The 54,994-nt window shown below is 59.0% G+C and carries 60 protein-coding genes and 4 pseudogenes (1 of these 64 running past the window's edge); 22 read left to right on the top strand and 42 right to left on the bottom strand.

Annotation, left to right across the window (positions count from 1 at the left end):
* Positions 1-180: 180 nt before the first annotated feature.
* The 6 genes from AC07W5_RS22690 (at position 181) to AC07W5_RS22715 (ending at position 3,994) form a co-directional block, all read left to right on the top strand.
* Positions 181-738, top strand: coding sequence for a sigma-70 family RNA polymerase sigma factor (locus AC07W5_RS22690; RefSeq protein WP_495011636.1), 558 nt, complete (start codon positions 181-183; stop codon positions 736-738).
* Between the two features lies 1 nt (position 739).
* Positions 740-1,399 carry an NrsF family protein gene (locus tag AC07W5_RS22695; protein WP_495024372.1) on the top strand — a complete coding sequence of 220 codons (660 nt, stop codon included), beginning with the start codon at positions 740-742 and terminating at the stop codon, positions 1,397-1,399.
* A gap of 120 nt (positions 1,400-1,519) precedes the next feature.
* Positions 1,520-1,840, top strand: coding sequence for a BufA1 family periplasmic bufferin-type metallophore (gene bufA1, locus AC07W5_RS22700; RefSeq protein WP_494994637.1), 321 nt, complete (start codon positions 1,520-1,522; stop codon positions 1,838-1,840).
* 18 nt (positions 1,841-1,858) lie between these two features.
* Entirely contained in the window at positions 1,859-2,749 is an 891-nt protein-coding gene (gene bufB / locus AC07W5_RS22705) for an MNIO family bufferin maturase (RefSeq protein WP_495024373.1), read from the top strand.
* A complete protein-coding gene (locus tag AC07W5_RS22710; protein ID WP_495024374.1) occupies positions 2,733-3,536 on the top strand; it encodes an HvfC/BufC family peptide modification chaperone in 804 nt (267 codons plus the stop codon). The genes bufB and AC07W5_RS22710 overlap by 17 nt, the downstream gene beginning before the upstream one ends.
* Positions 3,533-3,994 carry a DoxX family protein gene (locus AC07W5_RS22715; RefSeq protein WP_494994634.1) on the top strand — a complete coding sequence of 154 codons (462 nt, stop codon included), beginning with the start codon at positions 3,533-3,535 and terminating at the stop codon, positions 3,992-3,994. The genes AC07W5_RS22710 and AC07W5_RS22715 overlap by 4 nt, the downstream gene beginning before the upstream one ends.
* 373 nt (positions 3,995-4,367) lie before the next feature.
* Here the strand turns inward: AC07W5_RS22715 and AC07W5_RS22720 are convergent, their stop codons facing one another.
* The 3 genes from AC07W5_RS22720 to AC07W5_RS22730 are packed head-to-tail and all read right to left on the bottom strand — an operon-like array spanning position 4,368 to position 5,226.
* Positions 4,368-4,589 carry a GDCCVxC domain-containing (seleno)protein gene (locus tag AC07W5_RS22720; RefSeq protein ID WP_495011632.1) on the bottom strand — a complete coding sequence of 74 codons (222 nt, stop codon included), beginning with the start codon at positions 4,587-4,589 and terminating at the stop codon, positions 4,368-4,370.
* Positions 4,590-4,596: 7 nt separating this feature from the next.
* Positions 4,597-4,872 carry a mercury resistance system periplasmic binding protein MerP gene (gene merP, locus AC07W5_RS22725; protein WP_495024375.1) on the bottom strand — a complete coding sequence of 92 codons (276 nt, stop codon included), beginning with the start codon at positions 4,870-4,872 and terminating at the stop codon, positions 4,597-4,599.
* Between the two features lie 9 nt (positions 4,873-4,881).
* Positions 4,882-5,226, bottom strand: coding sequence for a mercuric transporter MerT family protein (locus tag AC07W5_RS22730; protein WP_495024376.1), 345 nt, complete (start codon positions 5,224-5,226; stop codon positions 4,882-4,884).
* Positions 5,227-5,303: 77 nt separating this feature from the next.
* Here AC07W5_RS22730 and merR point away from each other — a divergent pair, with 77 nt between their 5' ends.
* The gene (gene merR, locus AC07W5_RS22735; RefSeq protein ID WP_494994630.1) at positions 5,304-5,702 is read left to right on the top strand and encodes a mercury resistance transcriptional regulator MerR; all 399 of its coding nucleotides are present in this window, start codon (positions 5,304-5,306) and stop codon (positions 5,700-5,702) included.
* A gap of 150 nt (positions 5,703-5,852) precedes the next feature.
* On the opposite strand, the gene AC07W5_RS22740 is transcribed toward merR, so the two are convergent.
* The gene (locus AC07W5_RS22740; RefSeq protein WP_495024377.1) at positions 5,853-6,245 is read right to left on the bottom strand and encodes a YkvA family protein; all 393 of its coding nucleotides are present in this window, start codon (positions 6,243-6,245) and stop codon (positions 5,853-5,855) included.
* 47 nt (positions 6,246-6,292) lie between these two features.
* Entirely contained in the window at positions 6,293-6,643 is a 351-nt protein-coding gene (locus AC07W5_RS22745) for a sensor histidine kinase (protein ID WP_495011629.1), read from the bottom strand.
* A 20-nt stretch (positions 6,644-6,663) separates the two neighbouring features.
* Here AC07W5_RS22745 and AC07W5_RS22750 point away from each other — a divergent pair.
* Positions 6,664-6,807, top strand: a pseudogene (locus tag AC07W5_RS22750) (mechanosensitive ion channel family protein); the annotation flags it as partial.
* A gap of 50 nt (positions 6,808-6,857) precedes the next feature.
* Here AC07W5_RS22750 and AC07W5_RS22755 read toward each other — a convergent pair.
* From AC07W5_RS22755 to AC07W5_RS22765, 3 genes are all read right to left on the bottom strand, one after another.
* Complete coding sequence (locus tag AC07W5_RS22755; RefSeq protein WP_495011628.1) at positions 6,858-7,727, bottom strand: carboxylate/amino acid/amine transporter; 870 nt, start codon at positions 7,725-7,727, stop codon at positions 6,858-6,860.
* Between the two features lie 211 nt (positions 7,728-7,938).
* Positions 7,939-8,538: an FMN-dependent NADH-azoreductase gene (locus AC07W5_RS22760; protein ID WP_494994628.1), complete on the bottom strand. Its 600-nt coding sequence runs from the start codon at positions 8,536-8,538 to the stop codon at positions 7,939-7,941.
* A gap of 150 nt (positions 8,539-8,688) precedes the next feature.
* A complete protein-coding gene (locus tag AC07W5_RS22765; RefSeq protein ID WP_495011627.1) occupies positions 8,689-9,006 on the bottom strand; it encodes a 3-phosphoglycerate kinase in 318 nt (105 codons plus the stop codon).
* A gap of 49 nt (positions 9,007-9,055) precedes the next feature.
* Here AC07W5_RS22765 and AC07W5_RS22770 point away from each other — a divergent pair, with 49 nt between their 5' ends.
* The 5 genes and pseudogenes from AC07W5_RS22770 to AC07W5_RS22790 form a co-directional block, all read left to right on the top strand.
* Positions 9,056-9,979, top strand: a complete 924-nt coding sequence (locus AC07W5_RS22770; protein ID WP_494994626.1) for a PA3225 family LysR-type transcriptional regulator — start codon at positions 9,056-9,058, stop codon at positions 9,977-9,979.
* A 30-nt stretch (positions 9,980-10,009) separates the two neighbouring features.
* On the top strand, positions 10,010-10,813 hold the full coding sequence (locus tag AC07W5_RS22775; RefSeq protein ID WP_495024378.1) for an alpha/beta fold hydrolase: 804 nt from the start codon (positions 10,010-10,012) through the stop codon (positions 10,811-10,813).
* Between the two features lie 3 nt (positions 10,814-10,816).
* The gene (locus AC07W5_RS22780; protein ID WP_494994624.1) at positions 10,817-11,380 is read left to right on the top strand and encodes a peptidylprolyl isomerase; all 564 of its coding nucleotides are present in this window, start codon (positions 10,817-10,819) and stop codon (positions 11,378-11,380) included.
* Positions 11,381-11,466: 86 nt separating this feature from the next.
* A complete protein-coding gene (locus tag AC07W5_RS22785) occupies positions 11,467-13,299 on the top strand; it encodes an ABC transporter ATP-binding protein (RefSeq protein WP_495024379.1) in 1,833 nt (610 codons plus the stop codon).
* Between the two features lie 60 nt (positions 13,300-13,359).
* A pseudogene (locus AC07W5_RS22790) lies at positions 13,360-13,443 on the top strand (aquaporin); the annotation flags it as partial.
* Between the two features lie 18 nt (positions 13,444-13,461).
* Here the strand turns inward: AC07W5_RS22790 and AC07W5_RS22795 are convergent.
* The 7 genes and pseudogenes from AC07W5_RS22795 to aceK all read right to left on the bottom strand — a co-directional run bounded on the left by AC07W5_RS22795 (position 13,462) and on the right by aceK (position 23,209).
* Positions 13,462-14,586 carry a GNAT family N-acetyltransferase gene (locus AC07W5_RS22795; protein ID WP_494994622.1) on the bottom strand — a complete coding sequence of 375 codons (1,125 nt, stop codon included), beginning with the start codon at positions 14,584-14,586 and terminating at the stop codon, positions 13,462-13,464.
* Between the two features lie 222 nt (positions 14,587-14,808).
* A pseudogene (locus tag AC07W5_RS22800) lies at positions 14,809-15,027 on the bottom strand (porin); the annotation flags it as partial.
* A 20-nt stretch (positions 15,028-15,047) separates the two neighbouring features.
* Positions 15,048-15,281, bottom strand: coding sequence for an anti-sigma factor family protein (locus tag AC07W5_RS22805; protein WP_494994621.1), 234 nt, complete (start codon positions 15,279-15,281; stop codon positions 15,048-15,050).
* Positions 15,275-15,889 carry an RNA polymerase sigma factor gene (locus tag AC07W5_RS22810; RefSeq protein ID WP_494994620.1) on the bottom strand — a complete coding sequence of 205 codons (615 nt, stop codon included), beginning with the start codon at positions 15,887-15,889 and terminating at the stop codon, positions 15,275-15,277. The genes AC07W5_RS22805 and AC07W5_RS22810 overlap by 7 nt, the downstream gene beginning before the upstream one ends.
* Before the next feature lie 81 nt (positions 15,890-15,970).
* Entirely contained in the window at positions 15,971-17,092 is a 1,122-nt protein-coding gene (locus AC07W5_RS22815) for a beta-ketoacyl-ACP synthase III (RefSeq protein ID WP_494994619.1), read from the bottom strand.
* 297 nt (positions 17,093-17,389) lie between these two features.
* Positions 17,390-21,301 carry an ATP-dependent RNA helicase HrpA gene (gene hrpA, locus AC07W5_RS22820; RefSeq protein ID WP_495024380.1) on the bottom strand — a complete coding sequence of 1,304 codons (3,912 nt, stop codon included), beginning with the start codon at positions 21,299-21,301 and terminating at the stop codon, positions 17,390-17,392.
* A 186-nt stretch (positions 21,302-21,487) separates the two neighbouring features.
* A complete protein-coding gene (gene aceK, locus AC07W5_RS22825) occupies positions 21,488-23,209 on the bottom strand; it encodes a bifunctional isocitrate dehydrogenase kinase/phosphatase (RefSeq protein ID WP_494994617.1) in 1,722 nt (573 codons plus the stop codon).
* 129 nt (positions 23,210-23,338) lie between these two features.
* Between aceK and AC07W5_RS22830 the strand changes: the two genes are divergently transcribed.
* Positions 23,339-24,247, top strand: coding sequence for a DMT family transporter (locus AC07W5_RS22830; RefSeq protein WP_494994616.1), 909 nt, complete (start codon positions 23,339-23,341; stop codon positions 24,245-24,247).
* A gap of 35 nt (positions 24,248-24,282) precedes the next feature.
* On the opposite strand, the gene AC07W5_RS22835 is transcribed toward AC07W5_RS22830, so the two are convergent.
* From AC07W5_RS22835 to pap, 3 genes are all read right to left on the bottom strand, one after another.
* Entirely contained in the window at positions 24,283-25,242 is a 960-nt protein-coding gene (locus AC07W5_RS22835; protein ID WP_495024381.1) for a DMT family transporter, read from the bottom strand.
* Positions 25,243-25,486: 244 nt separating this feature from the next.
* Complete coding sequence (locus tag AC07W5_RS22840) at positions 25,487-26,671, bottom strand: thiolase family protein (protein WP_495024382.1); 1,185 nt, start codon at positions 26,669-26,671, stop codon at positions 25,487-25,489.
* A gap of 99 nt (positions 26,672-26,770) precedes the next feature.
* A complete protein-coding gene (pap, locus tag AC07W5_RS22845; protein ID WP_494994613.1) occupies positions 26,771-28,294 on the bottom strand; it encodes a polyphosphate:AMP phosphotransferase in 1,524 nt (507 codons plus the stop codon).
* A gap of 140 nt (positions 28,295-28,434) precedes the next feature.
* Here pap and mnmC point away from each other — a divergent pair, with 140 nt between their 5' ends.
* Both mnmC and AC07W5_RS22855 read left to right on the top strand, forming a co-directional pair.
* Positions 28,435-30,417 (top strand): bifunctional tRNA (5-methylaminomethyl-2-thiouridine)(34)-methyltransferase MnmC2/FAD-dependent 5-carboxymethylaminomethyl-2-thiouridine(34) oxidoreductase MnmC1, encoded by a 1,983-nt coding sequence (mnmC, locus tag AC07W5_RS22850; protein WP_495024383.1) that lies wholly within the window; start codon positions 28,435-28,437, stop codon positions 30,415-30,417.
* A gap of 112 nt (positions 30,418-30,529) precedes the next feature.
* The gene (locus tag AC07W5_RS22855) at positions 30,530-30,757 is read left to right on the top strand and encodes a YheU family protein (protein ID WP_419114996.1); all 228 of its coding nucleotides are present in this window, start codon (positions 30,530-30,532) and stop codon (positions 30,755-30,757) included.
* 42 nt (positions 30,758-30,799) lie between these two features.
* Here AC07W5_RS22855 and AC07W5_RS22860 read toward each other — a convergent pair whose 3' ends face one another.
* The 4 genes from AC07W5_RS22860 to speE form a co-directional block, all read right to left on the bottom strand.
* Positions 30,800-31,132 carry a YnfA family protein gene (locus AC07W5_RS22860; protein WP_494994611.1) on the bottom strand — a complete coding sequence of 111 codons (333 nt, stop codon included), beginning with the start codon at positions 31,130-31,132 and terminating at the stop codon, positions 30,800-30,802.
* 64 nt (positions 31,133-31,196) lie between these two features.
* A complete protein-coding gene (locus AC07W5_RS22865; RefSeq protein WP_495011620.1) occupies positions 31,197-32,012 on the bottom strand; it encodes an SDR family oxidoreductase in 816 nt (271 codons plus the stop codon).
* Between the two features lie 324 nt (positions 32,013-32,336).
* Entirely contained in the window at positions 32,337-34,424 is a 2,088-nt protein-coding gene (locus AC07W5_RS22870) for an LTA synthase family protein (protein WP_494994609.1), read from the bottom strand.
* A 316-nt stretch (positions 34,425-34,740) separates the two neighbouring features.
* Entirely contained in the window at positions 34,741-35,616 is an 876-nt protein-coding gene (gene speE, locus AC07W5_RS22875; RefSeq protein WP_494994608.1) for a polyamine aminopropyltransferase, read from the bottom strand.
* 178 nt (positions 35,617-35,794) lie between these two features.
* On the opposite strand from speE, the gene AC07W5_RS22880 reads away from it, so the two are divergent.
* Positions 35,795-36,268, top strand: coding sequence for a methylated-DNA--[protein]-cysteine S-methyltransferase (locus AC07W5_RS22880; protein WP_494994607.1), 474 nt, complete (start codon positions 35,795-35,797; stop codon positions 36,266-36,268).
* A 51-nt stretch (positions 36,269-36,319) separates the two neighbouring features.
* Here AC07W5_RS22880 and AC07W5_RS22885 read toward each other — a convergent pair whose 3' ends face one another.
* The 4 genes from AC07W5_RS22885 to AC07W5_RS22900 all read right to left on the bottom strand — a co-directional run bounded on the left by AC07W5_RS22885 (position 36,320) and on the right by AC07W5_RS22900 (position 38,140).
* Complete coding sequence (locus AC07W5_RS22885) at positions 36,320-36,508, bottom strand: PLDc N-terminal domain-containing protein (protein ID WP_494994606.1); 189 nt, start codon at positions 36,506-36,508, stop codon at positions 36,320-36,322.
* A 71-nt stretch (positions 36,509-36,579) separates the two neighbouring features.
* Entirely contained in the window at positions 36,580-37,110 is a 531-nt protein-coding gene (locus AC07W5_RS22890) for a hypothetical protein (protein ID WP_494994605.1), read from the bottom strand.
* A 214-nt stretch (positions 37,111-37,324) separates the two neighbouring features.
* On the bottom strand, positions 37,325-37,843 hold the full coding sequence (locus tag AC07W5_RS22895) for an ankyrin repeat domain-containing protein (protein ID WP_495011619.1): 519 nt from the start codon (positions 37,841-37,843) through the stop codon (positions 37,325-37,327).
* A gap of 93 nt (positions 37,844-37,936) precedes the next feature.
* Positions 37,937-38,140 carry a hypothetical protein gene (locus AC07W5_RS22900; RefSeq protein ID WP_494994603.1) on the bottom strand — a complete coding sequence of 68 codons (204 nt, stop codon included), beginning with the start codon at positions 38,138-38,140 and terminating at the stop codon, positions 37,937-37,939.
* Positions 38,141-38,279: 139 nt separating this feature from the next.
* On the opposite strand from AC07W5_RS22900, the gene AC07W5_RS22905 reads away from it, so the two are divergent.
* Positions 38,280-38,558, top strand: coding sequence for a DUF3509 domain-containing protein (locus AC07W5_RS22905; RefSeq protein ID WP_495011618.1), 279 nt, complete (start codon positions 38,280-38,282; stop codon positions 38,556-38,558).
* A 98-nt stretch (positions 38,559-38,656) separates the two neighbouring features.
* Here the strand turns inward: AC07W5_RS22905 and mtnC are convergent, their stop codons facing one another.
* The 5 genes from mtnC to aroC form a co-directional block, all read right to left on the bottom strand.
* Positions 38,657-39,340, bottom strand: coding sequence for an acireductone synthase (gene mtnC / locus AC07W5_RS22910; protein WP_495024384.1), 684 nt, complete (start codon positions 39,338-39,340; stop codon positions 38,657-38,659).
* A gap of 4 nt (positions 39,341-39,344) precedes the next feature.
* A complete protein-coding gene (locus AC07W5_RS22915) occupies positions 39,345-39,890 on the bottom strand; it encodes a 1,2-dihydroxy-3-keto-5-methylthiopentene dioxygenase (RefSeq protein ID WP_495024385.1) in 546 nt (181 codons plus the stop codon).
* Between the two features lie 100 nt (positions 39,891-39,990).
* On the bottom strand, positions 39,991-40,611 hold the full coding sequence (locus tag AC07W5_RS22920) for a methylthioribulose 1-phosphate dehydratase (protein WP_495011615.1): 621 nt from the start codon (positions 40,609-40,611) through the stop codon (positions 39,991-39,993).
* Entirely contained in the window at positions 40,608-41,753 is a 1,146-nt protein-coding gene (locus AC07W5_RS22925) for an MFS transporter (RefSeq protein ID WP_494994598.1), read from the bottom strand. The genes AC07W5_RS22920 and AC07W5_RS22925 overlap by 4 nt, the downstream gene beginning before the upstream one ends.
* A 40-nt stretch (positions 41,754-41,793) precedes the next feature.
* A complete protein-coding gene (aroC, locus tag AC07W5_RS22930; RefSeq protein WP_494994597.1) occupies positions 41,794-42,885 on the bottom strand; it encodes a chorismate synthase in 1,092 nt (363 codons plus the stop codon).
* 82 nt (positions 42,886-42,967) lie between these two features.
* Between aroC and AC07W5_RS22935 the strand changes: the two genes are divergently transcribed.
* Together AC07W5_RS22935 and AC07W5_RS22940 are read left to right on the top strand one after the other, a co-directional pair.
* Positions 42,968-43,966 carry an alpha/beta hydrolase gene (locus tag AC07W5_RS22935; protein ID WP_494994674.1) on the top strand — a complete coding sequence of 333 codons (999 nt, stop codon included), beginning with the start codon at positions 42,968-42,970 and terminating at the stop codon, positions 43,964-43,966.
* Between the two features lie 99 nt (positions 43,967-44,065).
* Entirely contained in the window at positions 44,066-44,857 is a 792-nt protein-coding gene (locus AC07W5_RS22940; RefSeq protein WP_495024386.1) for a hypothetical protein, read from the top strand.
* 56 nt (positions 44,858-44,913) lie between these two features.
* Here AC07W5_RS22940 and AC07W5_RS22945 read toward each other — a convergent pair whose 3' ends face one another.
* The 5 genes from AC07W5_RS22945 to AC07W5_RS22965 form a co-directional block, all read right to left on the bottom strand.
* On the bottom strand, positions 44,914-45,777 hold the full coding sequence (locus tag AC07W5_RS22945; protein WP_494994595.1) for a DMT family transporter: 864 nt from the start codon (positions 45,775-45,777) through the stop codon (positions 44,914-44,916).
* Between the two features lie 360 nt (positions 45,778-46,137).
* Complete coding sequence (locus tag AC07W5_RS22950) at positions 46,138-47,076, bottom strand: aspartyl/asparaginyl beta-hydroxylase domain-containing protein (RefSeq protein WP_495024387.1); 939 nt, start codon at positions 47,074-47,076, stop codon at positions 46,138-46,140.
* A 325-nt stretch (positions 47,077-47,401) separates the two neighbouring features.
* On the bottom strand, positions 47,402-48,376 hold the full coding sequence (cysK, locus tag AC07W5_RS22955) for a cysteine synthase A (RefSeq protein ID WP_494994593.1): 975 nt from the start codon (positions 48,374-48,376) through the stop codon (positions 47,402-47,404).
* A gap of 142 nt (positions 48,377-48,518) precedes the next feature.
* A complete protein-coding gene (locus AC07W5_RS22960) occupies positions 48,519-49,025 on the bottom strand; it encodes a DUF2442 domain-containing protein (RefSeq protein WP_495011611.1) in 507 nt (168 codons plus the stop codon).
* 44 nt (positions 49,026-49,069) lie between these two features.
* Positions 49,070-49,243, bottom strand: coding sequence for a DUF4160 domain-containing protein (locus AC07W5_RS22965; protein WP_495024431.1), 174 nt, complete (start codon positions 49,241-49,243; stop codon positions 49,070-49,072).
* Between the two features lie 201 nt (positions 49,244-49,444).
* On the opposite strand from AC07W5_RS22965, the gene AC07W5_RS22970 reads away from it, so the two are divergent.
* Both AC07W5_RS22970 and AC07W5_RS22975 read left to right on the top strand, forming a co-directional pair.
* A complete protein-coding gene (locus tag AC07W5_RS22970) occupies positions 49,445-50,290 on the top strand; it encodes an AAA family ATPase (RefSeq protein WP_495024388.1) in 846 nt (281 codons plus the stop codon).
* 33 nt (positions 50,291-50,323) lie between these two features.
* Positions 50,324-51,502, top strand: coding sequence for a vWA domain-containing protein (locus AC07W5_RS22975; protein ID WP_495011609.1), 1,179 nt, complete (start codon positions 50,324-50,326; stop codon positions 51,500-51,502).
* Between the two features lie 129 nt (positions 51,503-51,631).
* Here the strand turns inward: AC07W5_RS22975 and AC07W5_RS22980 are convergent, their stop codons facing one another.
* The 6 genes and pseudogenes from AC07W5_RS22980 to AC07W5_RS23005 all read right to left on the bottom strand — a co-directional run.
* Positions 51,632-52,549, bottom strand: a complete 918-nt coding sequence (locus tag AC07W5_RS22980; protein ID WP_495024389.1) for a 5-oxoprolinase subunit C family protein — start codon at positions 52,547-52,549, stop codon at positions 51,632-51,634.
* Positions 52,546-53,250, bottom strand: a complete 705-nt coding sequence (pxpB, locus tag AC07W5_RS22985) for a 5-oxoprolinase subunit PxpB (protein ID WP_495011607.1) — start codon at positions 53,248-53,250, stop codon at positions 52,546-52,548. Before pxpB ends, AC07W5_RS22980 begins: the two co-directional genes overlap by 4 nt.
* Complete coding sequence (locus AC07W5_RS22990; protein WP_494994587.1) at positions 53,247-53,999, bottom strand: 5-oxoprolinase subunit PxpA; 753 nt, start codon at positions 53,997-53,999, stop codon at positions 53,247-53,249. The genes pxpB and AC07W5_RS22990 overlap by 4 nt, the downstream gene beginning before the upstream one ends.
* A gap of 66 nt (positions 54,000-54,065) precedes the next feature.
* Positions 54,066-54,290, bottom strand: a pseudogene (locus tag AC07W5_RS22995) (MFS transporter); the annotation flags it as partial.
* A gap of 139 nt (positions 54,291-54,429) precedes the next feature.
* Positions 54,430-54,972 (bottom strand): DUF2937 family protein, encoded by a 543-nt coding sequence (locus AC07W5_RS23000; RefSeq protein ID WP_495024390.1) that lies wholly within the window; start codon positions 54,970-54,972, stop codon positions 54,430-54,432.
* 9 nt (positions 54,973-54,981) lie between these two features.
* Positions 54,982-54,994 carry the end of a class II glutamine amidotransferase gene (locus AC07W5_RS23005; protein ID WP_494994585.1) on the bottom strand. The gene runs 764 nt beyond the window's last position, so only the last 13 of its 777 coding nucleotides appear in the window; its start codon lies off the right edge, out of view; it ends in the stop codon at positions 54,982-54,984.

The following is a 54,994-nucleotide window of genomic DNA, read 5'->3' on the forward strand; positions in this document are numbered from 1 at the left end:
CCGATTTTCGAGTAACTGTCCAAGGGCCTTGAGCTACAGTTGTACTGTCTCCTCTCCAGGGGTTTCAAGTCGTTCGCTTTGGCCAACGGCTTTGGGCCAGGCCTTGTCGAGGCCATGGCTGCTCACTCCGATAGTCGAGCACGACTGACTCTTGAGACATCCTTGAGGACAACCCGTGCGATGCATCAAGACGATTCACATCTGGCGTCGTTGATGGCTGCGGCCCAGCTTGGCGATCAGGCAAAATACACGCGACTACTGCGCGAGGTTACCCCAATCCTGCGTCGGCTGGCCCGCCAGGGATGGCCGATGGGCAGACCCGCCGATATTGAGGACGTAGTCCAGGACACGCTGCTGACGCTTCATTTGATCCGCCATACCTATGATCCGACTCGCCCTTTCATGCCGTGGCTGACGGCGATCCTGCGGCGGCGCCTCGTGGACGGCGTGAGGCGCCGCTCGCGGACAGACCGCAAAGAACTCGTGGTTGACGCGCTCGACGTAACCTTTGCGATCGAGCCGACGAATGATACTTACGAACCCCCGGTGGACACGGAAACGCTGGGAAAGGCTATCGCCTCGCTTCCTCAAGGCCAGCGGCAGGCGATCGAACTGCTCAAGCAGCGGGAAATGTCGCTCAAGGAGGCGTCGGCAGCGACCGGGATGAGCATTGCAGCGCTCAAGGTGGCCACTCATCGGGCGTTGAAAAGACTTCACGACCTGCTGCTGATTAAGTGACATGAAAACCGATGAACTCATTGATGTGCTCGCGGCGGATCTGAAGCCGGTTCGACGCCTGCTGCCCCCCGCCTGGCGTTTGATCGGGTGGCTTGCCGTGTCGGTGCCAGTCATGGCGCTTATGGTCGGCGCAATGGGGATGCGTCCGGATATCGGGGTGAAGTTCGCCGAGCCGGTTTTCCTGACACAGGAACTGGCGTCGCTGGCCACGGCGTTAATAGCTGGCTGGGCCGCGCTCGTCACCTGTGTGCCGGGTGAGCCGGGCTGGAAGCTGTGGACTCCCATGGCTCCGCTGACCCTATGGATCGCGACCCTGGGCCATCAGTGCTGGGACGAATGGATGCGCCTGGGGTTGAGCGGGATGGCGTTTCATTCCGACCTCATGTGCCTGCCGGCCATCGCGATGACCGGTGCTGTCCCGGCACTGGCGATCGTGCTTGCGATCCGGCGTGGTGCACGCCTGCCCGCCCCCTGTGCGGTGTGGTGGGGCAGCCTGGCGTCTGCGGCGCTCGCCAACGTGGCATTGCGGCTTTTCCATCCGGAAGACGCCGCGTTGATGGTGATCGTCTGGCAATTTGGCAGCGTACTGCTATTCATGACCTTGCTTTCACTGTTCCGGCGCTATCTGGTGCCAGAACGGACGGTGTGCGCCCTTCGCTGATCGGGCTGTCTCGCGGCAGGCGATGCGTCCTTCGCGGTCGACCTGTAACCTTTTGCCGCCGCTGACGAAGTATTCGATACCGGTCTCGCATCGAGGCCGCTCACGTCAGGATCCTGAGCTATGAACCGTCGACTTTACGCCGCCACCACGTTGTCTGCCGCGATGGGGCTGGCGCTCGCCATGCAGGGTTTACCGGCCGGCGCGCAGGAGATGAAAGACATGTCGAATGCGCCACCGATGGTGAAAGAAAACATGATGAAAATGCAGAAAAATCACCTCGAAAAATGCTACGGGATCAATGCCGTCGCAAAAAACGACTGTGCCGAAGGCACCCATTCCTGCGCCGGCCAGGCCAGCCAGGCGCGCGACACGAAATCGTTCGTGCTATTGCCCGCCGGGGTGTGCGGCAAGATCGCGGGCGGGGCAATGAAATCCACCTGATCGACGGAGAGCGCGGCCATGAGTCTGTCTCAATCCGGCCGGTGCGCGACGTCCGGCCCGATCCCGCCTTCAGCGGGGGTCGGGCTGCGCTTCCCGCATCATCAGATCTTCGTCGATACGCATCCACCGGTCGGCTGGCTGGAAGTGCACGCAGAAAACTACATGGGGGGCGGCACGCCGCTACACTATCTGGAAACGCTGCGGCGCGACTATCCGGTCTCGTTTCACGGGATCGGCCTGTCACTGGGTAGCGCGGACGGACTCGACCCCATCCATCTCGAGCGCCTGCGCCGTGCAAGCGAGCGCATCGAACCCGGCCTGATCTCGGAACACCTGTCGTGGAGCGTAGTCGGACAGACGTATCTCGCCGATCTCCTGCCACTACCGATGACGGAAGAGGCGCTCGACGTCGTCTGTCAGCACGTCGAGCAGGCGCAGACGCGGCTGGGTCGGCAAATTCTGCTCGAGAACCCTTCAACCTACCTGCAGTTCAGTCATTCGACGATTCCGGAATGGGAGTTTCTGTCGACCGTCGCCGCACGTACGGGCTGCGGGATTCTGTGCGACGTCAACAACATCTATGTGAGCGCGCAGAACCATGGCTGGGATGCGTCGGCCTACCTGCGGGCACTACCACCGGCCGCGATCGGCGAGATACATCTGGCGGGCCACTCAGTCGTAGCGCTCGATTCCGGCGCCATGCTGCGCATCGACGACCATGGCTCGCGTGTCGCACCTGCCGTCTGGGCGCTCTATGAAGAAGCGCTGGCCCGCTTCGGCCCGGTTCCGACTTTAATCGAGTGGGACACCCATATCCCTCCGCTGGACGTGTTGATCGAAGAGGCCACACACGCCGAGTGCTACCTCGCGCATTCAGCGCCAAGGAACGATCATGCCGTCCTTGCGTGAGTTGCAGGATGCGGTGCGGCGCAGCATCGTCGATTGTGACAACGTCGATGCCGTGGCACACGTCGTTGCCAACGGGATCGCTGCGCAGGAGCGTCTGTCGGTCTACCGGAACACCTTCGCGCAAACCCTGATACGCGCGCTTCGCCTGTCTTACCCGGCTGTCGACCGGCTGGTGGGCACTGAGTTTTTCGACGCGGCGGCACGCGAGTACATCACGCAGCGGCCGCCCCGCAGCAGCTACCTCGATGAGTTCGGCGGCGATTTTTCGGCCTTTCTCGGACGGTTTGCGCCGTGCGCTTCGGTGCCTTACCTGTCCGATGTGGCACAACTCGAATGGGCCGTCAGCTGCGCCCTTCACGCAGCCGATGCACCGGCGCTGACAATTGCGTCGCTGCGTGCAGTCGAGGCTACGCAATACGCTTGGCTCAGCTTTGTGCCTCACCCATCCGTCAGCATGATTCGAACCGGCTACCCTGCTGACACCATCTGGCATGCGGTACTCATGGATGATGAGGCAGCGTTGACGGCGATCGACCTGTCGGGCTGTCCGACCTACCTGATGGTTCAGAGGGGGGGCTCTGGCGTTCGGGTTGACCGCGTCGACGGGATGGTCTGGCGCTTTAGCCGTGCGCTGTGTTCGGGATGCATGCTGGGCCTTGCCCTCGATGATCATCCCGGCATCGATGCCACTGCTGCACTGGCCAGTCTCCTGGCACAAGGCTGCTTTGCCGGGTTCAGCCAGGCTTCGCAGTCTGGGCCGATTCAATCGCTAACGGAGTTGCCATGAACCACCCGGCTGCGCCGCGCGGGCTAGCCCTCACGTTTTACGTGCGGGCCTTGCACTGGCTCGAGCGCATTCCCTATTGGTTCCTTGCCATTGCGTTGCGACTAGCGGTGGCTACGGTGTTCTGGAACTCGGGCATGACCAAGCTCGCCAGCTGGGACACGGCCGTTGCGTTGTTCACCGACGAGTACCAGTTGCCGCTTCTACCGCCGGAAGTGGCGGCGTATATCACGGTATCGATCGAACTCACGTCACCGGTGCTGTTGATCCTCGGTCTGCTCACCCGGCCCACGGCTGCCGTCCTGCTTGGCATGACCACGGTCATCGAGGTATTCGTCTTTCCACTGGCGTGGCCAACCCATATCCAGTGGGTCGCCATGCTGCTGGTACTGCTGGCGCGCGGCCCCGGCCGACTCTCGCTGGACGGGTTAATTCGCAAGCACCTGCTAGGCGACGCCTGATTGCAGCATTGTCACCAGTGGAGAACTGCGCGTACCCGGTGATAGTTATGGATTGCTCTGTTTGATTGATCAGGTGACGGAGGTTGCGTGCGAAGCAATCAAGCCTCCACACGACCAGAGTGTCGCCTTCGCGTAAAGCCTTTAAGCCGGACGATCCCCCTTCCGTGCCGAGGTCTGATCTTCATAAAAAGGTGTCGGAGCGACCCCGGCCGCAACGAAAGCATCATGTTGGTACGCCACGGTAAGACACAGAAAACAATGTCCAATTGATCGCGGTGAGTGCTTGGCTATCAGGTATACCGCCAAGACGGGCGTCGCTTTTTATGCATCTACGCCGGTGTTCAGGTAAAACTTCGGCATGAGGGCTATGTGGTCAGTGCACTGGCGTGCAGCATTCACGCTGCTGCTGGATCGGCGGACACTTCACCGAGCCGAACGAACAGAACACACAGCAGTCGCCCGCATTAGGGCGCAACAGCGCCTTACAATTGCCGCATTCGTAGAAAAACTGGCAAGCGTTGGTAGGCATGGTTTCCAGCTTGGCAAAACCGCATTGCGGGCAGGTCAGCACGGACTCAAGAACGACGGTGTTCATTAAAACCTCACTTATGGACGGTCGAAGGATAACCAGCGTTTGTGGTTGCCCCGGTCAGTGCTTCGGGCCGGGACTGGTCAGCGTCGTAGGTGACGATGGCTGTCTTCTTGTCGAAATCGACCTTGACCGAGCTCACTCCGGGAACTTTTTCCAGCGACTTTTTGACCGTGATCGGACACAGCTCACACGTCATGTTCTGTACATCGAGCGTGACCGTCTGGGGAGTTGCAGCCAGCACCGCGAAGGGGATGGCGGTCAGCATGGCCATGAGTAGTTTGCGCATGAGGGACTCCTAGTAGAACAGTGGGGCCAGTGACGGTACGGCGAGTAGACCGAGCAGCAATATGGCGACGATCCAGAACGTGAGCCGCTGCCGCTTGATGGTTCGAGCGTCGGCGCAGGGCGTACCCGGTGCGCAGACTTGTGGCACCACATAGAGCTTGCGCAAGGCCAGACCAAGGAACAGCAGCGTCAACCCGATAAACAGGGGCCGGTATGGCTCCATGGCCGTCAGGTTTCCTACCCATGCTCCGCCGATGCCGAGTGCTAGCAATATGAGGGGGCCGACACAGCACACCGACGCGCCAATAGCAGCCAGTACGCCCGCGATCAACGAGCCTTTCCCAGTGAGTTGCATCCTGTTCACGCCTTAAATCCGATTGCCCATGTATCATTCTAGATCCCGTACTCAGGTACGGAGTCAAGGAGAATGCAATGGTGACCGAACTGACCATCGGCAAGCTGGCGGAGGCTGCTGACGTGAACATCGAGACGATCCGCTATTACCAGCGGCGCGGTCTGCTGGAAGAGCCCCCAAAGCCGCTTCGCGGTCATCGGCGTTACCCACCCGACACGGTAAAGCGCGTGCGCTTCATCAAGCGGGCGCAAGCCCTCGGTTTCACGCTGGCAGAAGTCAGCGGATTGCTTCGACTCGATGCTGTGCATGCATGTGCCGAGACACGAGCCTTGGCTGTCCGCAAGCTGACCTTGATCAATCAGAAGATGTCCGACCTCGCCGCCATGCGGCAGGCGTTGGGAGGACTGGTTCAGCAGTGTGATGTTGGCAACGACGGGGTGGCCTGCCCAATCATCGACATGTTGGAACGGGAGTAAGAAGTTCAACAAACCGCAGCAAGTGGGCTTACCTGCTTGATGCGCAAAGCACACAGTTATCAACAAGCGCCCTCCTCCCAGAGAAGAGTGAAGGATGCGCCTGTCTCGTTCTACCAAAAACACCCGAAAAGCAATGAAAAACTCTGCTACTTAATAGTGTTTGTAGGCTAACCAAACGCCCGCCAGGGCTGCCAGCCAAACTAAAACGATGAGCACCGCCGCCACTTTACTCACCGGGCGCTTCACGTGACGTTCCTCCCACTCGCTAGCCTTTAGCTGACACGCCTCAAGCACAAGCGGCGGCATCAATCGGATAGCGAGCAGAATGCCGAGCGGCAGAATGATTACGTCGTCCAGATAGCCGAGTACAGGAATGAAATCGGGAATGAGATCGATTGGACTCAGTGCGTAAGCCACCACAAAAACTGAAATCCACTTGGGCAGCCATGGGGTTTGTGGATGCTGATAACAAAACCAGAGAACCATGGTTTGACGCTTGAGGTTTTTAGCCCAACGGCGTAGGTGTTCAAGGATGCCTTTCATTCAGTACTCTTGCTTATGGTGGGGAGTGCAGGTCCTTTTCTGACGGATCAATCTGTATGCGTGCGGTGTGTCAATTTTGCGGTTGCCGGAAAACTACACAACATCGGGAAGCTGCAAGGTGAAACGGCTGCCGCCATTCGGGTCGGGTTCATGTCGAACTCCCCATCCAAGGTGATCTGCAACACGTTTGACGATAGGCCCAAGCCCGAACCGCCCGTGAAATCATCGTCACCGCGAACAAACCGATCAAAGAGGCGGGCTTGTACTGCATCGGGTAACCCCGTACCGCTGTCCTCCACAACAATTTGAGATGAGTTCAAGTAAATGGTGATGATGCCTTGCTCTGTGTGCTGACAAGCATTACGTAGCAAATTGCTGACCGCAATAGTGACCAGCACAGGTATCGCCGTGACCATCACGTCATCAGGGTGATATCTTCGATTACCCGTTGGCGGTTTTGCCGGAATTTGGTTTGAGCGTGTATCAGCAACCGAGCGGCAACGATTTGCGCGCCGGGTTGTTACCGGTGGTGTTGGGGCGGGCTACATCCCCGAATCTGAAAAGCGTTCGATGTAATAACACTGCCCTTGCAGGAGCACGGCTTGCCCGCTTCTACGAAGGGCAACCTGCGGCACGCCTCGCACCGAATCGGCTAATCCACACCGCCCCCAGAATCACCAGCCCACCAAAGAATAACCGCCCCAACGTTTCGTGCTGATTCCATATCAGCAGGTTGATCAACAGCCCCACCGGCACATGCAGGTTGTTCATCACCGCCAGCGTCCCGCCATTGACCAGGCACGCGCCCTTGTTCCACCAGTACAGGCCCAATGCCGTACTCACCAGGCCAAGGAACACCAGCACGCCCCATTGCAACGGCGCCTCGGGCAGGAAATTCGCCTTGCCGAACAGCACAAACGCCGGCAACGCCACTGCCAGTGCTCCCAGATAGAAATAGCCAAAGCGCCGGTAATGCGGCAGATCGCTCGGGTAACGTGCTACCAGATGCTTATAAAGCACCTGCCCTGCGGCGTAGGTGAAATTAGCCAGTTGCAGCAACAAGAAGCCCATAAAGAAGTCCGGATTGATCCGGTCATAGCGGATCACCGCCGCGCCGAGCACCGCGACCAATGCCGCCACCAGTGCCCAGAGATTGAAGCGGCGATTCAGCGCATCTTCGATCAGCGTCACGTGCAGCGGTGTAAGAATGGTGAACAGCAACACCTCCGGCACCGTCAACACGCGGAAGCTCAGGTACAGGCAGACATAGGTCACCCCAAACTGCAACGCGCCGATCAACAGCATCCCGCGCATGAAGGCCGGTTCAACCTGCCGCCAGCGGGTCAAGGGAATGAACACCAGCCCGGCCAGCAGCACGCGCACCAGCACCGCAAAGTAACTGTCGACATGGCCGGCCAGGTATTCGCCGATCAAACTGAAGGAAAACGCCTGAATCAGCGTGACAAAAAGTAGATAGCCCATACGCGCCTCGTCTCGAATGGCGGCGACGATAGCGGTTTTGCGACTGGCAGTGAAATCACAGACAAAAAAAACCCGATCTCGCGTTGGCGTCGATCGGGCAGGAGCACTCAGGGGCAACAAGTGCAAAGGGAGGTTCGATGCGCGAACCGGCTTGAAGGGAGTGCACAATGGCGCTACTAAACCATCAGGCGATTATCCGGTGATTAACACCTCAGGCGACCTGGGCGAGCCTGGCGTTAGCCTGGTTCAGACCTTTTTCGTGGAAGTCTCCCCCCAGGTTCATGCCTTCGGCGTGAATGAACTCGACGTCGTGGATCCCGATGAATGCCATGACCTGACGCAGGTAGGGTTCCTGGTGATCGGCGGCGCTCCCGGCATAGATGCCGCCACGAGCGGTCAGCACATAGGCACGCTTGCCAGTGAGCAGGCCTTGCGGGCCGGTTTCGGTGTATTTGAAGGTCACGCCGGCACGCAGCACATGGTCCAGCCAGGCTTTCAGCGTGCTCGGGATGGCGAAGTTGTACATAGGCGCGGCCATCACCAACACGTCGGCGGCCAGCAGCTCATCGGTCAATTGGTTGGAGCGCTCAAGGGAGGCGTGTTCGATCTCGTTGCGCTGTTCGGCAGGTTTCATCCAGCCGCCCAACAGGTTGGCATCCAGGTGCGGAACCGGGTTGATCGCCAGATCACGGATGGTGATCTGGTCAGCAGGGTGAGCGGTTTTCCACTGGCTGATGAAGGTTTGGGTCAGTTGGCGTGAAACCGAATCTTGCTGGCGAGCGCTGCTTTCGATGATCAGTACGCGGGACATGGGTTGTAGCCTCCATCGGTGAATGCTGTAAGTCGATGGAGTGGAGATTAAACAGAGTCGTATCGATGAAAAAGCGCAAATAACTGCTATAACCCATCTATAAATTCGTTTATAAGCGGAGCATGCCCGGCAGACCTGCTCCGTGCTGCCTCACTTGGGCGGCGTACAGCTGAGTGCAATCCGCAGCTTGATGATCTTGCGGTTGAACCTGGCCGAGACATCACTGCGTTTACCGGCCTCCACAATGACCCGTCGTGTGCGCGGTGACTCCGGACCATTGCGAAACACCACCGAGCATTCCACCGGCACCGTGCCGTAGTTGTTCAGGGTGATGGCACCCATGTCGTAGTCGGTTGCGTAAGTGGTGTAGTCAACGCTCAAACCATTGAGCTGCTTCTCGACATCGATGGGGTAGGCAAACGCACTGAGCGGCAGCATCGCCAGCAACACGCAACAGATTTTTCTCATTCGGCAGTCTCCAATATGGACAGCCAGCTTAGGACAAGAGGAGCTCATCTTGAAAGCGCCCCGCGTTACCCTTGATCAATGGCGGACACTGCAGGCCGTGGTCGACCACGGTGGCTTTGCCCAGGCAGCCGAAGCGCTGCACCGCTCACAATCCTCCGTCAGCTATACCGTGGCGCGCATGCAGGACCAGCTCGGCGTACCCCTCTTGCGTATCGACGGCCGCAAAGCCGTGCTGACCGAAGCCGGTGGCGTGTTGTTGCGCCGTTCCCGGCAACTGGTCAAACAAGCCAGCCAGCTTGAGGACCTGGCGCACCATATGGAGCAAGGCTGGGAAGCTGAAGTGCGGCTGGTGGTCGATGCCGCTTACCCGAATGCCCGTTTGGTGCGCGCTCTGACGGCGTTCATGCCGCAAAGCCGTGGCTGTCGCGTGCGCTTGCGCGAAGAAGTGCTGTCCGGGGTCGAAGAGGTGCTGCTCGAAGGCGTCGCCGACCTGGCCATCAGTGGCTTCAGCATTCCCGGTTACCTGGGCACAGAAATGAGTGCAGTGGAATTCGTCGCCGTGGCTCACCCGGAACACCCACTGCATCGGCTGAACCGCGAGTTGAATTTCCAGGACCTGGAAAGCCAGTTGCAAGTGGTGATCCGCGATTCTGGCCGCCAGCAACCGCGGGACGTCGGCTGGCTCGGCGCCGAACAGCGCTGGACCGTCGGCAGCCTGGCCACCGCCGCGACCTTCGTCGGCAGCGGCCTGGGGTTCGCCTGGTTGCCACGGCACCTGATTGAACGTGAACTCAAGGAAGGCCTGCTCAAGCTGCTACCGTTGGATCAGGGCGGCAGTCGTCACCCCACGTTCTATCTGTATTCAAACAAGGACAAACCACTGGGCCCGGCCACGCAGATTCTCATCGAACTGCTGCGCACCTTTGACACGGCGCCGCTGGATGCGCCCTTCGCCGCCCCACAGCAAGCCTGAAACCCGGTAAGCCCGAACAGGAGTTCCGCCATGGCCTATTTCGAACATGAAGGTTGCACCCTGCACTACGAAGAATATGGTCACGGCGAACCCGTGCTACTGCTACACGGGCTGGGCTCAAGCGCCTTGGATTGGGAGGATCAGATCCCCGCGCTGGCGGCTCGCTACCGGGTGATCGTCCCGGATGCTCGTGGCCATGGTCGCTCCGACAAGCCCCTCGAGCGCTACAGCATTGCCGGCTTCAGCGCTGACCTGATCGCCCTGATCGAGCACTTGAACCTGGGCCCCGCCCATGTGGTCGGGCTGTCCATGGGCGGCATGATTGGCTTTCAGCTGGCGGTGGACCAGCCGCAGTTGCTCAAGAGCCTGTGCATCGTCAACAGCGCACCCCAGGTAAAACTGCAGACGCCGGATGAATATTGGCAGTGGTTCAAGCGCTGGAGCCTGATGCGCGTCGTGAGCATGAGCGCCATCGGCACGGCGCTGGGCGCGAAGCTTTTCCCCAAACCGGAACAAGCCGGGCTGCGTAGAAAAATAGCCCAGCGCTGGGCAAAAAACGACAAACGTGCTTATCTCGCCAGCTTCGATGCAATCATCGGCTGGGGCGTGCAGGAACGACTTTCCCGTATTATCTGTCCAACCCTGATCGTCAGCGCCGACCGTGACTACACGCCGGTCGCGCTGAAAGAGGCCTATGTAAAACTGTTGCCCAATGCGCGGCTGGTGGTGATCGCCGATTCCCGCCACGCGACCCCACTGGATCAACCAGAACGCTTCAACCAAACCCTGCTCGAGTTTCTAACCGCAGTTGACACCACCACCCAGGATCACTGACCCATGCTAAAGAAAATCGCCCTCCTCGCCGGCTCCGCTCTGTTTGCCGCTAACCTGATGGCCGCCACACCAGCCACGGCGCCGCACGTTTTGCTGGAGACCACCAATGGCCAGATCGAAATCGAATTGGACCCGGTCAAGGCTCCGATCAGTACCAAAAATTTCCTTGAGTACGTCGATAGCGGCTTCTACAACAACACCATTTTCCACCGCGTGATTCCGGGCTTCATGGCCCAGGGCGGCGGTTTCACCGCGCAGATGCAGCAAAAAGACACCAAGGCGCCGATCAAGAACGAAGCCAGCAACGGCTTGCATAACGTACGCGGCACCCTGTCGATGGCTCGCACCTCGAACCCGGATTCGGCCACCAGCCAATTCTTCATCAACGTGGCCGACAACGCCTTCCTCGACCCGGGCCGTGATGCCGGTTACGCAGTATTCGCCAAAGTGGTCAAAGGCATGGACGTGGTGGACATCATCGTCAACTCCCAGACCACCACCAAAAACGGCATGCAGAATGTGCCAGCCGACCCCGTGTTGATAAAGTCGGCCAAGCGCATCGACTAAGCTACACAGGAGTCTTGAGCGGCAGTTCTTTTGAAGTGCCGTTCACATTTTAGAAAGGAGAGCCCGCCTCGCGGGCGTTAGAACCAATGCTCTATCGTCGTTTTGAACAACTGATCGATATTTTCCGCGACGCTCCGACAGCGGCTCCGCCGAACACGGTTCTACCCTTTTACGTTTATTACCTGCGTCAGGTCTGGCCAAGTTTTGCCGCCCTGCTCATCGTCGGCCTGTTCGGTGCGCTGATCGAAGTCGCGCTGTTCAGTTACCTGAGCCGGATCATCGATCTGGCCCAAGGCACGCCGAATACCGACTTCTTCAAGATTCACGGCATCGAGCTGATCTGGATGGCGGTGGTCGCCCTCATCCTGCGTCCGTTCTTCGTCGGTCTGCACGACCTGCTGGTGCACCAGACCCTCAGCCCCGGCATGACCAGCATGATTCGCTGGCAGAACCACAGTTACGTGCTCAAACAAAGCCTCAACTTCTTTCAGAACGATTTCGCCGGGCGCATCGCCCAGCGGATCATGCAGACCGGCAACTCCCTGCGCGACTCAGCCGTGCAAGCGGTGGACGCATTGTGGCACGTGCTGATCTACGCCATCAGTTCGCTGGTGCTGTTCGCCGAGGCCGACTGGCGCCTGATGATCCCGTTGCTGAGCTGGATCGCCTGCTACATCGGCGCGCTGTGCTATTTCGTGCCGCGGGTCAAACAGCGCTCGGTGGTGTCCTCCGACGCTCGCTCGAAGCTGATGGGACGGATCGTCGACGGTTACACCAATATCACCACGCTCAAATTGTTCGCCCACACCCACTACGAACAACAGTACGCCCGCGAAGCCATCGAAGAGCAAACGGAAAAGTCCCAGCTGGCCGGTCGCGTCGTCACCAGCATGGACGTGGTCATCACCGGCATGAACGGCCTGTTGATCGTCTGCACCACGGGCCTGGCCCTGTGGTTGTGGACCCAGTCGCTGATCTCGGTCGGCGCCATCGCGCTGGCCACCGGCCTGGTGATCCGCATCGTCAACATGTCCGGATGGATCATGTGGGTGGTCAATGGCATCTTCGAAAACATCGGCATGGTCCAGGACGGCCTGCAAACCATCGCCCAGCCCGTCAGCGTGACCGACCGCGAACAGGCCCCGCGCCTGGAAGTGGCACGCGGCGAAGTCCGTTTCGATCACGTCGATTTCCACTACGGCAAGAAAAGCGGAATCATCAGCGACCTCAACCTGACGATCAAACCCGGCGAAAAAATCGGCTTGATCGGCCCCTCTGGCGCGGGCAAATCGACCCTGGTCAACCTGCTGCTGCGTCTTTACGACCTGCAAGGCGGACGAATTCTGATCGATGGCCAGAACATCGCCGAAGTGGCCCAGGAAAGCCTGCGTGAGCGAATCGGCATGATCACCCAGGACACCTCGCTGCTGCACCGCTCGATCCGCGACAACCTGCTCTATGGCAAACCCGACGCCACCGATGAAGAACTCTGGGAAGCAGTGCGCAAGGCCCGCGCCGACGAGTTCATCCCACATCTTTCCGATGCCCAGGGCCGTACCGGTTTCGACGCCCACGTCGGTGAGCGCGGCGTGAAACTCTCCGGTGGTCAACGCCAACGGATCGCCATTGCCCGGGTGCTGCTCAAGGACGCGCCGATACTGATCATGGACGAAGCCACCTCGGCGCTGGACTCTGAAGTCGAAGCGGCCATTCAGGAAAGCCTGGAAACCCTGATGGAAGGTAAAACCGTGATCGCCATCGCCCACCGGCTCTCCACCATTGCCCGAATGGACCGTTTGGTGGTGCTGGAAAAAGGCCGGATCGCCGAAACCGGCAGCCACAGCGAACTGCTCGCCCACGGCGGTTTGTATGCGCGGTTGTGGCAGCACCAGACCGGTGGGTTTGTCGGTATCGATTGAGCTGCGTGATTGACGCTGACCCTGTGGGAGCGGGCTTGTTCGCGATGAACGATTCAGTAACTGTGGATGTTCTGGCTGGCGCCGATCCTCGGTGCGGTCATTGACGGCGTGACCTGGCGCTGGTTGGGCAAGGAAGACCGCTGATCCAGGGATCAGCGAGGATCAGTCTTGCCTATACGGCAAAGCGGTTCTCGCTTCCTCGGCATACGCCAGCACGCCGAGTCGCTCCTGTTGCAGGAAGTCCTTCACCGCCGCCTTCAAACCCGGATGCCTCAGGTAGTGCCAGGAATGGGTGATCACCGGTTCGAAACCACGAATCAACTTGTGCTCCCCCTGAGCTCCGGCATCGAACCGTTGAAAACCGTTGGCAATCGCGTAATCCATGCCTTGATAAAAGCACGTCTCGAAATGCAGGCGGTCGAACTCCGCCAGGCAGCCCCAATAGCGACCGTAAAAACTGTCGCCACCCACCAGACTGAACGCCATAGCCACTGGCCGTGAACCTTGTTTGGCCAGCACCACGCGAATGGCTTCGGGCATGCGTTCGGCCAGCAGACTGAAAAATTCCCGAGTCAGGTACGGCGCCTGCCGGCGTATTGCGTAGGTATTGGCATAGCAGGCATAAACGAAGTCCCACTGCGTTTGATCAAGTTGCCGTCCTTCGAGCCATTCAAACTCAATGCCCTGCCCTGCGACCTGCTCGCGCTCCTTGCGCATCTGCTTGCGTTTGCGCGAACTCAAGGCGTCGAGAAAGTCCTGGAAATCCCGGTAACCACGGTTTTGCCAGTGGTACTGACAGCCGACACGTTGCAGCCAACCCGGCTGCTCGGCCAGCGCGGCATCGGTGAACGGGTCGGTGAAATTTATATGAGCACTGGAGAGCCCTTCGATTTCCAGATACCCCGGCAGGCTTTTCAGCAACTCGAAGCCATCCTGTGCATTGGCGGCCAACAGACGCGGCCCGCTCACCGGACTGAACGGCACGGCAGTCAAAAGCTTTGGGTAATACTCGATCCCGGCGCGCTCACAGGCATCGGCCCACCCATGGTCGAACACGTATTCGCCGTAAGAGTGCCATTTTCGGTAACTGGGCAGTGCAGCAAGTAATCGACCGCCCTCAACATGCAGTAAATGCTCGGGTTGCCAACCGGAGTGCGGACCAAGGCTGCCACTGTCTTCCAGTGCACTGAGGAAGGCATGTCGCAAGAACGGCTGACCGTCGGGCACCAGCGCATCCCATTCTTGAGAGGCGATTGCGGACAGACTCTCCAAACGTTGTAACGGCATCACATTCCCCGACGATCATGACTCACAGACGCGCCGAGTATCGCCCATCTCCGCTGCGGCCGAAATAAAAATACCCTGTCGAGGAGAGGTCAAAACGAAAGGAGCTTTAACGGATGAGAAAGAGCCGGTTTCGGTTTTAAGCCTTGCTTGGAACACGTACTGCACACGAGCTACAAGTGCATCGCCGCTGTCATCACCGTCGTTGTTGGTGACTTTGTCAGTTTCCAGACCGAAGTCTTCGTCGAAACGGCCGGCGCGGAAGGTGACCGGCTTGAAGCCGACGCAGGAAATCGACGCTTCGTCGAAGTAACCGTCGTTCGCAGTTCCCGAGTTATGGGAGAAGTCGTAGTTGATCTGGTATTTCCAATCCTTGTAGGCGGTGCCGCCCAATTCCAGAAAAGCACGACGCAAGAAAGCGGCGTCGGCTGTATCGCCATCCTCGTAGCCGACTGCGGCAATGGCTATTGGTTGCTTTTGCGTTCTTCGGCCAGGCGTTTGGCCAAGTCGTCAACATCGGGGACGGGAGGTTCAGGCATCACGCGCAAGGTGGCCTGCATCAAGCGCATCTGACGAATAAAGCGCCGGCAGTTGGGGCAAAACATCAAATGATGGCGCACCATCAAACGCTCACGAAAGCTCAACTGGCCATCAAGGTAATCACTGGAACGCGCCACTTGTTCCTTACAGGTCAACATTCGCCGGTTTCCTCAAAATGCTCCACCGTAGCGAAGACTTTCAGCCGTGCCCGATGCAGCAGCACACGAACATTGGAGAGCGAAATCTCCAGAAGATTACAGATCTCCTCCAACTCCAGGCCTTGGCGCTCGCGCAGCAGCAACACACTGCTTTGCAGTTCAGAGAGGCTCAGCAAGGTATGTTCCAGGCACTCGCGCAGCTCATTTTCGGTGAGCAGGGCATCGGGCGTGTCCTCGTGCCAAGCGAACGGAGCCACTAGCCAGTGACCGTCATCTGGGGAAAACCGCTCATCCCCAATCGTGCCGTGGGGCGACGGTAAATCATCCAGCAGGACTTCCCGACGGTTTTGTTTGTAACGGCTTTTTGCAGAGTTGGCGGTGATGGTCAGCAGCCAGGTCTTGAGGCTCGAACGCCCCTGAAACCCGGCCAGGTTACGCACGACCGACAGCCAGGCGTCCTGCACCACTTCGTCGGCATGGCGGTTGCCGACAATGGCATAGGCCACAGCGCGCATGGCGCTCTGGTAAGTGTTGACCAATTCCTTGTAAGCCCGCTGCTCACCCACCAGCAAGCGTTCGAGCAGTTGCGTGTCGTCAGCTGCGGCCATTCATGCCTCGTGCCATAAACCATGACTCCCGTAGGAAGCGAGCTTTTGTGGCGAGGGGGGCTTGCCCCCGCCTCACACAAATCAACGCTTACGCAGAATCACGCTACCAATCGAGTAACCCGCGCCAAACGAGCTGAGCACCGCCAGCGAGCCGCTCGGCAAATCGTCCTGATTCTTGTGGAATGCAATCACCGACCCTGCCGAGCTGGTATTGGCGTAGGTGTCGAGAATTACCGGGGCTTCTTCGACCGAGGCTTCACGGCCCAGCAGTTTCTTGACGATCAGGTGGTTCATGCTGAGGTTGGCCTGGTGCAACCAGAAACGCTTCACGTCGCTGACGCTGAGCGTGTTCTCTTCCAGGTGGGTGGCGATCAGCTCTGCCACCATCGGGCAGACGTCACGGAAAACCTTGCGACCTTCCTGCACGAACAGCTTGTCTGGAGCACCGACGCCCTCTTCGGCTGCGCGGTTGAGGAAGCCGAAGTTATTGCGGATGTTGTTGGAAAACCTGGTCAGCAGTTTGGTGCCGACAACGTCGAACTGGTACGGTGACGTTGCCAGATCGGCACGCTCGATGATCACTGCCGTCGCGGCGTCGCCAAAAATGAAGTGGCTGTCGCGGTCGCGGAAGTTCAAGTGGCCGGTGCAGACTTCCGGGTTGACCATCAGAATCGCTCGGGCCTGGCCGAGCTGGACACTGTTAGCGGCGGCCTGGATGCCAAAGGTCGCCGAGGAGCAGGCCACGTTCATGTCAAAGCCGAACCCTTGAATACCCAGCGCCTCCTGGACTTCGATGGCGATGGCCGGGTAGGCCCGTTGCAGGTTCGAGCAAGCAACGATAACGCCGTCGATATCGGCGGCGGTCTTGCCGGCGCGCTGCAAGGCTTGCTCGGCGGCACCGACGGCCATTTGGCATAGCACCGACCATTCGTCGTTGGAACGCTCAGGCAGACGCGGCGTCATGCGCTGCGGGTCAAGGATGCCTTCCTTATCCATGACGAAGCGGCTTTTGATCCCCGAAGCCTTTTCAATGAAGGCAGCACTGGATTCGGTCAGCGCCTGAACTTCGCCGCGCTCGATGGCAGCGGCGTTATCGACATTGAACTGCTGTACATAGGCATTGAAAGACTGCACCAGCTCTTCGTTGGAGATGCTGTTGGCCGGGGTGTACAGGCCGGTGCCGCTGATGACGACGTTATGCATGCTCATATCTCTAATCTGTTCAGGCAGAAAGCATTGGTACTGACGTACCAACACGTAAAGGGTCTGATCCCGTCAGAGGGGATGAAACCTTGCGTCGCTTTATTCCAATCGGCCCAGGCTGCGAAGGCTCAAATCTGCGGGGCCGGCGTTTATGACTGCGAAGTTTGCCATAACCGCAGGCATTTGGCCCCTTTTTGCAGGATGAAACGCCTGCCACAAACTCAGCGGTATGCCTGTAGGAGCACGGCTTGCCGGCGATGGCGCCCTTGAGACCGCCATCGCCGGCAAGCCGTGCTCCTACAGATCGACCTGGCTCCACTGCTTGCTTAAACGCTTGTCGGAGATTGGTACCCTGGTCCCCAATTGTTGGGCAAACAACGAAACCCGGTACTCCTCCAACCACCAGCGATACAGCTCCAGCTGCGGATCGCGCTTGCCTTCCTGGGCGTGTTTGTTGGCCCGCGCCTGGTATTGCGTCCACAACCCGGCCAGTTCGGTACTCCAGACCCGATCCTTTTGCACCTGGCTTGGCAGTTTCTCAAGGCGCAACTCGATGGCCTTGAGGAAACGTGGCAGTTCCTTAAGCCAAACAGCCGGCGTTTCGCGGACAAAACCCTGATACACCAGCTGACTCAATTGTTGCTTGATGTCATTGAGGGCCACCGCCTGCGCCAGGTCGATCTTGCCTTTGAAGCGCTTTTGCAGACCGTGCCAGAGCTTGAGCGTCTCCAGCGTCAGTTTCGCCAACCGCTCGGCGTGCTCGGTCCAGGCGCCACGCTTGCGTTCCGCCAACGCAGCCAGCCCGGCGCCATCGCGCGGCAGGTTGGCTTCGCCGTCGAGAATGCAGCTATCGAGGCTGGCCAACAGGATGTCTTCCACCAGGCTTTCGATACGCCCCAGCTCGCGGTACAACAAACCCAGCTCGGTCATTCCCGGTAATTTTCCGCGCAGGAATTTCGCCGGCTCGGCCAGTTGCTGCATCAACAAGCGCTGCAAAGCCCGGCGATGCTGGAACTCGGCCTCGGCGGCGGTGGAGAATCGTCCTTCCTTGACCGTACCGCCCTCTTCCACCAGCGCCGGATAAACCGTCATCGACAACCCGGCGATCTTCTGTTGGGTTTTTTCGGCCACCGCGGCGAAGACCCTGGCCTCCACCGGCTGCTGGCTTTTCGCTGTTTGCGGCACAGCCAGTGCGGCCTGGCTGGCCTCGGCGAAACGCGCGGTCAACTCGGCCAGGTCACGACCTTCGCCAAGGAACTTGCCCTGACCGTCGACAATCTCCAGGTTCATCCGCAGATGGCCTTCAACCTGCTGAGCCGATTCGGCCCAGGCTTCGTCGCTGACCCGCGCACCGGTCATGCGCAGCAATTCACGTCCCAACGCGTGAGGCAGTGAGCCGTCGGCAAAGGTGATGCGCTGTAACGCGGCTTTGACGAAGTCCGGTACTGGCACAAAATTCTTGCGCAGCGCCTTGGGCAAGTTGCGCACCAGTGCGATGCACTTGGCTTCGATCACTCCCGGCACCAGCCATTCCAGGCGCTCGGAGGGCAGTGCCGGCAGCAATGGCGCCGGCACCCGCAAGGTCACGCCGTCACGTGGATGGTTGGGCTCGAAGTGGTAGCTCAAGGCCAACGCCAGATCACCCAAATGCAAGGTGTCCGGATAATGCGCAGCGGTCACTTCGCTGGCCTCGCGGGCCAACACGTCTTCTTCGCGCATGACCAGCAACTGCGGGTCTTTCTGGCTGTGGATGCGATACCAGCTGTCGAACGTCGCAGTCTGGTGGATATCGGCTGGCAGCCGCGCATCGTAGAACGCGAACAGGGTTTCTTCGTCAGCCAGGATGTCGCGGCGGCGCGCCTTGGCCTCCAGTTCGTCGAGTTGCTCGAGCAGTTGCGTGTTGGCGGTCAGGCACCTGGCTCGGGACTGGATTTCCCCGCGTACCAGGCCTTCACGAATAAACAGCTCACGGGACAGCACCGGCTCGATCGGCCCGTAATGCACCGGCCGCCGGCCAACCACAATCAGCCCGAACAAGGTGATTTGTTCGAAGGCGACAACCTGCCCGCGCTTCTTCTCCCAATGGGGTTCGAAGTGGTTCTTCTTGATCAAGTGCCCGGCCAGCGGCTCGATCCAGTCAGGTTCGATCTTCGCCACCATCCGCGCGTAAAGCTTGGTGGTTTCCACCAGTTCGGCGGTCATCAGCCATTGCGGGCGCTTTTTCCCAAGCCCCGATGAAGGGTGAATCCAGAAGCGTCGTTGGCGGGCACCGAGGTAATCGCCGTCTTCGGTCTTCTGACCGATCTGGCTGAGCAAACCGGACAGCACGGCTTTGTGCAGTTTCGGGTAATCCGCCGGTTCTTTATTCAGGCTCAGCTGCATGTCGCGGCAGATCAGACTCAGCTGCCGATGGGAATCGCGCCATTCGCGCAGACGCAGGTAATTGAGGAAGTTCTTGCGGCACCAATTGCGCAGCGGACTGGCCGTCAGGGCCAGGCGCTGCTCTTCAAAGCCACGCCACAGATTGACCAGACCGGCGAAGTCCGAGTCCACGTCTTTCCACTGCGCGTGGGCCTGATCGGCGGCTTGTTGACGCTCCGGTGGGCGCTCGCGCGGGTCCTGGATCGACATGGCACTGGCGACGATCAAGACTTCCTGCAAACTGCCCAACTTGGCGGCTTCCAGTAGCATACGGCCCATGCGCGGGTCCACCGGCAGGCGCGCCAGTTGCCGACCCAGCGGTGTCAACTGGCTTTCGCGATCGACCGCCGACAGCTCTTGCAGCAGGTTGAAACCGTCGCTGATGGCCTTGCCATCCGGCGGTTCGATAAACGGGAAGTCGGTGATCTCGCCCAAGCGCAGATGCAGCATCTGCAGGATCACGGCCGCCAGGTTGGTGCGCAGGATTTCCGGATCGGTAAATTCCGGCCGTCCGATAAAGTCTTCTTCAGCGTACAAACGGATGCAAATGCCCGGCTCGACCCGTCCGCAACGACCTTTACGCTGGTTGGCGCTGGCCTGGGAGATGGCTTCGATCGGCAGACGTTGCACCTTGGCGCGGTAGCTGTAGCGGCTGATTCGCGCGGTGCCACTGTCGATCACGTAGCGGATGCCCGGCACCGTCAGCGAGGTCTCCGCAACGTTGGTCGCCAGCACCACACGACGCCCCGGGTGAGACTGGAAAATTCGCTGCTGCTCGGCTGGTGACAGCCGTGCGTACAGCGGCAGGATTTCGGTGTGTTTGAGCTGGGCCTTGCGCAGCATGTCGGCGGCGTCGCGAATTTCCCGCTCGCCGGGCAAGAACACCAACACATCGCCAGGGCTGCGGCGCTCGCTGCGTTCATACGCGGCGATTTCGTCGAGGCTCGCGAGGATCGCCTGATCCACCGTCAAGTCGTCTTCGACGCGGTTACCCTCTTCGTCCTGCTCCAGCGTTAGCGGGCGATACCAAGTGTCCACCGGGAAGGTTCGGCCGGAGACTTCGACAATCGGCGCGTCATTGAAGTGTTTGGAGAAACGCTCCAGGTCGATGGTCGCCGAGGTGATGATGACTTTCAGGTCCGGGCGACGCGGCAGCAGGGTTTTCAGGTAACCGAGCAGGAAGTCGATGTTCAGGCTGCGTTCGTGGGCTTCGTCGACGATGATCGTGTCGTAGCGCTCGAGGTAACGGTCGTTCTGGGTTTCGGCCAACAGAATGCCGTCGGTCATCAGTTTGATCAGGGTGTTCGAATCGCTCTGATCTTCGAATCGCACCTGATAACCGACCAGCGCACCCAGCGGTGTCGCCAGCTCTTCAGCAACCCGGCTGGCGACGCTACGAGCGGCGATACGGCGTGGCTGGGTATGGCCGATCAGGCCGTACTGACCGCGCCCGATTTCCAGGCAGATTTTCGGCAACTGGGTGGTTTTACCCGAGCCGGTTTCGCCGGCAATGATCAGCACCTGGTGCTTGAGCAGCGCCTCTTTGATTTCGTCGCGCTTGGCGGCAATCGGCAGGCTGTCGTCATAACGAATCAGCGGCAGGCTGGCACGCCGCGCCACGACCCGCTCACAGGACCCCTGCATACGCGCGACCCACTGGGCCAGCTTGTCCTCGTCAGGTTTTTTGCGCAGCTCAAGCAACTGCCGCCGCAGCCGGTGACGGTCGGCAAGCATGGCGTGATCGAGGTTTTTCAGCAGTTGGTCGATAGCGGGCAATTCGTCAGTCATCAGGTACGCAAAAGTCGTCTAGTGGTGCAGGGGGCCGATTGTCGCAGATTTGTTGTGGATTGCGGGTGCCTGATCGTTCCCACGCTCCGCGTGGGAATGCAGCCCGGGACGCTCCGCGTCCCAAGAGCGGACGCAGAGCGTCCATTGAGGCATTCCCACGCGGAGTATGGGAACGATCTGATGGGGCTATTCGTTATCCAGCGCCTTGCGCCGATAGGGGAACACGTCGATCACCTTGCCGGCGCGAATGTCCGCTTGCAGGCCTTTCCAGTAATCGGCGTTGTACAGCTCGCCATGCAGTTGATCAAACAACCGTCGCTGCCCGGAATCAGCGAACAGGAACGGTGGGAACTCTTCCGGAAACACATCCAGTGGCCCGATCGAGTACCACGGTTCCGAGGCCATTTCATCTTCCGGCGTGCGTGGGGCCGGAATGTGGCGGAAGTTGGCTTCAGTCAGAAAACAGATTTCGTCGTAGTCATAGAACACCACGCGGCCGTGACGGGTAACGCCGAAGTTCTTCAGCAGCATGTCGCCGGGGAAGATATTAGCCGCCGCCAATTGTTTGATCGCCAGGCCGTAATCTTCCAGCGCCTCGCGAACCTGCGCTTCGTTGGCATTTTCCAGATAGAGGTTCAACGGCGTCATGCGTCGCTCGGTCCAGCAGTGACGGATAAGCACCGTATCGCCATGGACCTCCACCGTTTTGGCCGCCACTTCCAGCAATTCTGCCAGGCAGGCCGGGTCGAACTTGCTCAGCGGAAAACGGAAATCGGCAAACTCCTGGGTATCGGCCATGCGCCCTACCCGGTCGACGCTTTTCACCAGACGATACTTCTCGATCACCGTCGCGCGGTCGACGTTCTTCGATGGCGAGAATCGGTCCTTGATGATTTTGAATACGGTGTTGAACCCCGGCAGGGTAAACACGCTCATGACCATGCCGCGCACACCCGGGGCCATGATGAACTGATCGTCGGTGTTGGCCAGGTGATTGATCAGTGAGCGATAGAATTCGGACTTGCCGTGCTTGTAGAAACCGATCGAGGTGTAGAGCTCGGCGATGTTCTTGCCCGGCAGAATGCGCTTGAGGAAGCCAATGAACTCGGCTGGCACCGGCACATCGACCATGAAATACGAACGGGTAAAGGAAAAGATGATCGACACATCGGCTTCATCGGTAATCAGCGCATCGATCTGAATCCCGTGGCCTTCACGGTGCAGCAGCGCAATCACCAACGGCCATTGGTCATCCTGGGTGTAGATGCGCCCCACCAGATACGCGCCCTTGTTGCGGTACAGCACCGAGGAAAACAGCTCGACGCTCAGCTGCGGGTCCTTGCAGACCCAGTCCGGCAGGTTCTCGCGCAACTGGGCTTCGTGCCGACGCAGGTCGCCAGGCAAATCGGCATAGGCCTCGCTGAAGCTGAAGTCGACGAAGATCTGCTCGAGCATGCTCGACAGTTCGCCCTCAGGCTTATAAGTACGGGTTTGCGCAGCACGGGCCCGGCGCAGGCTTGGCCGCGTGGTATGGATGAACATGCAGCCGTCGCTGATCAGGTCATGGCTGAACAGTCCGCAGAAGGTCGAGTTGTACCAGGTCTCGGACAGCTCATCGTCAAAGCGCAGGTCGATCAGGCTGATGTAAGCGCTTTTCACCAGCGGCCAGAACGTTACATCCAGCAGCGCCTCGGCATCGAAGGCCTCATGCAGCCGACCGACTACTTCACTGACTTTCGCTTCATAGAGGTTGATCCGCGCCGCTGAGGCGATCTGCGCCTCCTGCCATTGCGCCTGCTCGAAACGCGCCCGGGCACCGTCGGTGATCTGGCGGAAATGCTCGCGGTAATCGTCGAAGCCATCGAGGATCATTCGGGCGATGTCGCCGGCTGGCCATTGCTGCGGCATAGAGAGACCTCTGGGAATGTTTCTTATCGTTGGAAGCTGAGCTTAGAGGCCAATTGTTACGCAAAGCAACCATTGCCATGCATCGCACCTGCGGCGACACTTGCGCGCCAATTCAGTAAGGAACAAGCCGTGAACCCCGTCGATATACTGCGCTTGCTGTTGCTTGCCGCCATCTGGGGCGCAAGTTTTCTGTTCATGCGCATCATCGCCCCAGTGATTGGCACAATCCCCACTGCCTTTTTCCGCGTATCGATTGCCGCCACCGGGTTGCTGGTGATCCTGGCGCTGATGCGCGTCAGCTGGGATTTTCGCGGCAAGTTCAAGACGGTGCTGCTGCTCGGGGTGATTAACTCGGGGATTCCGGCAACGATGTATTCGGTAGCCGCCCAAGTGCTGCCGGCCGGTTACTCGGCGATTTTCAATGCAACGACGCCGCTGATGGGCGTGTTGATTGGCGGTGTGTTCTTCAGCGAAAAGCTCACCCCGGCGAAGATTGCCGGTGTCTGCCTTGGGCTGTTCGGGGTTGGTATTCTGACCCGCGCAGGTCCTGTGGCCTTCGACATGGAACTGCTGATGGGCGCCCTTGCCTGCCTCCTCGCGACCACCTGTTACGGCTTCGCCGGTTTCCTCGCCCGTCGCTGGCTCGATCAGCAAGGCGGGCTCGACAGTCGCCTCTCGGCGTTGGGCAGCATGCTTGGCGCGACGCTGTTTCTGTTGCCGCTGTTCGGTTACAGCGCCATCAGCCAGCCACCGGCAAGCTGGGGGGGCTGGAGTGTCTGGTTGTCGCTGCTGGGGTTGGGGCTGGTCTGCACAGCCTTTGCCTACATCCTGTACTTCCGCTTGCTCAGCTCGATTGGCCCGGTCAAATCAATGACCGTGACCTTCATGATCCCGCCCTTCGGCGTGTTGTGGGGCGCGCTGTTCCTTGATGAACCATTGTCCATGGCCCATCTGTATGGCGGGGTGTTGATCGCCGCGGCATTGTGGCTGGTGCTCAAGCCGACGGTGGTGAAGGTATCGAAGGTGGCTGTACGGTAGAGAGCAGCCTCGCCACAGGAAATGCGCTGAATCAATCACCCCGCCGCCATCCGCACCCGCCGGGCCTTTAGCCCGGCCATCAACGATGGCCCGAGGGCTACCAGTGCCGAGCCAAACACCACCAGCACTGCACCACCATAACCCAGACCATTGATTTGCTCGGCATACACATATTCAGGCCACAGCCTGGCAGCCAGTGCCACCGCAGCGAAGGTCACCAGCGGCGTGATTGCCAGCGTCGCACTGACCCGCGAGGCTTCCCAATGCGCCAAAGCCTCGGCAAATGCGCCATAGGCGATCAGCGTATTCAAACAGCAACCGAGCAGCAGCCAGCCTTGCAGCGGGCTCAGTTGCAGCGCCTCCAGCGGATGCACCCACGGCATCAGCAATAACGCGCAAAACAGGTAGATCACCATCATGATCTGGAACGAATTCCACACCGTGAGCAATTGCTTCTGACCCAGGGCATAAAAGGTCCAGACCGCCGACGCCGCCAGAACCAGCAAGACGCCAGCGGTGTATTCACTCAAAGACGTCAGCAGTTCACTCAAACGCTGATTGAAAAACAGCCCGAAGCCGATCAATAGCACCAGCAGTCCAATGCCTTGCCCAAGGCTGAAGCGCTCCTTGAAAACAAACAGGCTGGCGATCAGCAGCAGGATCGGCCCCATCTGCACCACCAACTGCGCGGTACCAGAACTGAGCAGATTCAGGCCCATCAGGTACAGCACGTAGTTGCCCACAAGCCCCAGGACCGCCATCAACAACAGCCAGCCGCCCCGTGGGCCGAGCACTCGCAAGCTTGGCAAACGCTTGACTGCAGCCAGATAAATGAACAGAAAACCACCGGACACCATCAGTCGATACCAGGTCACTGTGACCGGGTCCATCACCAGCAGCACTTGCTTGAGTTTGATCGGCAAGATCCCCCACAGCAGCGCGGTCAGCAAGGCGAGCAACAATCCATAAACCCAGCGACCGGACGAAATGTGCATGGAGCCCCCAAAACCAGACCGCGAGAAAATCATTCTAGGCCTGGATCGTCCCGCCACACAGTTACAGTTTGGAACCGGCCGCTAATGAGACTGTACAGGTCGCAACCTGAAGTTGGCGATATGCCACCAATGTCCCCGCGAAGGCGATCTGCCGAGCGACAGAGAAGTTGAAGCGGACGCAGAGCGTCCAGCGCGGCATTCCTTTGCTGCGCGTGGGAACGATCATCTGGCCCGCATTTCTGGTTTAACGCACCGCTTCAAACAACCCTGTCGCGCCCATCCCGCCACCGACGCACATGGTCACGATGCCGTAACGCAGGTTGCGCCGTTGCAGCTCGCGCACGAGGTGCCCGACCTGGCGCGAACCGGTCATGCCGAACGGGTGGCCGATGGAGATCGAGCCGCCGTTGACGTTATATTTATCGTTATCGATTTCCAGCCGATTGCGGCTGTACAGGCACTGCGAGGCAAAGGCTTCGTTGAGTTCCCAGAGGTCGATATCGGCCACCTGCAAACCCTTGAGCTTGAGCAATTTTGGCACCGAAAACACCGGGCCGATGCCCATCTCGTCCGGCTCACAACCGGCGACGGCGAAACCACGAAAGAACGCACGGGGTTTGAGGCCCAGCTCCAGGGCTTTTTCCAGGCTCATCACCAGGGTCATCGACGCGCCATCGGACAGCTGCGAGGAGTTGCCCGCAGTCACCGAGCCGTCTTCGGCAAACACCGGCTTCAACCCGGCCAGACTTTGCAAGGTAGTATCAGGGCGATTGCAGTCATCACGGTCGACGATACCTTCCAGGATCTGCACCTGGCCGGTGGTTTTGTCTTCGACTGCGTATTTCACCGCCATTGGCACGATTTCATCGCAGAACAGCCCGGCGGCCTGGGCCTGAGCGGTGCGTTGCTGACTTTGCAGGGCGTAGAGGTCCTGCTCTTCACGGCTGACGTCATAGCGGCGGGCGACGATTTCGGCGGTCTGGCCCATGGGAAAATAAATACCCGGCACCTGCTCCTTGAGTAACGGGTTGATCAGATTGTCGGTGTTGACGCGGTTCAAGGTCAGGCTGATGGACTCCACGCCACCGGCGATGATGATGTCGCTGCAACCGGAGGCAATCTGGTTGGCGGCAATGGCAATCGCCTGCAAACCCGAAGAGCAAAAACGGTTGAGGGTCATGCCTGCCGTGCCGGTGCCCAGTTTCGATAACACCGCGACATTGCGGCCGATGTTGTAACCCTGGGCCGCTTCGTTGGAACCGGCGCCAACGATGCAATCCTCGACACTGGCCGGGTCGATGCCATTGCGGGTCAGCAGCGCATTGACGCAATGGGCAGCCATGTCATCAGGACGAGTCTGGTTGAACTTGCCACGAAAGGATTTGGCCAGGCCAGTCCGCACGCTATCGACGATCACCACTTCACGCATGGCATACCTCATTGTTGTCGGTCAGGGATGGAATCAGCATAAATCCACCCTATTGCCGACCGCGACAATCATTCACCTCGCGTATGCGCAACCATCGGCTTACTTGTTGTCCTTTTTCGCCTTCCTGTCGTGTTTGTCGGACTTCTCGAAGGCCTCCTCCAGCGCCCGATTGATGGTGCGCAACACCTTGACCCGGGCCCAGCGTTTGTCGTTGGCCTCCACCAGCGTCCAGGGTGAAATCTCGGTGCTGGTACGGTCGACCATGTCACAGACGGCGACGCGGTAGTCATCCCATTTTTCGCGGTTGCGCCAGTCGTCCTCGGTGATCTTGAAGCGTTTGAAGGGGATTTCTTCGCGGTCCTGGAAACGCTCCAGCTGGGTTTGTTTGTCGATGGCCAGCCAGAACTTCACCACGATCACGCCGGAATCACTGATCTGCTCTTCGAAGTCATTGATCTCGGCATAAGCGCGCATCCAGTCGGCACGGCTGCAATAGCCTTCGATCCGCTCCACCAGCACCCGGCCATACCAGGAGCGGTCGAACACGGTGAATTTTCCCCGCGCCGGAATATGCCGCCAGAACCGCCAGAGATACGGTTGAGCGCGTTCTTCTTCTGTCGGTGCGGCGATCGGCACGATGCTGTATTGACGCGGATCGAGGGCCGCCGCCACTCGCCGGATTGCCCCGCCCTTGCCCGCCGCATCATTGCCCTCGAACACCGCCACCAGCGCGTGTCTGCGCATGCGTTTGTCACGCATCAAACCAGAGAACCGCGCCTGCTCGGTGATCAGTTGCTCTTCGTAGTCGTCCTTATCCAGGTTCAGGGTCATGTCCAGGCTGCCGAGCAGACTCAGCTGATCGACGCTACCCATCAGTGGCGCGGCGTTCACCGTATCCGGTTTGACCTTGGGTCGGCGCAGGGCGCTTTGCAGACCTTCGAGCAGGATCTTGCCTACCGTCAGGCTACGATAATGCGCGTCGACACCTTCGATCACATGCCAGGGCGCGTAATCACGGCTGGTGCGACGCAGCACCCGTTCGCCGAAGCGCACAAACTTGTCGTAGGTTTGCGATTGCTGCCAGTCCAGCGGGCTGATACGCCAGCTGTGCAGCGGATCATCCTGCAAGACCTTGAGGCGGGTTTTCATCTGTTTCCTGGACAGGTGAAACCAGAACTTGAAGATCAGCGCGCCTTCATCGCAGAGCATTTTTTCAAACCGCTCGGCCTGGTTGATCGCCTGGTCCAGCACCGCGTCCTTGAACAGGCCATGAACCCGGCCCTGCAACATCTGGCTGTACCAGTTGCCAAAGAAAATCCCCATCCGCCCCTTGGCCGGCAGCATCCGCCAGTAGCGCCAGGCCGGTGGGCGGGCCAGCTCTTCATCGGTCTGCTGATCGAACGTACGAACCTCGATAAACCGCGGGTCCATCCATTCGTTGAGCAATTTGACCGTCTCGCCCTTGCCAGCGCCTTCGATGCCGTTGATCAACACGATGACCGGGAAGCGCCCTTGCTGTCGCAGTTCGAACTGGGCTTCGATCAAGGCTTCACGCAGGGCCGGCACTTCGGCCTCAAAGGTTTCTTTGTCGATGGCGTGACCGATTTCAGCGGATTCGAACATGGGGCGGCTCCCTTCCAGGTTTGAGCAAGACTAGCGGATTGGGCAGCGCTTTGTCTGAGCAATGCAGCAGGCGCTGCCATGGACCGATTCCGGGTGCAGCGATCAGCTAGAATGGCCACCTTGCCGTTGCCGAGCCAAACATGACCACTGAAATGTCCCACGCCCAGATTGACTGGGACGACCAAGGCCGTCCGCGCTCGCGCGTGTTTGACGACGTGTATTTCTCCGATCAGTCGGGCCTTGAGGAAACCCGCTATGTGTTCATCGAACAGAATCGCTTGAGCGAGCGCTTTGCCGCATTACCGGCCGATGGGCGACTGGTGATCGGGGAAACCGGTTTCGGCACCGGGCTGAATTTTCTCTGCGCCTGGCAGTTGTTCGAGCAACAGGCAGTGGCCGGTGCGCGGCTGCATTTCGTCAGCGTGGAGAAATACCCGCTCAGCCACCCCGACCTGCAACGCGCCCTTGCCCTTTGGCCTGGGCTCAAGCTTTTTGCCGATCAGCTCCTGGAGCAATATGTCGCTATCCATCAGGGCTTCCAGCGCCTGGTGCTCGGTGGCGGGCGCGTGACCCTGACCTTGCTGATCGGTGATGCGCTGGAGCAACTGCCACAACTTGACGCACAGATCGATGCCTGGTTTCTCGACGGCTTCGCCCCGGCGAAGAACCCGGACATGTGGACCCCCGAGCTGTTTGCCGAACTCGCCCGGCTGGCCGCGCCCGGCTCGACCATCAGTACCTTTACCAGCACCGGCTGGGTACGACGCCTGCTCAATGCGGCCGGTTTCAAAATGCGCCGCACGCCGGGCATCGGTCACAAATGGGAAATCCTGCGGGGCGAATTCCTCGGCTGGCCGCAAGACGTGCCTCTGCCTGCCGCTGGCAAGCCGTGGTTCGCCCGTCCTGCCCCGCTCGTTAGCGAACGTCGAGCCTTGGTCATCGGTGGCGGACTGGCCGGTTGCGCCAGCGCCGCGAGCCTTGCTGCACGCGGCTGGCACGTCAGCCTGCTGGAGCGCCACGGCGAGCTGGCCCAGGAAGCCTCGGGCAATCCGCAAGGGGTGCTGTACCTGAAACTGTCGGCGCACGGCACGGCATTGTCACAGTTGATCGTCAGTGGTTTCGGCTACACCCGACGCCTGCTCGAACACCTGCATCGCGGTATCGATTGGGACGGCTGCGGTGTGCTGCAACTGGCCTTCAACGTCAAGGAAGCAGAGCGCCAGGCGCAGCTTGCGGCCGCTTTTTCTCCGGACCTGTTACACCTGCTGGATCAGCCGCAAGCGCAAGCTCAGGCGGGTATTGGTCTTGAGCATGGTGGCCTGTTTTTCCCCGAAGGCGGGTGGGTTCACCCACCCGCTTTGTGTCAGTGGCAAGCGACGCACCCGACGATTGAATTGCTGACGCATCACGATGCGTTGGAACTGCGCAAGATCGATGATCAATGGCAAGCCTGGAGCGGTTCAACATTGTTGGCTTCAGCCCCGGTGGTGATTTTGGCCGGTGCTGCCGAGATCAAGCGCTTCCCGGCAAGCAGCCAACTGCCGCTCAAACGTATTCGCGGACAGATCACCCGCCTGGCACAGACGTCTGAAAGCACGAGCCTGGCAACCGTGGTCTGCGCCGAAGGTTATGTCGCCCCTGCCCGGCTGGGCGAGCACACCCTGGGCGCCAGCTTCGATTTCAAGAGCGATGACCTGACCCCGACCACAGCCGAGCATGCGGGTAATCTGGAACTACTCAAAGAGATTTCGAGCGATCTGGTTGAGCGCTTGCACGCTGCGCAACTGGACCCCGGGCAGCTTCAGGGCCGCGCGGCCTTTCGCTGCACCAGCCCCGATTATTTGCCCATCGTCGGTCCATTGGCCGATCACCAGGCCTTTGCTCAAACCTACGCCGCGTTGAGCAAGGACGCCCGGCAAGTGCCCGACATCCGTTGCCCCTGGCTGGACGGTTTGTACGTTAACAGCGGCCATGGCTCTCGCGGATTGATCACCGCCCCATTGTCGGGGGAGTTACTGGCGGCCTGGCTGACCAACGAACCGCTGCCGCTGCCCAGAAGCGTGGCCGAGGCCTGTCACCCGAATCGCTTTGCCTTGCGCACACTGATTCGCGGCAAGGCCTGATGCGCGACGGTACGCAATGGAAAGCGCAATGAGCCGATCAACACAGTTGCGCCTACTGGCCGCGCGGCCCCAAGCCCAGTAGCATCTCCAGGATTGTTTACCTGAGGTACCTATGCTGATTCCCTACGACCAACTTGAAGTCGACACCCTGACCCGCCTGATCGAAGACTTCGTCACCCGTGACGGCACCGACAATGGCGATGAAACTCCGCTGGAAACCCGCGTGCTACGGGTTCGCCAGGCGTTGACCAAAGGTCAGGCGCTGATTGTCTTTGATCCGGACAGCCAGCAATGCCAATTGATGCTCAAGCACGACGTACCCAAAGAACTGTTTGATTGAGGCTGTCTGCTGTGATTGATCCGCCTCGTTCGCGGGAAGGTTTCAGACGCTGGAAAAGCGGGGGCCAAACAGAATAATGCTCGCACCGATCACGCAAAGGGCAACGCCCAGCCAGTCTGAACTCAAGGGACGAACCCGCTCGACCACGCCAAGCCAGCCGATGGACGCAATGATGTAGATACCGCCGTAAGCCGCGTAGGCGCGGCCGGCGTAGTTCGCTTCAACCTTGGTCAACAGCACCGCAAAGAGCATCAGGCTGAGTAACGCAGGCACAATCCACCAGGCACTTTTACCCTGGCGTAACCACATCCAGAACGCGAAACAGCCGGCGATTTCAAACAGCGCCGCGAGAAAAAACCACAGGTAATTGAGCATGCAACGGTCTCCTCAAGGCTGCCAGAATCGGCAACCCTAACGAGGCAGCTCCCCGTGAGCAAGTTCAGCCGGCGGTTTGTTTGGCCTTGGCGCGCATCTTGTCCGCCATCACGGTCATTTCGTTGTAGAGCAACTGCGGGTTCTTCTGCTTCAGCGCCCAGGCCATGCGCCCCTGTTCATGGGGCAGAATCATGAATTCACCCTCGGCGACATGTTGGTAGATGTAGTCGGCGATATCGCTGGCGCTGATCGGAGAGCTTTCCAGCAGTTTGCCGACCTGGGCTTTCATGGCGGGTGTCGGGCCACGGAAGGAATCCAGCAGGTTGGTCTGGAAGAACGACGGGCAAACCACGTGCACGGCGATTTCCTGGTGCGCCAGTTCAATCAACAGGCTTTCGGACAAGGCCACCACGCCGGCCTTGGCCACGTTGTAGTTGCTCATCGCAGGGCCTTGCATCAAGGCTGCCATGGAGGCGATGTTGATGATCTTGCCTTTGCTTTTTTCCAGCAGCGGCAGGAAGGCCTTGCAGCCTTTGACCACCCCCATCAGGTTGATCGAGATCTGCCAGTCCCAGTCTTCGAGGGACAGCTCACTAAAGAAGCCGCCCGAGGCCACGCCTGCGTTATTGACGATGACATCGATGCCGCCCAGCTTCACTTCGCAGGCTTGAGCAAACGCGGTCAATTGGCTGTAGTCGCGCACATCACAACGCTGGATAAAACCGTCGCCTCCGGCTTCACGAACCAGTTTGAGTGTCTCTTGCAAACCCGCCTCGCTGACATCCGACAAGGCTAACCGCCAGCCTTCACGGGCCCAGCGCAGAGCGATTTCGCGACCAAGGCCGGATCCAGCGCCGGTGATCATCATGCGATTTTGCATAGGAAGTTGCCTTGTTGTTCCGGGGAAGATGAGCCGCAGTGTAGCGAAGGACTTTCCTCCATCCACGCACCATCAGAGTGCTGAATGCCCCAGGCAAACCACGGAGCTGTACGACGACAAATTGCGTTGCAGCCAATCGCGGGCAAGCCTTGCTCCTACAGTTTTAACGCGTACTCGCAGGAGCGAGGCTTGCCCGCGATTGAACGATAACGCGGTCTTGCTGAATGAATGCAGCAAGTAAAACAAAAGAAATAAGCCCGGCACCGGAAAACATGTTCAAAAAAAGAGGCCCACATGGGGCCTCTTCCTTATTGAGCCAAACCCTTAGTCCGGGTTGCCGTCGACAACGCCAGCGGTGTTATCGAGCAGGCTCTTGGTAGCGGTCTGCAGGAACGCGTCCAATTTCTGCTTGAGGCCGGCTTCATCCGGCGAGTTCGGGATCACCTGACCTCCAGGGTTGGCCCCAAGCTTGTACTGCCAGACCTTGGCCGGCATATCCTTGGGTTGTACCAGAATGTGGTCACCGTTGATGATGGCCACCGTCGGTTCGTTACCCGAAGGTTTGATGACACCGATGCCCTTGTCGCCTTCCGGCAGGTTGAGCAAGTCACGCCCCCAGCATTGCTGGCGGAACTCGCCACCGATACGACCCATGATGGTCGGCACGATATCAATCTGCGTGCCCACGATGTCACTGCGCTTGCCGAACTTCTCCTGGAGGCCCGGAGCGATCATCAGCATTGGCACGTTGAAACGTCCCAGGTCCATCTCGGTGATCTGCTGATCGTTACCAAACCCGTGGTCACCCACAACGACAAACAAGGTTTCTTTGAAATACGGCTCTTTACGCGCTTTTTCGAAGAACTGGCCCAAAGCCCAGTCGGCGTAGCGCATGGCAGTCAAGTGCTCGTTCAATGTGCCGCTGTCCGTAACCTTGTCGACGGGCAAGGGTGTCGGCAACGCATACGGTGTGTGGTTGGACAGGGTTTGCAGCAGTGCGTAGAACGGTTTTTTGCCATCGCGTTTCTTCAGTTCTTCGAGGCCACGATTGAACATGTCTTGATCGGAAACACCCCACGTCGGATCGGAGAACACCGGGTCGATGAAGTCGTTACGACCAATGAAGTTGGTCATGCCCTGATTGCTGAAGAAGCCTGATTGGTTATCCCAGGCAAAGTCGCCGTTATAGACGTACACATCGTCATACTTACGAGTGCTGAGCAATTGAGGCAGACCGGACAGCTTGTGGCTGCCTTCCGGGGTTTGCATCAGGTACTCGAAGCCTGGCAGGTTGGGGAAGCAAGCCATAGTCGCAAACATACCCTGGTGGGTATGGGTACCGTTTGAGAAGAAACGGTCGAACAAAAGGCCTTCTTTCGACAGATTATCGAAGTACGGCGTGATATTGCCGGGACGACCCAGCGCGCCCACCGAATGACCGGCGAAGCTTTCCATCAGAATGACCACGACGTTTTTGATCGGCAGGGTATTTGCCTCCGGCGGCGTAGTATCGCGACGCATGGCGGCAATATCGGCGTCGACCAGCTTGTCGTTGGCCACCAGCAACATGTCGCGCACGGTCTGCTGAGCCAAAGGCTGATCCAGAGTGGCTTTCCAGATATTGGAGCGATCGTCGGACAAACGGCTCTCCGCCGCGGAGATCAGTGTCAACGTTCCGTTGAGGCCCAACTGGTTGGCAAAGTTGGAGTTGGTGGTGTAGGCGTCACCCCAACGCAGCGGCGGGCCTTGACGCAAGGTGCCACGGGCAGCCACGACACAAATCAGCATACATACCACGAATACACCAATGCGCACGTACCACGGGGCGATTTGACGCGTGCCGATGCTGCCACCGCTGAACGGGCCACGAGGCCGGGTCGCACGGTCGGCGCCCTTGAACGCCAGGCTCAACAACCAGGTGCCAACGACCCAGGCCAGCAGATAGCGAACCACCGGGAAGCCGTACCAGAGCATGCTCATCACGGTTTTCGGGTCTTCCTTCACGTACTGGAAGACCAACCCGTTAAGGCGCTGGTGAAACTCGCGGTAGAAGTCCATCTCCATCAGGCCGAGGAACAGCGCAATGCTGGAGGCGATGGTCAGCCAGAAACGGAAGAAACCACGGGCGGCCATGATCCGGGCGCTGAACAGTGCCAGCAGCAGCGGGATACTGATGTAGACCACCAGACGCACGTCAAAACGCAGGCCGTTGGCAAAGGCTTCGAGGAAGGTCGAGGCCGGGGTGTCGAGGATCATCTCTCGGTTATAAACCAGCAGCGCCACGCGCAGCACAGAGAGCATCACCATCATGACCAGGGCGCAGAGTAGCGTATATGCCAGATGCGATTTGACGGTCGGTTGCAGCAAGCGACTTGAAGCTCGCTGCTGACTCAGGGCGTCCGGGATTGCCATGTCGATTCAGAACTCATTGGAAGTTAAAATTTCATAAATGCAGCTGCGCCCTGCCCTCTCATAGCCATTACTTGTACGTATTGGTCGCGGGGTTTTCGCGGTGCGCAAATGGTGCACGATCACTCGCGGCATTACCATTTATTACTGGCATGCGCTCCCAGCGTGGTGTTTCAAGGCTCTGGAACAGGAGGCTGCTGAAGGCTGAGCGCGGAAAACAGCGGGTGCGAATTGTCTTGGAGCGGTTGTGAAAATTTCGTTCAACGCACATTTTGACACATAAAAAAGGGCCTTGCGGCCCTTTCATCAACACTGTTGCTTAGTCATTGCTCGGTTTATTAATCGCCTGCAATACATATTGCGGCAAGGCGAAAGCGCCGATATGAATCTCAGGGTTGTAATAGCGAGTGATGATGCCGCTGCCAGCAAAACGCTGACTCAGAGTCTCGCGGGACAACTTGCGGTAAGCGGTGTTGGTCGCGCCCCAGGCGAAGGTCATCGCGCCGCCGATGTAGGTCGGCACCGCAGCCTGATAGAAGTGCCAGTCCGGGAACAGGCTACGCATACGACCGGCAGTGGTTTTCACTTCGCTCAGTTGCATGAACGGCGTGCCGTTCTGGGTCACCAGGATGCCGCCCTCGTTCAGGCAACGGTGGCACGCCTGATAGAAGTTTTCCGAGAACAGCACTTCGCCCGGACCGATCGGGTCGGTGGAGTCGGAAATGATCACGTCGAACTTCTCTTCGGTGGTCGCGACGAAACGCATGCCGTCGTCGATCACCAGATTCAGGCGTGGATCATTGAACGCGCCCTTGGAGTGATCCGGTAGAAACTCTTTGCACATGTCGACCACGGTGCCGTCGATTTCGACCATGGTGATGTGTTCGATGCTGCGGTGCTTGGCTACTTCACGCAGCATGCCGCCATCACCACCACCGATGATCAGCACCCGCTTGGCAGTGCCATGGGCCAGGATCGGTACATGGGTGAGCATCTCGTGGTAGATGAACTCGTCGGCTTCGGTGGTCTGGATCACGCCGTCCAGGGCCATCACGCGACCCATGCGCGGGTTCTCGAAGATCACCAGATGCTGGTGTTCGGTGCGCACTTCGTGCAGCAGTTTTTCCATGCGGAAACGCTGGCCGTAGCCTTCGTAAAGGGTTTCCAGGTACTCGCTGTTCTGGGTGGTGCTCATGGGTAAGTCCCCCGGTAAATGCTGGTGGCAACGGACGGTCACCCGCCCATGCTGGCCAATCGTCGGCACGGGTGTCGGCAATTGACCAAGGAAAGGCGCGCATTCTACGTCGCAGAACATGACAGGTCGAACCTTCTGGCTCTATCTTTGTGCCTGACCTTTACCAAGAGCCAACAAGATGTTTTACCGCTATCACCCAAGCCCGATCGGGCCGCTGCTGCTGGCCGGGGATGAGCAGGGGCTGCGCCAGCTGTACATGGACAACCACCAGCACTGGACGCCGCCGCAGTACTGGTTCGAAGCCAGTAATGAACTCGATACCGTCTGTCGGCAACTGGATGAATATTTCGAGGGTAAGCGTGAGTGTTTCGATGTGCGCCTGGCACCTCAGGGCACGCCGTTCCAACAAACGGTGTGGCAGGCCTTGCAGCGAATCCCCTACGGCCATACCTGGAGCTACGCCGAGCTGGCGGTGCAGATCGGCAACCCGAAAGCCGTACGTGCGGTCGGCACCGCCAATGGCGCCAACCCGATATCGATCATCATCCCTTGCCATCGGGTGATCGGCAGCAACGGGACCCTCACCGGCTATGGTGGTGGACTGGAACGCAAACAAACGCTGTTGCAACTCGAGGGTGCGTGGCTGATTTGAACCGAGGCGCAGTCGCTGGGCTGGCAAAAAGATCGCAGCCTGCGCCAGCCCCTACATATTGTTGCCCCGTGGCCCGGCGATGGCCCAGATGATCAGACCCAGTACCGGCAGCAAGATAATCACCATCACCCAGATGATCTTCATCCCGGTATCGACGCCGCTTTTAAGAATGTTGATGATCGCCCAGATATCCAGGACAAGGACTATCAGGCCGACCAGACCATTGAAAGTGGAACCCACGGTGTCGCTCCTAAGTAATGGCTAACACACTCAGGATAGCCGGGCTTGATAAGGATTCCGTCTGATTATGGTTAGACGTGAATCGCCACTCGTAGTGCTTCAAGGGACGGCGCAGCGTTGATGCCGACTTCGGCGCACAACTCCAGCACCCGTGGCACGTCGTTGCCATACACCAGCACCGCCTGAATTTCGTCATCGAGCAATTGGCTGAAGTTCATCAGCACATAACCACCGTTTTCAGGGTTCATGCTGCTCAGCTGGATCTGGATGCGGTTGAGCGCAGTCAACGCTTCGACTTTGGCAAGCTGTTTGGGTTTGATATTGAACGCCACGCCCGGGCCGAACGAAGCGACTATCCCGGCAAACAGGTCCATATAGGTGTCCGCCTGAAACAACACGGTTTCCGGCAGGCTGCCCACCACGACCCACTCACCCAGCGGGATCGAAAACGTGTCGTCGTAGTTGATGTCCGGATTGGCCGCCAGGAAAGCGTCCGCGTCGGCGTAGGCTTGCGCAGCTTCGTCGGCGATCCGCGCCACTTCATCATCACCCATACACCCGGAGCTGATTTTGCTGATGAGTTCAACGAGGGCGGTTTTCATGGGCGAATCCTGTAACGAAGGAAATTTGAGGGCGCGAAGGATAGCGCATTCGGGGGCAAACCTGTGTAGCAGGCTGGCGCCAGGCTGCGTCCGACCGCGTAGCGGTCGTAAAATCAGACACTGCGATTTTGCAGGTTAACCGAGGAGGCCGGATTTACGACCGCTTCGCGGTCGGACGCAGGCTTCGCCAGCTGCTACGGACAACCTTGAACTCTCAGCCCGGCAACTTTTCCAACTGCACCGTGGTGTCCGCTGCGCCCATGGTTTTTGCGGCGTCCAGCGCGGACACTCCATTGGCATCCCTGGCCTTTGGATCGGCGCCTTTGCTGATCAGGTAGTCGACGATTTGCGTACGGTTGAACATCGCCGCCATCATCAACGCGGTGCGACCGTCAAAGGACGAACCCTCGACCTCGGCGCCACCTTCGACCAGCACTTTGACCACCGGCAGGTCACCTTTGAACGCTGCGCCGGCAATCGGGCTTTGGCCGTTGTCGTTGCGGATCTCCGGATCAGCCTTGTGCTCGAGCAATACCCGCACCGCATCGACGTGCCCGTGATAGCTGGCGAGCATCAGCAAGGTATCGCCCTTGTGGTTGCGCAGATTGACCGGCAGGCCTTTGCTCAGCAGCGCCGCGAGCATGGCCGCGTCGCCTTCACGCGCTTTGTTGAACACCTGCTCGGCAAACTCCGCAGCTTCTTCTTCGGTCATCTGGCGGCTTTTGTCTGACATTCGGGACTCCACATTCTGATCGCAAAGCCGATAGTTTCCCGAGCGGCCTTGCGCCTGTCACCCCTTTTTTCTCAAGGCCTGCCATAGTCAGAATCAATAGCGAAACTTGCCACCTTGAATATCCGCCAGCACCTGCTCGGTCACTAGCACGTAAGTGTCCGATCCCGGCACGCCCCTGACATTTTTTTGCATGAAGCCGACCTCGTTGCGAATCGGCGCACAGCGGTTCAGCGTGTTGCTGCGATCTGAAAATCCCTGCAAACCACGCAAAATGCACGATGCACGATGGCCACTCATGCAAATTGCACGAAGCCGAAATGCCTGTAAAATTATAACTTACTGATTTATATAGTATTTTTTATAGCGGCAATACTGGCACAATCAATGCTCCTATCACTTCACGCTTGCCATTCAAGAGCTAACGGAGCTGATAGACATGAGCCTTATCCAGGAAAAGTTCTCTTCTTTGTTCTCCGACTTCAACGTCACCACCCAGGCACGGCCTGACGGCAGCATTGTGCTCACGTTGTGCAACCGCGAAGGTAAACAGCTCAAACGATCCATTTCTTATGCGCAGTTACATGCCGGTGAGCAACTTTCCAGGGTGATCAGCGCGATTCGCCGCGACCTGGCAGAACAGGCCGGCGAACTGCCAAAGATTTCAATGCTGCAAAGCCAACAACGCTTTGCGCTGCCGACCTATTACTCGGCCTGATTCATCACCCGCTTCAACTGTTCAGGTCGTGAAGCCTTCTGGCTTCACGACCTGATTTCATTTTGGGGTCAGTTCAATCACGCCCCAACCACTGCGGCTTAGAATCCTGACGGATCTATTTGCGCGAAACTGTTCACGTTCAGATGCCCGGCCAGTTCACCGCCATTGCGCACCAGACCGCACGTGGCCATGCCCGCTTGCTGCGCCGCATCCAGCTCCTGGACGATATCGGACAAGAACAGAACGTGCTCGGGCTCGCAGCCAATCGCCTGGCTGATCCGCTGATAGGACTGCGCTTCGCGCTTGGGGCCCGACGTGGTGTCGAAATAGCCACTGAACAACGGCGACAAATCACCGGCTTCGGAGCAACCGAAAATCAGCCGCTGAGCCTGGATAGACCCGGAGGAGTAAACAAACAGTTGATAGCCGTCCTGATGCCAGCGTTCAAGCGCTTCGACCGCATCCGGGTAAACGTGCCCTTTGAGCAGCCCGGCTCGATACCCCTGCTCCCAGACCATCCCTTGCAAGGCTTTGAGTGGCGTCGCCTTACGGTCTTCGGCAATCCAGCTCAAGAGGATCTCGATGACCCGCTCAACGTCTGCCGTCGGTTCACCGCTGTCCTGACGAACTGCCTGCAGTTGCTCAGTCACGTTCGGTTGTTCGGCGTTCTTGCGGACAAACTCCGGAAGGTGTCGGGTGGCATAAGGAAACAGCACCTCAAACACGAAACTCACGGCGCTGGTGGTGCCTTCAATGTCGGTGAGAATGGCTTTGATCGACATCCGCTCAGTCCTCCAGGCGTGGGAAGCGATTGGCGATGTCTTCGCCAGTGAATTTGGCCACCCACCCCTCGGGATTGTTGAACAGGCGGATCGCCACAAAGTGCGGATTCTCGCCCATGTCGAACCAATGCGGCGTACCCGCGGGTACCGAGATCAGATCATTTTTCTCGCAGAGCACGGCGTACACGTAATCGTCGATGTGCAGGGTGAACAAGCCACGCCCGGCGACAAAAAACCGTACCTCATCCTCGGCATGCCGGTGCTCATCAAGGAACCTGGCACGCAGCTCGGCTTTTTGCGGGTGATCGCTGTTGAGGCTGATGACGTCGACAGTGATGTAACCGCGCTCGGTCATCAACTGATCGATCTGCACCCGATAAGCGGCGATCACTTCGTCCTGGCTCGCACCCGGTTCGATTCGTGTAGCGGCTTGCCAGCGGTCGAAGCGCACGCCCTTCTCGGCCAAGGTCGAAGAAATATCGTCGAAATGGGTCAGAACCTTGTTCGGCAGTTCCGGGCTGGATACGTGGTAAACGGACAGGCTGCTCATGCTGGCAACTCCTCGGTATCAGCATCGCCTTCCGGTTTTTTACAGACCGGTCAGGTGGTGCGTTTCATCAGGCGGTGAGCTACTTCTGAAGAAGTAAGCGTTAACGGTTAAGCACCGAGCGGGTCTTCAACTCACACTCGAACAAAAATTCAAAGGCTTCGATCTGCCGCAGCGCATCACTCATCCGCGCGCCCCAGGTGTACAGGCCATGGCCGCGGATCAGGTAACCCACGCAATCGGGGTGAGCCTCAAGCCAAGGCTGCACCCTGGCGGCCAGGCGAGCAATATCCTGATCGTTATCAAAGATCGGCACCCGCACTCTGGACTCGTGAGTGGAGATGCCACTGAATGCCTTTTGCAGTTCGTAGTCTTCGAACTCGATAAAGTCTTCGATGGTCAGCCGCGACAGTACGGTGGCGTTCACCGAATGCGTATGCAACACCGCGCCGATCTCCGGGCGCCAGCTGTAGAGCTGGGTGTGCAGCAGGGTTTCGGCCGAGGGTTTCTTGCCCGGTTCCAGGCTGTTGCCGGACAGATCAGTGGCTAATACGTCATCGGGCCCCAACTGACCTTTATGCTTGCCGGAGACGGTCAGCAAGGCTTCGCCGGGCGACAGCCGGGTCGAGTAATTGCTGCTGGTGGCCGGCGACCAGCCGCGACCATAGAGAAAACGCCCGGCTTCGATGATTTCCAGGGCTAGCTGTTCACGGGTAAGGCTCATGGCCTGTCCTCTTGCATACGAGTGGCAATGATAACGGCTGCAGCCAGCGCTGCGAGACTGGCAATACTAAAGGTCAACGTCGCCCCCAGGGCATTCCAGCTGTAACCGGAATACAACGCGCCCAGCGCGCCGCCAGTGCCGGCCAGCGCGGCATATAGCGCCTGGCCCTGACCTTGCTGACGAGCACCGAAGCTACGTTGCACGAAATGGATGGCAGCCGCATGAAAGCTGCCGAAGGTGGCCGCGTGCAGCACTTGAGCAAACAGCAGCACCCATAAAAACTCAGCGAAGGAGCCCAGCAACAACCAGCGCAACGCGGCCAGCAGGAAACTCGCCATCAGCACGCGACGCACGGAGAACCGCACCAGAATCTTGCTCATGGCCAAAAACATCAGCACTTCGGCGACAACACCCAACGCCCAAAGCATGCCGATCAAGCCACGGGTGTAACCCAGTCGCTCGAGGTGCAGAGTCAGGAAGGTGTAATAAGGTCCATGACTCATCTGCATCAGCCCCACACAGGCATAAAACGCCAATACGCCGGGGCTGCGCAATTGCTTTACAAAACCCTCTCCCGCCAGACGGCTGCCCTGGACTGGCTGGGCATTCGGCACCCAGGCGCTGCTGACGACGATCCCGGCCATGATCACCACTATCGCCACCGGATAAATGTCCAGACTCAGCCATTCGAACAAGCGTCCAAGCGCCACCACCGTGATGATGAAACCGATGGACCCCCATAAGCGGATCTGGCTGTAACGCGAGGTCTGGTCGTTCAAGTGCGCCAGGGTGATGACTTCGAATTGTGGCAACACCGCGTGCCAGAAGAACGCATGCAAGGCCATGACCATCGCCAGCCAGGCGTAGCTCTTGCTGAGGAAGATCAGTGAAAAGCTCAGCAACGTGCAGACCGCGCCAAAACGCACGATCGCCAGTCGGCGCCCGGTGTAATCACCGAGCCAGCCCCAGATATTCGGCGCCACGCAGCGCATCAGCATAGGGATCGCCACCAGCTCGCCAATGCGCGCGCTGGAAAAGCCCAGGTGATCGAAATACAGCGCCAGAAACGGCGCCGTCGAACCGAGCAAGGCGAAATAGAACAGATAGAAACTGGATAACCGCCAGTACGGCAGCGCCGCCACGGCCGTCAGACCGTGGCGACTGGCTGGGCGCCGCCGGCCATTACAGCTGGCCCAGCACCGGTGTGCTCACGCGCACGTCCGCGTTCTGCCCGCGATTGCGCAGCAAGTGGTCCATCAGCACGATGGCCATCATCGCTTCGGCGATCGGCGTGGCGCGGATGCCGACGCACGGGTCGTGACGGCCCTTGGTGATGACATCCACCGGATCGCCGTGCACATCAATGGAGCGGCCCGGTGTGGTAATGCTCGAAGTCGGCTTGAGGGCCAGGTGCGCAACGATCGGCTGCCCGGAGGAAATCCCGCCCAGAATGCCGCCGGAGTTATTGCTGAGGAACCCTTGTGGGGTCATTTCGTCACGGTGCTCGGTGCCGCGCTGGGCGACACTGGCGAAACCGGCACCGATTTCCACGCCCTTGACCGCGTTGATGCTCATCAGTGCATGGGCCAGTTCAGCGTCGAGGCGGTCGAAAATCGGCTCGCCCAGACCCGGCATCACGCCCTCGGCGACCACGGTTATCTTCGCACCGATGGAGTCCTGATCACGGCGCAGCTGGTCCATGTAGGCTTCAAGCTCCGGCACTTTGTCCGGATCGGGGCAGAAGAAGGCGTTCTCTTCCACCGAATCCCAGGTCTTGAACGGGATTTCGATCGGCCCCAGCTGACTCATGTAACCGCGAATTACGATGCCCTGGCCGGCCAGGTATTTTTTCGCAATCGCGCCGGCCGCCACGCGCATGGCGGTTTCCCGCGCCGAACTGCGACCGCCGCCGCGATAATCGCGTTCGCCGTATTTATGGTGATAGGTGTAATCGGCATGGGCTGGACGGAACAGATCCTTGATCGCCGAGTAGTCCTTGGACTTCTGGTCGGTGTTGCGGATCAACAGACCAATCGGGCAACCGGTGGTGCGGCCTTCGAAAACCCCGGAGAGGATTTCGACTTCATCGGCTTCCTGGCGCTGGGTAGTGTGGCGGCTGGTGCCGGGCTTGCGCCGATCCAGATCGCGTTGCAGGTCGTCCAGCGACAGCTCAAGGCCCGGCGGGCAGCCGTCGACAATGGCGACCAACGCCGGACCATGGCTTTCGCCAGCGGTGGTGACAGTGAACAGCTTGCCGTAGGTATTGCCGGACATGCAGGGCGCTCCGCGAAATCAGCTCAAAAAACCAAAGGCGCCAGTATACGCAGGCTGCCTCAGTAGTTCATCCTCGAACCTTATCGGTGCCTGCGAGTCCAACCTGCACCTTGTCCATGATGGCGCGATGATGCTGCGAGTTCTTGTCTTGAGCCTTTCCCTGTTTACCGGCCTGGTCCAGGCCTCTGTCCTGCAACGCCCGCTCAGTCTGGACACCGGCAACGGCGAATTGTATGGCTCGATGTTACTGCCAAAATCCGACGCACCGGTGCCTGTGGTGTTGATCATCTCAGGCTCCGGCCCCACCGATCGCGACGGCAACAACCCCGAAGGCGGGCGCAACGACAGCCTCAAACGCCTGGCCTGGGTGCTTGCCAAACACAACATCGCCAGCGTGCGTTACGATAAACGCGGCGTCGCCGCCAGCCTCGCGGCCACCCCCGACGAACGCAATCTGACCCTCGACGACTATGTGGCCGACGCCGTGGCCTGGGGCAAGAAGCTCAAGGCCGATCCACGCCTGGGTAAATTGATTCTCCTCGGACACAGCGAAGGGGCGCTGATCGCCAGCCTCGCAGCGCCTGAAGTGGATGCTGCGGCGGTGATTTCCGTCTCCGGCAGCGCCCGCCCGATCGACCAGGTATTGCGTCAACAATTGAGCTATCGCCTGCCAGCACCGTTGATGCTGCGCAGCAATCAGCTGCTCGACAGTCTCAAGGCCGGGCACGTCGTCGACGACGTGCCAGCACCACTGCTAGTGATTTTCCGCCCCAGCGTACAGCCATATCTGATCACGCTGTTTCGCCAGGACCCGGCGGCGGCCTTCGCCAAACTGAAGATGCCGGCCTTGATCATCCAGGGCAGTAACGACATTCAGGTCGGCGTCGGCGATGCGCAAATGCTCAAGGCGGCCAAACCGGACGCCGAACTGGCACTGATCAGCGGCATGAACCACGTCATGCGCATCGTGCCCAACGATATCAGGCGCCAAATGGCCTCTTACAAAGACCCGCAACTACCGCTGGCTGCGGAGTTGGGCGCGCATATCTTGAGCTTTATTGAAGGACTTCGCGCCAGTTAAGCGGCTTTGCCCCTCCAGTCCTGAAAAAAACGGCCGATAAACCATTGCCGGCAGTTCACTTGCAATCGGCAAGCAGGACTTGGACAGGATTTCGCCGTTATGACTGATACCCAGAATTCACCCGAAACAGCAGCCGATGAAACCGCCCCGCAAGCGGTCGAACTGCCGTGGGCGGACGTCCAGGTCGAGCACCACAAGATGCTCCGCCTGGCGCCGCTGCAAACCGATCGCGCCACCGGCGGACGGCCTTTACGCTTTGTCGAATTCGGCTACGCCGAGCGCAACGGCAAGGACCACAGCCTGCTGCGGATGAATATCCAGTTACCGGGCCAGCGCGTTCGCAAAGAGCAGAACTATCTGGACGTGTGGGTCGATCACGCTACCCGCCGGGTGCGTTTCAGCCCTGAAATCGGCTTGCAGATCGAACCCTGGAACCGTGGGATCGGCCGTTTCCTGATGGCTCAGGGGGTCACTTGGGCGCAGAAAAAATGGTCGAATTACCGCGTCGATGGCATGGATCTGTCGAACAAGGATGCCCTCAATGAGGACACGCGTCTGCGCCGTGATCACTTTTTGCGCATCCATGGTTTCGATGTGGTTTACGCTGATGTCCAGCACCTGAAGGGCAGTGTGAAAAATGTGCTGGTCAGTGAGCTGCGGGGAAACTGGAACACTGAAAAGCTGCAGTTCGTAGAAATTCTCGAAGCCGCGCAGATGCTCCAGCAAGCCGAGCAAAACCTGGCGGAACAAGAAGTCAAACTACGCCAGCAGGAAGAAAAGGTCAGCAAGTTCAAGCGCGAAGATATCGGGTTGCGCTTCACTATTACTTGCCTGGTGGCGTTCTCGGTGTTCCAGGCCGGGTTGTTGATCTGGATTGCTACCCATCGTTAATCCACTTGATCGGCAGGAGCCTTCGATAACGCCGAAGGCTCCTAAGCCGCCTCGAATCAGCTCGTTTTACGGAACACAAACACCAGACCGACGATGATCAGCAACATGCCGAGCATGCTCAGCGCCGCCAGTTTGTTGCCGAAGAACAGATAGTCCATCACCGCTGTTACCGCCGGCACCAGATAGAACAGACTGGTGACATTCACCAGATTGCCCCGGGCGATCAAGCGATACAGCAACAGGGTCGCCAGCACCGAGACCACCAGCCCCATCCACAACACCGGCACGATAAAACCCGTGCTGTGTTCAATGTGAAACGGCTGGAACGGCACAAACACCCCGCACAACAACAGGCCGGCCAGGTATTGGACTGGCAGCGTGCCCAACGGGTTATCGGTAATGCGCTTCTGCATGATCGCGCCGAACGTCATGCTCGCCAGCGCCAGCAAACCGAAGAGCATCCCGGCCAAGGACATACCGGCCAGGCCAATGCCCTGATAAACCACCATGACCAGACCTGCCAGCCCAAGCCCCAGACCGAAGATCCGGCGCCATGAACGCTGACGCTCCATCAGCACCACGGTGAGGATCGGTTGAACGCCCATGATGGTGGCCATTACCCCGGGGGTGACCTTCAAGTCGAGGGCCAGCAGATAGAAAATCTGATAAGCCCCCAGCAACACCACGCCGGTAGCCGCCGCATAAAGCATCGGTTTGCCGCCACGGGGCAGTCTCAATTTGAGCAATGGCATCAACAGCACCAGCCCGAACAGCGCAATGGCGAAGCGGATCAGCAGGAAGGCAAACGGTGAAGCGTGGGCCAGGCCCCATTTAGAGAAGATCGCCCCGCTGCTCCAGAGCAGGACGAACAGGCTCGTCGAGGCCGCCGCGGCCGCGGATTTTTTCGAAATGACAAACATGGATACCACCTGTAGTCAGGCAAAAACGCCAACTCAGCAAACGCTGAAATTCAGTAGTTTTTTTCAGACGGGCACAGGGAACAGCAAACGAAGCTGATCAGCCCGAAATGCCAACGCCTGGCGGTGATACGACTGCGCACACCGGCGTGCTACTGACAGGTGGGGGGTAATGACTGATCTGCGCAGGCTGTTGCCCCCCGCACGGCACGACGCCAGCGTTGACCGCTGAATCGACTACCGCGTTGATGAGGGAAACCGGCATGTGCTGATCTTTTTGAGGGAAATCAAGGTGGATGTTGAAATGCACCGAGCGCCGACTATAACCAGCGCTCGATGCCTATTGCAACGACTTGCAACGACTTAGCCAAACAACCAGTAACCCAGCAACGTCAGCGCCACCACCGCCAGCACAGGTCGCAGGACACGATACAGTTTGGGATTGCGGCGTTTCCATTGTTTGACCACGCTACTGAAGCGGTCGCTGGAGTTCTTGGTCCAGGCGTAGGCCTGGTTGATCCCTCCGACGCGTTCGTCGTCGAGATTCTGTGGTGCCGTGGCGCGGCCCAGTACGCCACTGACCCAGCGATTGATGCGGGTCATGAGGCGGCTGCTCAGGGGACGCTCGATGTCACAGAACAGGATCACGCGGGTCTTCTCGGTTTCGTTCTTGACCCAATGCACGTAGGTTTCGTCGAACATCACGTCTTCGCCATCGCGCCAGGCGTAGACCTGACCGTCAACGAAAATCCGGCAATCGTCGGAGTTCGGTGTCGACAGCCCCAAGTGATAACGCAACGAACCGGCAAACGGATCGCGGTGTGGGTTGAGGTGGCTACCGCCCGGCAGCAAGGCAAACATCGCGCCTTTTACATTGGGAATACTGCTCAACAATGCCACGGTTTTCGGGCAGAGCACATTGGCCGACGGCAGCGGCTTGTCGTACCACTTGAGGTAAAAACGCTTCCAGCCCTTCTTGAAGAACGACCCAAAACCGGCGTCGTTGTTCTTCTCGGCAGCGCGGATGTAGCCCTCGTCGAACAAGTGCATGGCTTCGTCGCGGATGACTTCCCAGTTGTCTTTGAGTACATCCAGTTCCGGGAACTTGCTGCGATCCAGGTACGGTTTGGATGGCACGCCGGAGAACAGGTACATCAAGGCGTTATAGGGCGCGAACAATGCCGAATGGTTGACGAATTGACGCAATACCGGCAAACGCGCCTTGCCGCGCAAATGCACATAAAGCGTGCTGCCCAGGAACAGCAGCAACACCGACGCCTTGGCGGCAAAGGAAAAGGTCATGCAACAACTCCTTGAAAATAGGCAACTCTGTGCTGCGTCATTTACCCGACATGGCAGCCGGGCATGATAAACACTACCGGCCTCGGGAAAAACCCGCATAACTCAACATTCAGTGTTAAGGGATACGCAATAAAGCACTTATTAACATAAGGCGGTTGAATGGGAGCTGATGTGGGTCAGCACAATTGTGCCCAGACTGTTTGCGACCGCTTCGCGATCGATCGCGGGCAAGCCTCGCTCCTACAGGGATCCGCCGCACCATAGGAGCACTCCTTGCCCGCGAAGGCGTCCTCACAGACGCTAAAAAACTATCGACACAAGATCGTTACTGCTGATTTTCCTGTTCAGTAAACAAATCGCTGAACAACATGCTCGACAGGTAACGCTCACCCGAGTCCGGCAGGATCACCACAATAGTCTTGCCCTGCATTTCCGGGGTTTCGGCCAGCCGCGCGGCGACGGCCATGGCCGCACCACTGGAAATACCGCACAAAATCCCCTCTTCCTGCATCAACCGTAGTGCCATGGTCTTGGATTCTTCATCGCTGACCAATTCGACCCGGTCGACCATCGACAGATCAAGGTTATTCGGCACAAATCCGGCGCCGATGCCCTGGATCTTGTGCGGACTCGGTTTTATTTCTTCCCCTGCGAGCTTCTGAGTGATGACCGGTGAGCTAATCGGCTCCACCGCCACCGACAGAATCGGCTTGCCCTGGGTGTTCTTGATGTAGCGCGACACCCCGGTAATAGTCCCGCCGGTGCCCACACCCGCCACCAGCACGTCTACCGCACCGTCGGTGTCATTCCAGATTTCCGGGCCGGTGGTTTTTTCGTGGATAGCCGGGTTGGCCGGGTTATCGAATTGTTGTGGCATGAAGTACATCGCCGGATCGCTGGCGGAAATCTCGGTAGCCTTTTCGATGGCGCCTTTCATGCCTTTGGCAGGGTCAGTCAGCACCAATTCGGCACCCAGCGCCTTGAGAACCTTGCGTCGTTCGATACTCATGGACGACGGCATGGTCAGCACCAACTTGTAACCGCGAGCTGCCGCGACGAACGCCAGGCCGATACCGGTATTGCCCGAGGTCGGCTCGATAATGGTCATACCAGGCTTGAGCTTGCCGGTGCTTTCGGCGTCCCAGATCATGCTTGCGCCAATCCGGCACTTGACTGAATACCCTGGATTACGCCCTTCGATCTTGGCCAGAATCGTCACGCCACGGGGGGCGATGCGGTTGATCTGTACCAGGGGCGTATTGCCGATGGAGTGGGCGTTATCAGCAAAAATACGGCTCATGACTGGGTCCTTATGCAGCATTGAAGAAGCCTTCAAGGGTATGCCTCGTGCTCATGGGCGTCCAGTCAGCCGAGCGACTGTCGTGTAGAACAATCAATGGCTTAATGCGACTTGAGACTAACCAGCACAACGCATCGGTTGACTAGTTTTTGCGGGTCACTTGATAACGGCCGGTTTCTTCGGCTGCTTGCAGAGCGGGCGATGCCAGCTCCTGCAACGAGTCCCAGCCCAGACAGGCCAGCGCCAGAGACCGAGGCACCGGCTCGCGGCCGTTACTGTAGCGGGAGATGCTACGCGTACTGACCCCCAGCGCTTCGGCGGCCTGGCTAAGTGGCAACCCGGTACGGGCTCGCCAGCCGATGAAGATCCGGGTGTTTTCGTCTGCAGCATTCTGCGCCAGAGCATCCAGGTACAAGGTGTCGGCGCCGATCTGAATGTCCAGCTCCGGCCATTCCACGGTCCAGCCGTCATCACCCAACTCTGCGCCAGCAAACGCTTGCCCATCCTGCAGCGGCAACAGCCCCGGGAATTTACTCGGATCGCTGCTTAAATCCAGGGTCAATTGCTGACCATCGATAAAGGTCAATGCCAGTCTGCTATCAGGCAATACCTGCACGGCCGCCAAGCGTGGCCGTTTCATCGATACCATAGTTTCCACTCCTCCAAAAGTTGCTCGCGATGCGCCCTTACCCATTACAGCGCTTCCTTCTGGATCAGCGCGGGAGCATGGCCCGCCATCACTTCCACTGTTTCCAGGCTAATCATTACATCCACCCCGCCACCGGTCAGATGAACGTGCGGCGGTAAATGGTCCTGTTCCCGCAACTGAATACGGTATTTGTCGCGAAATCGATATTTAGTAGACATGCCGAGCAAGCTATAGCCAAAATGGCGATACATCAATACTGGCTCCCCGCCCTGACTGAGTCAAGATGTGACGCCCCATTCAGAGACTGAATGGGGCGTCTGCGTTCACAGTCGACCGGGCACCGCGTTATAGTCGGACATGACTTTTACTTCGCCCGCCCTGCTTTGCTCAGCTCGGCGTTACCGTTCGAGGATTTGCAGATGAAGTTCGAAGGCACCAGCGCATACGTCGCCACCGATGACCTGAAGCTTGCGGTCAACGCCGCCATCACGCTGGAGCGACCATTGCTGGTCAAGGGCGAACCCGGCACCGGTAAAACCATGCTCGCCGAGCAAATGGCCGAGTCCTTCGGCGCGCGGTTGATCACCTGGCACATCAAGTCCACCACCAAGGCCCATCAGGGCCTTTACGAGTACGACGCGGTCAGCCGCCTGCGTGACTCGCAGCTGGGCGTGGACAAGGTCCATGACGTTCGCAACTACCTGAAAAAGGGCAAGCTGTGGGAAGCCTTCGAGTCCGAGGAGCGGGTGGTTCTGCTGATCGACGAAATCGACAAAGCCGACATCGAATTCCCTAACGACCTGCTGCAAGAACTCGACAAGATGGAGTTCTACGTTTACGAGATCGACGAGACGATCAAAGCCAAAAAGCGGCCGATTATCATCATTACCTCCAATAACGAGAAAGAACTGCCGGACGCCTTCCTGCGCCGCTGCTTCTTCCACTACATCGCCTTCCCGGACCGCATCACCCTGCAAAAAATCGTCGACGTGCACTACCCGGATATAAAGAAAGATCTGGTCAGCGAAGCGCTGGACGTGTTCTTCGACGTACGCAAGGTGCCGGGGCTGAAGAAGAAGCCGTCGACCTCCGAACTGGTGGACTGGCTGAAACTGCTGATGGCCGACAACATTGGCGAAGCGGTGCTGCGTGAGCGCGACCCGACCAAAGCCATCCCGCCGCTGGCAGGCGCCTTGGTGAAGAACGAGCAGGACGTGCAATTGCTTGAGCGTCTGGCGTTCATGAGCCGTCGCGGCACTCGCTGATACTTCTTTTTTACGATCTCAAGGGCGACAGCCATGCTGCTCAACCTGTTCAATGAAATGCGCGCAGCCAAGGTGCCGGTTTCGGTACGCGAACTGCTGGACCTGATCAACGCGCTGAAACAGCGGGTGATCTTCGCCGACATGGACGAGTTCTATTACCTCGCCCGGGCGATTCTGGTGAAGGATGAACGACATTTCGACAAGTTCGACCGGGCGTTCGGCGCCTACTTCAATGGCCTGGAAAAGCTCGACGATCATCTTCAGGCGTTGATCCCCGAAGACTGGCTGCGCAAGGAATTCGAGCGTTCCCTGAGCGATGAAGAACGTGCGCAGATCCAGTCCCTCGGCGGCCTGGACAAGCTGATCGAAGAATTCAAGAAGCGCCTCGAAGAGCAAAAGGAACGTCACGCCGGTGGCAACAAATGGATCGGCACTGGCGGCACCAGCCCGTTCGGCTCCGGTGGTTTCAACCCGGAAGGCATTCGGGTTGGCGATGCCGGAAAACGTCAGGGCAAAGCGGTCAAGGTCTGGGATCAGCGCGAATACAAGAACCTCGACGATTCGGTCGAACTGGGCACCCGTAACATCAAGGTCGCCCTGCGTCGTCTGCGCAAATTCGCTCGCCAGGGCGCGGCGGAAGAGCTGGATATCGACGGCACCATCGACCACACCGCTCGCGATGCTGGCCTGCTGAACATTCAGATGCGTCCGGAGCGTCGCAACACCATCAAGCTGCTACTGCTGTTCGACATCGGCGGCTCGATGGACGCCCACGTGAAAATTTGCGAGGAGCTGTTTTCGGCCTGCAAGACCGAGTTCAAACACCTGGAATATTTCTACTTCCACAACTTCATTTATGAATCAGTGTGGAAGAACAATATGCGTCGCGGCTCCGAACGGACTTCGACCCAGGATCTGCTGCACAAGTACGGCGCCGACTACAAAGTGATCTTCATCGGCGACGCCGCCATGGCGCCCTACGAAATCACCCAGGCCGGCGGCAGCGTCGAGCACTGGAACGAAGAAGCCGGTTATGTGTGGATGCAGCGTTTCAAGGAGAAGTACAAGAAGCTCATCTGGATCAACCCCTACCCGAAAGACACCTGGGGCTACACCGCCTCGACCAACATCGTGCGCGACCTGGTCGAAGATCAGATGTTTCCGCTGACGTTGCGTGGGCTGGAAGAAGGGATGCGCTTTCTCTCGAAATAACCCTCAGTCCTGATCGTTCCCACGCTCTGCGTGGGAATGCCGCCATGGACGCTCTGCGTCCGCTGTTGAGGCTGTGACGCGGAGCGTCACGGGATGCATTCCTACGCAGGAGCGTGGGAACGATCAACATCAAGCAAACCTGCGCAAATACCCCACCTGCTGCTGATGCGCGGTCTCCTGCACCACCGGCGTCAACCGGATCTGCGCACCCGGCAAACACTGCGCCAACCGCGCCAATGCCAATGGCGTCAACGCCCCCAAGCGTGGATACCCACCAATGGTCTGCCGGTCGTTAAGCAGCACAATCGGCTGCCCATCCGGCGGCACCTGAATGGCGCCCAGCGGGATGCCTTCGGAGATCATTGGCTGGCCCTGATACTGCAGCGCGGGCCCAAGCAGACGAATGCCCATGCGGTCAGCACGGCTGTCGACAGTCCAGGTGCTGTTGAAGGCATCGAACAGACTTTGCCCACTGAACTCGCCAATCTGCGCACCGAGCACCACGTCCAGTGGTCGGTTCAATTTGAAATCCGGAATGAGTTCGCGAGGCAGTTCGCGCACAGTCGCAGCTGACGGCACATAACTCAGCTGCGCACCTTTTGCCAACGCCTGCCCAAAACCATCAAGCCCACCCAGCTCTTCACGCACCACCGTGGCACAACTGCCCAGCACCCTGGACGCGCTGAAACCACCTGGTGCCGCCAGGTAGGCTCGTGCTCCGAGCAACGGTTGAGTGAATTGCAGGCGCTGGCCCTTCTTCAAGCTGAAGCTGCGCCACGGTGAAAGAGGCTGGCCGTCGAGTTGAGCACCAAGGTCTGCTCCCGCCAACGCCAGGCAGCAATCGTCCTGCGCCAATAACGTGAAGCCACCGAGAGTCACTTCAATCACCGCCGCGTCCAGCGCATTGCTTAGCAACCAATTAGCCCAGGACATCGACACCCAGTCCAGCGCGCCGCCCTGAGTCACGCCCAGATGCCGCACGCCGAAACGCCCTGCGTCCTGCAGCAGGCACAACGGCGTGCTGGCTTCAATCAATAGACGGCTCATGCCACGCTCTCCAACGGCGAGTCATCACCGCCCAGATTAATGAACTCTGCATGGCTGACGGCCTCGAAGCGCACGGTGTCACCCGGCTGCATCAGGCTGTAGCCGTCGCGTTCCCGGTCGAACAATTTGCTCGGTGTGCGGCCAATCAGGTTCCAACCACCGGGAGAGACCACCGGATAAGCGGCGGTCTGCCGCTCGGCGATCCCCACACTGCCGGCCGCCACGCGCTTGCGCGGCGTACTCAGACGTGGCGCGGCCAGCACCTCCTCCACCAGGCCCATAAAGGCAAAACCCGGCGCAAAGCCCAGAGCGAACACCTGATATTCGCGCTCGCTGTGGCAACGAATCACTTCGTCGACCGCCAAGCCGCTGCGCCGGGACAACAAACCCAGCTCAGGCCCGACGCTTGGGTCATACCAGACCGGCAGCACATGGCTCCGGCCTCTGGCCTGCGGGTTCGGCGTCAGATCGGTCAAGGCCTCGGCAATCAGTTCACGGGCCCGGGAGGGGGTCAGCGCGGTCAGATCGTAATGCACCATCAAGGTCGTATAGGACGGCACCAGATCGATCAGATGCCCGGCGAAACCGCTGCGCAGTCGTTCGCTGGCAGCGAGCATCCACGGCATGTTGTCCTCGGCGATGACGTCGAACAGCCGCACCATCAGACAGTCAATGGCCACCACTTCAACCCGTGGCCTCATGGTTGAGTCTGCTGGTTCAAGGCCTCGCGGATACGCCGCACGGCGGCGACCGAACTGGCATTGTCGCCATGCACGCACAGCGTGTTGGCCTGCAAGTGCAAGGCGCTTCCATCACTGGCGATCAGGTTCTCACCACGGGCAATGATCAATGCTTGCTCGATGATTTTCTCGGGATCGTGATGCACCGCACCCGGTAACTGCCGTGACACCAGGCGCCCGGCGCTGTCGTAGGCCCGATCGGCGAACGCCTCAAACCACAGCGACACGCCGTACTCATCGCCCAGGGCCTGAGCCGCACTGTTGTCGCGGGTCGCCATCAGCATTAACGGTAATTGCCGGTCATAGGCGGCCACGGCCTGGATCACCGCACGCAGTTGCTCAGGATTGGCCATCATGTCGTTGTACATCGCACCGTGGGGTTTAACGTAACTCACGCGACTGCCCTGGGCCCGGCAAATGCCATCCAGGGCGCCGATCTGATAGTGCAGCAGATCCTGAATTTCCTGCGGGGTGCAGGCCATGGAGCGGCGACCGAAACCCACCAGGTCCGGATAGGCCGGATGCGCTCCGACCTGTACGCCATGGGCCAGCGCGAGGCTGACCGTCTTGCGCATGATGCTCGGGTCGCCGGCATGGAAACCGCAGGCAACGTTGGCGCAATCAATGAACGGCATGACCTCGGCGTCCAGACCCATGGTCCAGTTGCCAAAGCTTTCGCCGATGTCGCAGTTCAATAGCAGGCGGCTCACGATGAACGCTCCTGTAGGCTTTTGAATGTTCTTGTGCGGGATCTTTCGTCAGCATCAGGTTATCAGTTACTGCACCTCGAGTTGCTTGCCACGGGCTTCCGGCAGGCTCAGGGCCGCCAGAATCACCACGCCGTAAGAGACCGCTGCAAAAACCCCGATCCCCATGCCCAACGGCACGTTCTGGCTAAGCAGACCCATCAGCAGCGGGAAAAATGCCGCCAACGCCCGGCAAAATATGGCAAATATCCACGTTAACATTATGGGTATGGTTCTGAACCACGACGACGCATATCGTGGATTGGGCGCATTCTTTGGCGCAGGCGCCCTGCCCGTCCAATTAATAAAAACCACCCGCCGAGCAGATGATGGACACCTATCCCTTCGATCGTTCCCACGCGGGAGCGTGGGAACGATCAGCATCACGCCAAACTTACAATCCCCGCAAATCGCGCTCTTCAATCGGCCGGCTCTGGCGCAGGCGTTTGCCGCCCAGTACCACCCAGTCGATCAAGCGAAACAGGCATTCCAGACCGAACGACAGCAGCAACGCACCGCCCATTCCCCAACCCATTGCTTCGGGGTTCAGCAGGATCTGATAGCTGTAGCCGTTCCAGGTTTCCTTGCGAATGTCCGGGTCGGCGGCCAATGCCACCTGCAATGCACGGATGTACCACGGGCCTTGCATGGCCTGGAACTGTTTATCCAGGGCCAACTGGCGCGTGAGCAAAGTACTCAGGCTCTCGGCATCGCTGCGAAACACCGGGTCTTCACTGGCACGGTAATGAGCCACCAACGCTTGCAGGTCGCCCTTGAAGAATTGCCGGGCGGTACCCTGAAAGCCTTGAAGCCCGGTCTGCGCCTCGATCAAGTGGGCTTCAACCCGCTTGGCGTAATCGCTGATGAAACCCGGCACTTGCACACCAACCAACAAGCCAATGGCAAACAACACCAGTCGCAAATAACTGAGCAACATAGGGGGTCCTTATTCGGTCTGG

The sequence above is a fragment of the Pseudomonas sp. GW821-FHT01E05 genome (assembly GCF_059422425.1).

Bases quoted from the DNA above. Each gene is read 5' to 3' on its own strand.
- AC07W5_RS22690 (WP_495011636.1), top strand. From the start codon at position 181: ATGCATCAAGACGATTCACATCTGGCGTCGTTGATGGCTGCGGCCCAG.
- AC07W5_RS22695 (WP_495024372.1), top strand. From the start codon at position 740: ATGAAAACCGATGAACTCATTGATGTGCTCGCGGCGGATCTGAAGCCG.
- bufA1 (WP_494994637.1), top strand. From the start codon at position 1,520: ATGAACCGTCGACTTTACGCCGCCACCACGTTGTCTGCCGCGATGGGG.
- bufB (WP_495024373.1), top strand. From the start codon at position 1,859: ATGAGTCTGTCTCAATCCGGCCGGTGCGCGACGTCCGGCCCGATCCCG.
- AC07W5_RS22710 (WP_495024374.1), top strand. From the start codon at position 2,733: ATGCCGTCCTTGCGTGAGTTGCAGGATGCGGTGCGGCGCAGCATCGTC.
- AC07W5_RS22715 (WP_494994634.1), top strand. From the start codon at position 3,533: ATGAACCACCCGGCTGCGCCGCGCGGGCTAGCCCTCACGTTTTACGTG.
- AC07W5_RS22720 (WP_495011632.1), bottom strand. From the start codon at position 4,589: ATGAACACCGTCGTTCTTGAGTCCGTGCTGACCTGCCCGCAATGCGGT.
- merP (WP_495024375.1), bottom strand. From the start codon at position 4,872: ATGCGCAAACTACTCATGGCCATGCTGACCGCCATCCCCTTCGCGGTG.
- AC07W5_RS22730 (WP_495024376.1), bottom strand. From the start codon at position 5,226: ATGCAACTCACTGGGAAAGGCTCGTTGATCGCGGGCGTACTGGCTGCT.
- merR (WP_494994630.1), top strand. From the start codon at position 5,304: ATGGTGACCGAACTGACCATCGGCAAGCTGGCGGAGGCTGCTGACGTG.
- AC07W5_RS22740 (WP_495024377.1), bottom strand. From the start codon at position 6,245: ATGAAAGGCATCCTTGAACACCTACGCCGTTGGGCTAAAAACCTCAAG.
- AC07W5_RS22755 (WP_495011628.1), bottom strand. From the start codon at position 7,727: ATGGGCTATCTACTTTTTGTCACGCTGATTCAGGCGTTTTCCTTCAGT.
- AC07W5_RS22760 (WP_494994628.1), bottom strand. From the start codon at position 8,538: ATGTCCCGCGTACTGATCATCGAAAGCAGCGCTCGCCAGCAAGATTCG.
- AC07W5_RS22765 (WP_495011627.1), bottom strand. From the start codon at position 9,006: ATGAGAAAAATCTGTTGCGTGTTGCTGGCGATGCTGCCGCTCAGTGCG.
- AC07W5_RS22775 (WP_495024378.1), top strand. From the start codon at position 10,010: ATGGCCTATTTCGAACATGAAGGTTGCACCCTGCACTACGAAGAATAT.
- AC07W5_RS22780 (WP_494994624.1), top strand. From the start codon at position 10,817: ATGCTAAAGAAAATCGCCCTCCTCGCCGGCTCCGCTCTGTTTGCCGCT.
- AC07W5_RS22785 (WP_495024379.1), top strand. From the start codon at position 11,467: ATGCTCTATCGTCGTTTTGAACAACTGATCGATATTTTCCGCGACGCT.
- AC07W5_RS22795 (WP_494994622.1), bottom strand. From the start codon at position 14,586: ATGCCGTTACAACGTTTGGAGAGTCTGTCCGCAATCGCCTCTCAAGAA.
- AC07W5_RS22805 (WP_494994621.1), bottom strand. From the start codon at position 15,281: ATGTTGACCTGTAAGGAACAAGTGGCGCGTTCCAGTGATTACCTTGAT.
- AC07W5_RS22810 (WP_494994620.1), bottom strand. From the start codon at position 15,889: ATGGCCGCAGCTGACGACACGCAACTGCTCGAACGCTTGCTGGTGGGT.
- AC07W5_RS22815 (WP_494994619.1), bottom strand. From the start codon at position 17,092: ATGCATAACGTCGTCATCAGCGGCACCGGCCTGTACACCCCGGCCAAC.
- hrpA (WP_495024380.1), bottom strand. From the start codon at position 21,301: ATGACTGACGAATTGCCCGCTATCGACCAACTGCTGAAAAACCTCGAT.
- aceK (WP_494994617.1), bottom strand. From the start codon at position 23,209: ATGCCGCAGCAATGGCCAGCCGGCGACATCGCCCGAATGATCCTCGAT.
- AC07W5_RS22835 (WP_495024381.1), bottom strand. From the start codon at position 25,242: ATGCACATTTCGTCCGGTCGCTGGGTTTATGGATTGTTGCTCGCCTTG.
- AC07W5_RS22840 (WP_495024382.1), bottom strand. From the start codon at position 26,671: ATGCGTGAAGTGGTGATCGTCGATAGCGTGCGGACTGGCCTGGCCAAA.
- pap (WP_494994613.1), bottom strand. From the start codon at position 28,294: ATGTTCGAATCCGCTGAAATCGGTCACGCCATCGACAAAGAAACCTTT.
- mnmC (WP_495024383.1), top strand. From the start codon at position 28,435: ATGACCACTGAAATGTCCCACGCCCAGATTGACTGGGACGACCAAGGC.
- AC07W5_RS22855 (WP_419114996.1), top strand. From the start codon at position 30,530: ATGCTGATTCCCTACGACCAACTTGAAGTCGACACCCTGACCCGCCTG.
- AC07W5_RS22860 (WP_494994611.1), bottom strand. From the start codon at position 31,132: ATGCTCAATTACCTGTGGTTTTTTCTCGCGGCGCTGTTTGAAATCGCC.
- AC07W5_RS22865 (WP_495011620.1), bottom strand. From the start codon at position 32,012: ATGCAAAATCGCATGATGATCACCGGCGCTGGATCCGGCCTTGGTCGC.
- AC07W5_RS22870 (WP_494994609.1), bottom strand. From the start codon at position 34,424: ATGGCAATCCCGGACGCCCTGAGTCAGCAGCGAGCTTCAAGTCGCTTG.
- speE (WP_494994608.1), bottom strand. From the start codon at position 35,616: ATGAGCACCACCCAGAACAGCGAGTACCTGGAAACCCTTTACGAAGGC.
- AC07W5_RS22880 (WP_494994607.1), top strand. From the start codon at position 35,795: ATGTTTTACCGCTATCACCCAAGCCCGATCGGGCCGCTGCTGCTGGCC.
- AC07W5_RS22890 (WP_494994605.1), bottom strand. From the start codon at position 37,110: ATGAAAACCGCCCTCGTTGAACTCATCAGCAAAATCAGCTCCGGGTGT.
- AC07W5_RS22895 (WP_495011619.1), bottom strand. From the start codon at position 37,843: ATGTCAGACAAAAGCCGCCAGATGACCGAAGAAGAAGCTGCGGAGTTT.
- AC07W5_RS22900 (WP_494994603.1), bottom strand. From the start codon at position 38,140: ATGAGTGGCCATCGTGCATCGTGCATTTTGCGTGGTTTGCAGGGATTT.
- AC07W5_RS22905 (WP_495011618.1), top strand. From the start codon at position 38,280: ATGAGCCTTATCCAGGAAAAGTTCTCTTCTTTGTTCTCCGACTTCAAC.
- mtnC (WP_495024384.1), bottom strand. From the start codon at position 39,340: ATGTCGATCAAAGCCATTCTCACCGACATTGAAGGCACCACCAGCGCC.
- AC07W5_RS22915 (WP_495024385.1), bottom strand. From the start codon at position 39,890: ATGAGCAGCCTGTCCGTTTACCACGTATCCAGCCCGGAACTGCCGAAC.
- AC07W5_RS22920 (WP_495011615.1), bottom strand. From the start codon at position 40,611: ATGAGCCTTACCCGTGAACAGCTAGCCCTGGAAATCATCGAAGCCGGG.
- aroC (WP_494994597.1), bottom strand. From the start codon at position 42,885: ATGTCCGGCAATACCTACGGCAAGCTGTTCACTGTCACCACCGCTGGC.
- AC07W5_RS22940 (WP_495024386.1), top strand. From the start codon at position 44,066: ATGACTGATACCCAGAATTCACCCGAAACAGCAGCCGATGAAACCGCC.
- AC07W5_RS22945 (WP_494994595.1), bottom strand. From the start codon at position 45,777: ATGTTTGTCATTTCGAAAAAATCCGCGGCCGCGGCGGCCTCGACGAGC.
- AC07W5_RS22950 (WP_495024387.1), bottom strand. From the start codon at position 47,076: ATGACCTTTTCCTTTGCCGCCAAGGCGTCGGTGTTGCTGCTGTTCCTG.
- cysK (WP_494994593.1), bottom strand. From the start codon at position 48,376: ATGAGCCGTATTTTTGCTGATAACGCCCACTCCATCGGCAATACGCCC.
- AC07W5_RS22960 (WP_495011611.1), bottom strand. From the start codon at position 49,025: ATGGTATCGATGAAACGGCCACGCTTGGCGGCCGTGCAGGTATTGCCT.
- AC07W5_RS22965 (WP_495024431.1), bottom strand. From the start codon at position 49,243: ATGTCTACTAAATATCGATTTCGCGACAAATACCGTATTCAGTTGCGG.
- AC07W5_RS22970 (WP_495024388.1), top strand. From the start codon at position 49,445: ATGAAGTTCGAAGGCACCAGCGCATACGTCGCCACCGATGACCTGAAG.
- AC07W5_RS22975 (WP_495011609.1), top strand. From the start codon at position 50,324: ATGCTGCTCAACCTGTTCAATGAAATGCGCGCAGCCAAGGTGCCGGTT.
- AC07W5_RS22980 (WP_495024389.1), bottom strand. From the start codon at position 52,549: ATGAGCCGTCTATTGATTGAAGCCAGCACGCCGTTGTGCCTGCTGCAG.
- pxpB (WP_495011607.1), bottom strand. From the start codon at position 53,250: ATGAGGCCACGGGTTGAAGTGGTGGCCATTGACTGTCTGATGGTGCGG.
- AC07W5_RS23000 (WP_495024390.1), bottom strand. From the start codon at position 54,972: ATGTTGCTCAGTTATTTGCGACTGGTGTTGTTTGCCATTGGCTTGTTG.